Source organism: Streptomyces sp. NPDC008125, from assembly GCF_042957125.1.
Lineage (GTDB): Bacteria > Actinomycetota > Actinomycetes > Streptomycetales > Streptomycetaceae > Streptomyces.
The window spans coordinates 368-55,692 of the sequence record NZ_JBIBHR010000012.1 but is presented as its reverse complement, the minus strand read 5'-3'; the positions used below and the strand labels follow the sequence as shown (position 1 = coordinate 55,692).

The following is a 55,325-nucleotide window of genomic DNA, read 5'->3' as shown; positions in this document are numbered from 1 at the left end:
CTTGGGCCGGGTGTGGGTGCGGGGGCGGTTGCCCTTGCGGTTCGGACGGACGCGGATGTCGTCCTCGTCGGGGTTTTTTCCGTAGCGGCGCATCCCCTAGGCCCCGGCACCGAGCATGCCGGTCCACATGTCCGGGAAGTCCGGCAGGGTCTTCGCGGTCGTCCCCACGTTCTCGATCTCCACCCCGGGGACCACCAGGCCGATGATCGCGCCCGCCGTCGCCATCCGGTGGTCGTCATAGGTGTGGACCACCCCGCCGCGCAGCGGGCGCGGCCGGATGTGCAGCCCGTCCGCCGTCTCGGTGACGTCGCCGCCGAGCTCGTTGATCTCCTTGGTGAGGGCCGCCAGCCGGTCCGTCTCGTGCAGCCGCAGATGGGCGACCCCGCGCAGCGTGGACGGGGAGTCGGCGAGCGCCGCGACGGCCGCGATGCCCGGCGTCAGCTCCCCGACCTCGCTCAGGTCCGCGTCGATGCCGTGGACGCGCCCCGAACCCGTGAAGGTGAGGCCCTGCGGAGTCAGCTCGCAGGAACCGCCCATAGCCGTGAACAGCTCGCGCAGCGCGTCCCCGGGCTGCGTGGTGCGCTCCGGCCAGTCGCGTACGGTCACGCGCCCGCCGGTCACCAGGGCGGCGGCCAGGAACGGCTGGGCGTTGGAGAGGTCGGGTTCGACGGTCAGGTCGCGGCCGAGCAGCGCGGAGGGGGAGACCCGCCAGACGTCCGGCTCGCCGCCCGTCTCGGGCTCGTCCACCTGGGCACCGACCGCGCGCAGCATCTCCACCGTCATCCGGATGTGCGGCATCGACGGCAGCGACGCACCCACGTGCCGTACATCCACGCCCTGGTTGAACCGGGGGGCGGAGAGCAGCAGCGCGGAGACGAACTGCGAGGAGGCGGAGGCGTCGATGCGTACCGGCCCGCCCTCCAGCGCACCCGCGCCGTGCACCGTCAGCGGGAGCGAGCCGCGCCCGCCGTCCTCGATCCGGGCGCCGAGCGCGCGCAGCGCGTCGATGACGCCGTGCAGCGGACGCTCGTAGGAACGCGGGTCGCCGTCGAAGTGGACCGGGCCGTCCGCGAGCGTGGCGACCGGGGGCAGGAAGCGCATGACCGTACCGGCGTTGCCGACGTCGACGGTGACCGGACCGTGCAGGCCGGCCGGGATCACCCGCCACGCCTCGCCGGTGACGTCCGGTCCGCCGGTGGCCGCCGAGCTCGACGACACCGTCTCCTCGATGCCGACGCCCATCGCGCGCAGCGCCTGGGCCATGAGCAGGGTGTCGCGCGAACGCAGCGGCCGGCGGAGCCAGCCGGGCTCGGCGGCGAGGGCGGCCAGGACCAGAGCGCGGTTGGTGACCGACTTGGAACCGGGCACGGTGACGGTCGCGTCGACGGGGCCGCTCGCGTGGGGGGCGGGCCAGAGGGCGGGGTGCACGGGACTTTCGGTCATGCCCTCACTTTAGGGCCTCTCGTCCGGCCCGTGCCGGGCGCGAGGGGCACAGGGCCGTACGAGAGGCCCTGAGGGCCGGTCCGGCAAACGCTCGCCGACCGGACCTGGCCCGGCGCTGCGCACACGCCGGTCAGACACCCAGCAGCCAGCGTCCGCCGCCGATGAGTGAGCAGAGCGACACCGCGTGGAAGAGGAACAGCCAGAGCCAGGCCGGGGCGTCCGTCAGCCGGGCCAGCTGGTCGGCGTCGGAGTCGGGAGCGCCGCCGTGCCGCCGCTTGGACTGGAGCTCGAAGACCGGCCGGACCCCGCCCATCAGCAGGAACCAGACCACCGCGTACGCGAACGCCGACTGCACGGCGGCCGAGGTCAGCCAGGAGACCAGCAGGAAGAGGGAGCCCGTGAAGATCACGGTCAGCGCCCCGTACAGATTGCGGATCATCACCAGCATCACCGCGAGCAGCGCGGTGGCCAGCCACAGCAGCAGCGTGATGCGGCCGTTGGTCAGCAGCCAGGCGCCGCCGAGGCCGAGCAGCGAGGGCGCGGTGTAGCCGGCGGCGGCGGTGAGGATCATGCCGATGCCGGTCGGCTTCCCCCGGCTGACGGTCAGCCCGCTGGTGTCCGAGTGCAGCCGGATACCGGAGAGCTGCCGCCCGGTGAGCAGGGCGATCAGCCCGTGGCCGCCCTCGTGCGCGATGGTGATCGAGTTGCGGGTCAGCCGCCACAGCGCGCCCGGCACGACGGCGACGAGCGCGGCGGTCGCGGTCACGACCACCAGCCACTGCTCCGGCGCGGGCTGGGTGCCGAACACCCGGTCCCACAGGGCGCCCAGTTCGTTGCTGTCCATTGCGGCTGGGACTCCTTGCGGCGGGGGCGGGGTTTCGTGGCAGGCTGGCAGACATGTGCGGACGTTATGCGGCGAGCCGGCGGCCCGAGGACCTGACCGGACTCTTCCAGGTGGAGCGGTGGGACCCGGACGAGACCCTGGAGCCCGACTGGAACGTGGCGCCGACCAAGGAGGTCTACGCCGTACTGGAGCGTCCCCTGAAGGACGCGGCGGACCGCCGTCCGGTTCGCCAGCTCCGTACCCTCAAGTGGGGCCTCGTACCCTCCTGGTCCAAGACGCCGGAGGGTGCCGCGCGGATGATCAACGCCCGCGCCGAGACCGTCCACGAGAAGCCCTCCTTCCGCAAGGCCTTCCTCCAGCGCCGCTGCATCCTCCCCGCCGACGGCTACTACGAGTGGATGACCGGCGCCGACGAGCGGCAGCTGGAGGAGGAGGGGAAGAAGAAGCGGCCCCGCAAGCAGCCGTACTTCGTGACCCCCGCCGACGGAGCCGTCTTCGCGATGGCCGGGCTCTACGAGTTCTGGCGCGACGCCACCCTCCCGCCCGACCACCCGCAGGCGTGGTGGGCGACCTGCTCCGTGATCACCACCGAGGCCGAGACCACCCCGCTCGCCGTCGCCCCCGCCGAGGGCCCGGCCGCGCTCGCCGACATCCACCCCCGGATGCCCCTGATGCTGACGCCCGACCGCTGGGACGCCTGGCTCGACCCCGCGCGCACCGACAGCGAGGAGCTGCGCGCGCTGACCGCCCCGCCCGAGGGCGGACTGATGCGCGCCTACCCCGTCGCCACCGCCGTCAGCAACGTCCGCAACAACGGCCCGGAACTCCAGGAGGAGCTGGCCGCGCCCGAGGAGGCCACGCTGTTCTGACGGCGGGCCGGGCACCGGCAGGATGGGGTCCATGAGCAGCGAGCGAGACGTCCGGGGCGGGTCGCCCGTCACCGTCCCCACCCCCGCGGGGGAGGCCCGGATCACCTGGTTCCCGGCGCCCGGCGCCCGGCTGGTCCTGGCCCTCGGCCACGGCGCCGGCGGCGGCATCGAGGCGCGGGACCTGGCCGCCCTGGCCGCCGCCGCACCCGGACACGGGGTGAGTGTCGCCCTGGTGGAGCAGCCCTGGCGGGTCGCGGGCAAGAAGGTGGCCCCGGCCCCGAAGACCCTGGACACCGGCTGGCGGGCCGTCTGGCCCGAGCTGGCCGCCCCCGGCCTGCTGGTCGTCGCGGGCGGGCGGAGCGCCGGGGCGCGGGTCGCCTGCCGTACGGCAGGCGAGCTCGGCGCCCACGCCGTCCTGGCGCTCAGCTTCCCGCTGCACCCGCCGGGCAGGCCGGAGAAGTCCCGCGCCGACGAGCTGCTGGGTACCGGCGTCCCCACCCTGGTGGTGCAGGGCGGCAACGACCCCTTCGGCCGCCCCGCCGAATTCCCCGCCGGTACGTACGAGATGGCCGAGGTCCCGCACGGCGACCACGGCTTCGCGGTGCCCCGACGCTCCGGCCTGACGGAGGCCCAGGCGATGGAGATCCTGACCGGCGCCGCCACCGGCTGGCTCGGCCGGCTCCCCGCCTGAGCCGGCCGGCCCTGTCGGCAGTGGTCCCTGTCACAGGCCGCCGAGGCCCCACGGGCGTGGGGAATGCGCGCCGAGGGGCCGCTGTTGTTCGGTACATCGGCGCCGGGTACGCCGAGGCGCCCGGTACACGGGCACTTCCGGTACACCGGCACACGTCTTCTGGTTGTGGAGAGGGAGTCCGTCGCATGGGTTCGACCATCTGCCCGCGTCGCTCGAACGGCGCGGATCTGGAGTGGACGGTGCTCCACGCACCGAAGGTCACTCCCGAGCGCGCGCCGGGCGGAAGCGATCGACCGCACGCGCGGAACCAAGGTCGACTATTCTCCGAGGCGAGCGGGTCCGGTTTTGGCCTCGCAACAGCTTTGGAGGAGGTGGGTCCGGTCACTGGTAACGACACAGGGACCGACGACGGCCGCCCGGAGGAGACGACGGACGAGCGGAACGCACGTTTCGAGCGGGACGCGCTCGTCTTTCTCGACCAGATGTACTCCGCGGCGCTGCGCATGACGCGCAACCCCGCGGACGCCGAGGACCTGGTCCAGGAGACCTACGCGAAGGCGTACGGCTCCTTCCACCAGTTCCGCGAGGGCACCAACCTCAAGGCGTGGATGTACCGCATCCTCACCAACACCTTCATCAACTCGTACCGCAAGAAGCAGCGTGAGCCCCAGCGAAGCGCCGCCGAGGAGATCGAGGACTGGCAGCTGGCGCGGGCCGAGTCGCACATGTCGACCGGACTGCGATCGGCCGAGTCCCAGGCACTCGACCACCTCCCGGACTCCGACGTGAAGTCGGCGCTCCAGGCGATCCCCGAGGAATTCCGCATAGCGGTCTACCTCGCGGACGTCGAGGGCTTTGCCTACAAGGAGATCGCGGACATCATGGGGACTCCCATCGGTACGGTGATGTCCCGACTGCACCGCGGACGCCGCCAGCTGCGCGGCATGCTGGAGGACTACGCCCGCGAGCGCGGGCTGGTTCCCGCCGGCGCCGGTGAGTCGGACGATCGGAAAGGCTCGGCCTCATGAGCTGCGGAGAGCCGCACGAGACGGACTGCTCAGAGGTTCTCGACCATCTCTACGAGTTCCTCGACCACGAGATGCCCGAGGGCGACTGCACCAAGTTCGAGACGCACTTCGGTGAGTGCTCCCCGTGCCTGGAGAAGTACGGCCTGGAGCAGGCCGTGAAGAAGCTGGTCAAGCGCTGCTGCGGTCAGGACGACGTCCCGACCGACCTGCGCTCGAAGGTGATGGGACGGATCGATCTGATCCGCTCCGGCCAGGCCGTGCCGGACCAGGACGTGTCGCTGGGCGACACGGGCCGTCCGGCGGCCACCGCCGAATAGCGGAACGAAGAGAACGACGCCCGGGAGGCGCACCGCGCGGGACGCGGTGCGCCTCCCGCGCGTTCCGGGCCCCGGCGCGTCGTTCCGGGCCGTCACGCGTGCCGCCCCGTGCCGTTGCCTGCCGTCGCGCGCGGCCTTCCGGGCCGTCGCTCGTCGGCGTGCGGCGGCGGGGTTCCCTCGGCACGGCCCCGGCCGCGTCACCCGAACGCGCTAATCAGGATGGTTGCGCCACCTGCGAAACCGTCCACTCGCTAGCGTGACGCCTCCATCGACCACGCGGGGGCGGGTGCAGGCATGAGGAGAACACCGGTCGCGGCACGCGTGTTCATCGCGGCCGTGGCTGTCTGCGCCCTGGGCTGCCTCGGCCCCGTACTCACCCAGGTCCCCTGGACCGGACCGGAGCGCGCCGGGAGCGGTGGGGCGCCGGTGGCCTGGCACACGCTCGGCCTGCTGGCCGCTGTGTACCTGGCGGGCGAACTCCCCGGCCGCTGCGCCTTCTTCGGCGAGCGGCTGCCCGTCCGGGCGGGATCGTTCTTCCCGTTCCTGTTCGCGGCCGCCTTCCTGCTGCCGCCCTCGGCCGCCGCGCTCGTCGCCGTACCCGGAGCGCTGGCCGGCCGGGTCGAGCACCGGCCGGCCGCCGCACGCCGGATCTGGCGGGCCGCGCAGCTCGCGGTCACCGTCTGGGCCGCCTCCTCGGTCTACGGGGCGTTCGCCGGCGCGGGCGCGCTGGGCGGTCCGCACGGCCCGGGCGGGCAGCGGGGTGCCGCGCCGGACTTCCCGTACGTGCTGCTGCCCGCCTGCGCCGCCGCCCTCGCCTTCACCTTCGTCCTCGCCCTGCTCGACGGAGCCATCCGGGTACCGGCCGAACACCTCTCCGTCAGAAGAGCCTGGCACGGGCTGTTCGCCTCCTCGACCGGGCCGCACCTCGTGCACGCGCTCGCCGGGCTGATGACGGCCGTGCTGTGGCGCGGCCCGTACGGCCCGCTCTCCTCACTCTTCGTCCTGCTGCCGATGTACATCTCCTGCTGGGTCTTCGCCCAGTACCACCGGGAGCACGCCGCGCACCGGGCCACCATCCGCGCCCTCGTGCAGGCCGTCGACATCAAGGACACCTACACGCGCGGCCACAGCGAGCGCGTCGGCCGTGCGTCCGTCCTCATCGCCCGCGAGATCGGCATGGCGCCCGAGCGGGTGGAGGCCCTCCGCTTCGCCGGCATCCTGCACGACGTCGGCAAGCTCGGCGTACCGACCCGGGTGCTCCGCAAGGACGGGCCGCTCACCCCGGAGGAACGGCGGGTCATCGAACTGCACCCCGAGTACGGCCACGAGATCGTGCGGGGCATCGACTTCCTCGACGAGGCCAGGGCGGCGATCCTCCACCACCACGAACGGCTGGACGGAACCGGCTACCCGCACGGGCTCCGGGGGGCCCGCATCCCCGAGTTCGCCCGGGTGGTCGCGGTCGCCGACGCCTTCGACGCCATGACGTCCAACCGCTCCTACCGGCGCGGGCGTCCGGTGGAGGCCGCCGTGGAGGAGCTGCTCCGCTGCGCGGGCAGCCAGTTCGACCCCCGGATGGTGCGGGCCCTGGTGCGTGCCGTGGACCGGTACGGCTGGTCCGCGGCGACGGTCGCCGTGACCTCGGACGAGGCCACCCTGCCGCCCCCGCGCGGGCAGGCACCGGCCGCCGGGGGAGCGGCGGGCGCCGGCCGGACCGCCGAGGGCGACGGACGGAGCGAACGGTGACCGGCTTCTCCGGCTTCTCCGGCTTCTCCGGCTTCTCCGGCTTCTCCGGTTTCTCCGGTTCCTCCGGTTCCTCCGGTTCCTCCGGTTTCCCCGGCGGCGGATCGCCGCCCGCCGTCCGCGCGCTGCACCTCGCCGCCCTGGCGCTGACGCTCGTCGCCGTGATCCACACCCTCCGGTCCGGGTTCGCCGAACCCGGCCACGCTCTCGCCTTCGGCGCGCTCGTCACCCTCGGAGAGCTGGCGTCCCTGGTCCGGCACGGCCAGGGTGCGCGGGGACGGGTGCCCGGCGAGCGGGAACCCGCGCCGCTCGGTGCCGCCGCCGCGCTCGCGTACGCCCTGCTCGGGCGCAGTGCCGGGGTGCCGACGGGGCAGGGGGTGCTCCAGGTGATCACCGTCGTCGTCGGGGCCCAGCTCCTCGCCGCCGTGCCGCTGCTGGGCCGTGTGCCGAAGGCCCCGCCCGTCCCGCCCTCCGGGCGGACGGCGCTGCTTTCGACGTACGGCGCAGTACGCGGCGGCGCCCCCGAGCTCGACCGGGCGGCCCGCCGGGTGCTGACCGTCGCCTTCGCCGCCGTCTGCTTCCAGCCGTTGCGCTACGCCGAACAGTTCACCGGTGCGCTGGGGGAGGGGCCCGCGTACGCCGCCTTCCTGGTCGGGCTGCTGGGGCTGACGGCGCTGTGCGACGCGGTGCTCGCCGCGTTCGTGGAGGCGGCGCGGACCCGCTACCCCTACGGCTCGCACCTGCGCGACGAGCTCTGCGGCCTGCCCGGCATCGGCTCGGCGGTCGGCGCGACCGGTGCGGTGATGGCGCTCGGGGTGGCGGTCGCCGGGCTGTGGGCGCTGCCCGTGGTGTGCGTCCCGCTCCTTCTCACCCAGGTCTCCTTCCGCCGGTACGCGGCGGTCCGCGCGACCTACCGGCAGACCATCGCCTCGCTGGCCCGCGCGACCGAGATCGCCGGGTACACCCCGCACGGCCACGCCCGCCGGGTCGCCGAGCTCTGCACGGCGGTCGGGCGCGAGATGGGGCTGGCGGGCGGCGAGCTGACCGTGCTGGAGTACGCGGCGCTGATGCACGACATCGGCCAGCTCTCCCTCGTCGACCCGCTGGCGGACGGGGCCACCGCCCGGCTGCCCGCCGCCGAGCAGCGCCGGATCGCGCTGCTGGGCGGGGCCGTGGTGCGGCAGACCGGGGTGGACGCGAAGGTCGCGGTGGTGGTGGAACGGCAGGCGGACCCGTACCGCGAGCAGCCGCTCACCGCGCGGATCGTCCGTGCCGTCAACGCGTACGAGGATCTGCGCGGGGAAGGCGTGGGAGGGGCTCTGGAGGCTCTGGAGCAGCTGCGCATCGGCACCGGCCACGACTACCAGCCGCAGGTGGTCGAGGCACTGGCCGCGGTCCTGGCGCGGGGCGGTCCGCCCCGGGTACGGACGGGGTAACCCATGGGTAATGAGCGGGCGTCCGGCCGGGCATGGTTGGATGCGAAAGAAGAGGGTGTCCATTCGGGACAGGCGGGAATCGTGAGGATCTTCGGGAAGGCACGGCATCGGCCGTCCGCCTCGTGGCGACAGGCCACGGACCGCGCGTTCACGCTGATCGGCGACGGCCGGTACGAGGACGCGGGGGCGCTGCTGACGCGCGCGGCTGACCTGGAACCCTGGCTCTCCGAGTCCTGGTTCAACCTGGCGCTGCTGCACAAGTTCCGGCACGACTGGGAGCAGGCGCGGTCTGCGGGACTGCGGGCCGTCGCGCTGCTGGACCGCGAGTCCGGCGCGCCGGACTGGTGGAATGTCGGCATCGCGGCGACCGCGCTGCAGGACTGGCCGCTGGCCCGCCGTGCCTGGCAGGCGTACGGGCTGAAGGTGCCCGGCACCGGGGCGCAGGGCGCCGCCGCCACCACCGAGCCGACCGGCATGGAGCTGGGCAGCGCCGCGGTGCGGCTGTCGCCGGAGGGCGAGGCCGAGGTGGTCTGGGGGCGCCGGCTCGACCCGGCCCGGATCGAGGTGCTGTCGATCCCGCTGCCGTCCTCCGGGCGCCGCTGGGGCGAGGTCGTGCTGCACGACGGGGTGCCCAACGGGGAGCGGGTGACCGCGGCCGGTCCCTCGTACCCGGTCTTCGACGAGATCGAGCTGTGGGCGCCCTCCCCGGTGCCGACCTGGGTGGTGCTGCTGGAGGCGGCCACCGAGGAGGACCGGGACGCGCTGGAGAAGCTCGCCTCGGACGCCGGGTACGCCGCCGAGGACTGGTCCTCGTCGGTGCGGCTGCTCTGCCGGTCCTGTTCGGAGAGCCGGATGGAGAGCGACGAGGGCGACGGCGAGCACCTCGACCCGCACGACCACAGTGAGCCCGGTCACCCCGGCCCGCTGGGGCACCGCACGGCGGGCGGCCTCTGGGCCCCCGAACGCGAGTGCGGGCTCGCCGCCCCGGCCGGGCTGGTGCGGGGGCTGCTGGACGGCTGGGTCGCCGACAGCCCGGACAGCCGCGAATGGCGGGATCTCGAAGAGGTCTGCTGACCGTGCTCCCTGTCCCGGTCTCGCCGTAGGCTGTACCGGCACCGATTGCGCGGTGCGGATCTGCCCGGACTCGGGTTTCCAAGGTTCACGGTTTGCAGGAAGGCGTACGGCGGACATGTCGCAGCAGGAGACGGACGAGCGGATCGGCGTGGACGACGAGGGTTTCGTCGTGGACACGGAGGACTGCGAGGAGCGTGAGGCGGCGTACCGCGAGCGTGGGACCTCCCGTCCGATCACGGTCGTGGGCAACCCGGTCCTGCACAGGGAGTGCCAGGACGTCACGGAGTTCGGTGACGAGCTGGCGCGGCTGATCGACGACATGTTCGCCAGCCAGCGGACCGCCGAGGGCGTGGGCCTGGCCGCGAACCAGATCGGCGTGGACCAGAAGGTCTTCGTCTACGACTGCCCGGACGACGACGGGGTGCGGCACGTGGGTGTCGTCGTCAACCCGGTCCTGGAGGAGCTGCCTCCGGAGGCCCGGGTGCTGGACGACTCCAACGAGGGCTGCCTGTCGGTCCCGACCGCCTACGCCGAGCTGGCCCGCCCGGACTACGCCGTGGTGAGCGGCCGGGACGCCCAGGGCAACCCGATCAGGGTGCGGGGCACCGGATACTTCGCGCGCTGCCTCCAGCACGAGACGGACCACCTCTACGGCTACCTCTACATCGACCGGCTGTCGAAGCGGGACCGCAAGGACGCGCTGAAGCAGATGGCCGAGGGCACCCCGCGCTACGAGGTCGTCGCCAACGGCTGATCACGGACCGCGCGTCGACGGTGAGGAGGCCCGGCTGCCGGAGAACACTTCTGCGGCCGGGCCCCCTTCGGGTGGCTGAGTCTTCAATCAGGCTTTTTCCAGGGGGAGTTGACGCGCGTCGACTGCTGCGACAGGCTCGTTCCCACATCGCGCCGCGAGTCACATGCGGCCGCGAGCCACATTCCGCCGCGAGAGGGAGCACCCCACATGCTCAGGCGCACCGCGCGTGTCCTGCTCGGATTTGTCATGACCATCTCACTCGCGTGGGGCGGGGCCGTACTCACGGCCGGAACCGCCCACGCGGACGGCTGTTACACCTTCACCCGCACCCTGTCCTCCGGCGCCACCGGCAACGACGTCACCCAGCTCCAGATCCGGGTGGCCGGATACCCCGGGTACAACTCGGTGCTCGCCATCGACGGCTCGTACGGCCCCGCCACCACCGCCGCCGTCAAGCGCTTCCAGGCCGCGTACGGCCTCACCGCCGACGGAATCGCCGGACCGGCCACCCAGGCCAAGATCTACGCGCTCCAGGACGACGACTGCACCCCGATCCACTTCACGTACCCGGAGCTGAACACCTGCAACAGCACCTGGGCGGGCGGGGCGGTCGCGGCCGGGACGGCGAAGGCCAACGCCCTCTCCAGCATGTGGAAGCTGGAGGCACTGCGGCACGCGCTGGGCGACCAGCCGATCCGCGTCACCAGCGGTTTCCGGTCCACCCCCTGCAACTCGGCGGTGGGCGGCGCCTCGGGCAGCCGCCATCTCTACGGCGACGCGGTCGACCTCGGGGCCGGGTCGCACTCGCTGTGCACCATGGCGCTCCAGGCCCGCAATCACGGCTTCAACGGAATCCTCGGCCCGGGCTACCCCGACCACGGCGACCACGTACACGTCAACCAGGGGCCGAACCACTTCTGGTCGGCCTCCAGCTGCGGCATCTGACCGCCACGTCCCCACACGTGCGCACGGACCCCGCGGCGGCCACCGCCGCGGGGTCCGTGCACCCGTCCTCAGGCCATCTCCGGCACCTCGGACGGGCCCCGGAAGGTGCGCCGGTAGGCGTTCGGGGTCGTACCCAGCGAGCGTACGAACTGGTGCCGCAGGGCCGCCGCGTTGCCGAAGCCGGTCCGCCCGGCGATCGCCTCCATCGTCTCGTCCGAGGTCTCCAGCAGATGCTGGGCCAGCAGCACCCGCTGCCGCAGCAGCCAGCGGTAGGGGGTGGTGCCCGTCTCCTGCTGGAAGCGGCGCGCATAGGTGCGGGGCGACATGTGGGCGAGGGCCGCGAGCTGGTCGACGGTCATCTCCCGGTCGAGGTGGTTCTCCATCCACGCCAGGGTGTCCCCGACCGTGTCGCAACCGGTGCGAGGCAGCGGACGCTTCACGTACTGCGCCTGGCCGCCGTCCCGGTGCGGGGGGACCACCATCCGGCGGGCGATGACGTTGGCGACGTCCTGGCCGTACTCCTGGCGCACCAGATGCAGACAGGCGTCGATACCGGCCGCCGTGCCGGCCGAGGTGATCACCTGGCCCTCGTCGACGTAGAGCACGTCCGGCTCCACCCGGGCCAGCGGATAGCGCCGGGCCAGTTCGTCGGAGTGCCGCCAGTGCGTGGTGCAGCGGCGGCCGTCCAGCAGCCCCGCCGCTCCGAGGGCGAACGCGCCGGAGCAGACGCTCAGCACCCGCGCGCCGCGGTCCATCGCCCGGCGCAGCGCGTCCAGGACCTCGTCCGGGTACTCCCGGGCGACGAAGTGGCTGCCGGCCGGTACGGCGATGAGGTCGGCCTCCTCCAGCCGTTCGAGGCCGTGCGGGGTGCTGAGCGTGAACCCGGCGTGGGTGCGCAGCGACGGGCCCTCCGCCGACACCACCGCGAAATCGTGCACCGGCAGTCCCTCGTCGCTGCGGTCGAGGCCGAACACCTCGCACAGGACGCCGAGTTCGAAGGGGTGGACCTCGTCCAGCAGCAGGGCGGCGACGTTCTTCAGCATGAGGGCAGTGTGCCAGGAGTGTGGCAGTAATTCGAGGGTCGGTGACGGTCCTGCCACTGCCGGGACGGGTTGCCGGCGGCCAGAGTGGAGCCATGAACACACTCCTGAACGTCCTCGGCGTCACCGTCCTCGCCGCCCTCGTCCTGCTCCCCGCCCTCGTCGGGTTCGCCCGGGAGCGCCGTATCTCGCACGAGCTGCGCGCGGCTGAGCACGCCCGCCGCACCGACCCGCCGGCTCCGGCGGCCACCCCGCCCCGGCGCGCCGCACGGACCCCGCGCCTCCGGTCCTGGGCGCGGGTCTGAGGGAGCCGCGCGCCGACACGTGCCGTCCCCGCGAACGAACGGGCGGCACGGGTGATCATGGGGGAGCCCCGGCCGGGCGGGCGGACCCGCGCGGCCCGATCGGACCACCCACGGACGAAGAGAGACCATGGCTTTCATCCACCGCACCACCATGAACCCGGGCAAGCTCGACCTGCTCGCCGCCTGGCTGCCGTCCCAGCCCTGGTACGCGGGTGGCGGCTCCCCCGAACTGGCGAAGGCCGGCGGCTTCCGGCTCGACGACCCGGCGGGCGAGGTGGGCCTCGAGTTCATGGTGGTCACCGATGTCTCGGCGGGCCGCCCGGTGCCGTACCACGTGCCCGTCACCTATCGGGGAGCCCCGCTCGATGGCGCGGGGGCCGCCCTGATCGGCACCAGCGAACACGGGGTGCTGGGCACGCGCTGGGTGTACGACGGGGCCCACGACACCGTGCTGACCGACCGGCTCCTCGCGCTGCTCCACGGCCGCGCCGAACCGCAGGCGCAGAGCGAGTCGGACACCCCCGACCCGACCGTGCACAGCCGGTTCATGGGGGACGACATCCCCGAGGGAGCGGTCGTCGAGGCCGTGCGGAGCGGGATGTACGGCACCGACGTCCTGCTGACGGATCCCGCCGGGCCGGGAAGCTGGACCCTGCGGGTGGTCCGGGCGCTGAGGGGCGACGCGGAGGAGGCCAAGGGCGACGCGGGACCGCTGCACGGCGAGGTCACCGCGCTCTGGGCTCCGCCGGGAGCGGAGCCGGCCCGTGCCCGGTTCGCCGAGGTGCGTCCCTCGACGGAGAGCTGAACACACGGCGGCGGGCACCCCCGTCCGGGAGTGCCCGCCGCCGTGTGCCCGGCCGAGAGCTTTCAGAAGTCGTCGTCGAAGCCGACCGTGCCCTCCACCGCGACCTGGTACGCGGACGGGCGGCGCTCGAAGAAGTTCGTCAGCTCCTGCACGCCCTGGAGCTCCATGAACGAGAACGGGTTCTCGGAGCCGTACAGCGCCGGGAAGCCCAGCCGGGTGAGCCGCTGGTCGGCGACGCACTCCAGGTACTGCCGCATCGACTCGGTGTTCATGCCCGGCAGGCCCTCGCCGCACAGGTCACGGCCGAACTGGAGCTCCGCCTCCACGGCCTCCTTCAGCATGTCGGTGACCTGCTGCTGGAGCTCGTCGTCGAAGAGGTCCGGCTCCTCCTTGCGGACGGTGTCCACGACCTCGAAGGCGAAGTTCATGTGCATCGTCTCGTCCCGGAACACCCAGTTGGTGCCCGTGGCGAGACCGTGCAGCAGACCGCGCGAGCGGAACCAGTAGACGTACGCGAACGCGCCGTAGAAGAACAGCCCCTCGATGCAGGCCGCGAAGCAGATCAGGTTCAGCAGGAACCGGCGCCGGTCGGCCCTGGTCTCCAGCCGCTCGATCTTCTCGACCGAGTCCATCCAGCGGAAGCAGAACTGCGCCTTCTCGCGGATCGACGGGATCTCCTCCACCGCGTCGAACGCGGCGGCACGGTCGTCCGGATCGGGCAGATAGGTGTCGAGCAGCGTCAGGTAGAACTGGACGTGCACGGCCTCCTCGAACAGCTGCCGCGACAGGTACAGCCGCGCCTCGGGGGAGTTGATGTGCTTGTACAGCGTCAGCACGAGGTTGTTGGAGACGATCGAGTCGCCCGTGGCGAAGAACGCCACCAGCCTGCCGATCATGTGCTGCTCGCCCGGCGACAGCTTGGCGAGGTCGGCCACGTCGGAGTGGAGATCGACCTCCTCCACGGTCCAGGTGTTCTTGATCGCGTCCCGGTAGCGCTCGTAGAAGTCCGGGTAGCGCATGGGACGCAGGGTCAGCTCGAAGCCCGGGTCGAGCAGGTTCTTCTCGTTGCCGGGGTCGGTGGTGCTCATTACTGGCAGGCCTCGCAGGACTCGGGGTTTTCGAGGGAGCAGGCGAGGGCCTCCGCGTCGGAGTACGCCTGCTGCACGGGGACGGGTGCGGGGGCGGGGGCGGCGGCCTTCGCGGTGCCGGAGGCGGCGCGGGCGATCCGGGTCGCCGGGCGCGAACGCAGGTAGTACGTCGTCTTCAGCCCCTGCTTCCAGGCGTACGCGTACATCGAGGAGAGCTTCCCGATGGTCGGCGTCTCCAGGAACAGGTTCAGCGACTGGCTCTGGTCGAGGTACGGCGTACGGGCCGCCGCCATGTCGATCAGACCGCGTTGCGGGACCTCCCACGCGGTGCGGTACAGCGCGCGGACGTCCGCAGGGATCCAGCCGAAGCCCTGCACCGAGCCGCTCGCGTCGCGCAGCGCGTCACGGGTGCGCGCGTCCCACACACCGAGCCGCTTCAGCTCGTCCACGAGGTACGCGTTGACCTGGAGGAACTCACCGCTGAGCGTCTCGCGCTTGAAGAGGTTGGACACCTGCGGCTCGATGCACTCGTACACTCCGGCGATCGAGGCGATGGTGGCGGTCGGCGCGATGGCGAGCAGCAGCGAGTTGCGCATCCCGGTCTTCGCGATCCGGGCGCGCAGCGCGTCCCACCGCTCCGGCCAGGCCGGCGCCGTGTCGTAGTGGTCCGGGTGCAGCACCCCGCGCGCGGCACGGGTCTCGCTCCACGCGGGCAGCGGCCCGGACTTCTCGGCGAGGTCGCAGGAGGCCTCGTACGCGGCGAGCATGATCCGCTCCGAGATGCGGGTGGAGAGCTCGCGGGCCTCGGCCGAGTCGAACGGCAGCCGCAGCTGGAAGAAGACGTCCTGGAGGCCCATCGCGCCCAGACCCACCGGCCGCCAGCGGGCGTTGGACCGGCCGGACTGCCCGGTCGGGTAGAAGTTGATGTCGACGACCCGGTCCAGGAAGGTCACGGCCGTGCGCACGGTGGCGTCCAGCCGCTCCCAGTCGATCGTCCCGTCCGCCACGAAGGCGCCCAGGTTGACCGAGCCGAGGTTGCAGACGGCGGTCTCGCCGTCATCGGTGACCTCCAGGATCTCCGTGCAGAGGTTCGAGGAGTGCACGACCCGGCCCGGCTCGGCGGTCTGGTTCGCGGTGCGGTTGGACGCGTCCTTGAACGTCATCCAGCCCTGGCCGGTCTGCGCCAGGGTGCGCATCATCCGGCCGTACAGCTCGCGGGCGGGGATCGTCCGGCGGGCCAGGCCCTTCGCCTCGGCGGCCCGGTAGGCGGTGTCGAAGGCGTCGCCCCACAGGTCGACCAGCTCGGGGACGTCGGCGGGCGAGAAGAGCGACCAGGAGGAGTCGGCGTCGACCCGGCGCATGAACTCGTCCGGGATCCAGTGCGCCAGGTTCAGGTTGTGCGTACGCCGCTGGTCCTCGCCGGTGTTGTCGCGCAGCTCCAGGAACTCCTCGATGTCCGCGTGCCAGGTCTCCAGGTAGACCGCGGCGGCACCCTTGCGCCGGCCGCCCTGGTTGACGGCCGCGACGGAGGCGTCCAGCGTCTTCATGAAGGGCACGATGCCGTTGGAGAGCCCGTTGGTGCCCCGGATCAGCGAACCGCGCGAGCGGACGCGCGAGAACGACAGGCCGATGCCGCCCGCGTGCTTCGAGAGCCGCGCCACCTCGTGGTAGCGGCCGTAGATCGAGTCCAGCTCGTCCAGCGGGGAGTCCAGCAGATAGCAGGAGGACATCTGCGGGTGGCGGGTGCCCGAGTTGAAGAGCGTGGGGGAGGACGGCAGGTAGTCGAGCCGGCTCATCAGCCTGTAGAGCGCCGCGACCTCGTCCACCGCGCGGGCCGAGTCGTCCTCGGCGAGCCCGGCCGCGACCCGCAGCATGAAGTGCTGCGGGACCTCCACCACCTGGCGGGTGAGCGGGTGGCGCAGCAGGTAGCGGCTGTAGAGGGTACGCAGCCCGAAGTAGCCGAACCGGTCGTCGGCACCGTCCGCGAGCGCCTGGTCGACCAACGCGTCCAGCCGCTCGGCGTGCAGCGCCACGAACGCGGCCGTACGGTCCGCGATCAGGCCCTCGCGATGGCCGACGGCGACCGACGCGGCGAACGACACCGCGCCCTCGCCGGCCGCCTCGGCGGCGATGGTACGGGTGAGCAGCCGGGCGGCGAGCCGCGAGTAGGCGGGGTCCTCCGCGATCAGGCCGGCGGCCGACTCGGTGGCCAGGGTCAGCAGTTCGGCCTCGTCGGCGTGCGCGCTGCGGCCCCGCAGCGCGGCGGCGGCGACCTTCCCCGGGTCGGTGTCCGGCAGGTCCGCGGTGAGGGCGGTCAGGGTGCGCAACAGCGCGGCCCCGGGGCCGTCGACGGGCTCGGTCGCTGCGCTGGCTGCGGGCACGGACGCCGGATCGGCGGGCGCGATGGTCACGGTGGTGCTCTCCCTCGCTCGGCTCTGGACCGGCGGGGGGAGGGGAGGGCCGCGGGGCGCGCCACCTGGAGACGGGCAGCACCGCACACGGCGTCCACCGGCCCAACCGCGAGGCCCGGACGTACGGGCGTCCGGTTCGGGTGAGCCGGACGCGCTGTCGGCAGGTAGCCGGACTCGAAGGTGCGCGAAACGCGCGGTTCACACCGTTGCGGGACAGTTCCGGATTCGCACCGGATTCCCCTGCGACGACAGCGAGACGAGCATACATGTGGTGGCCGGGGGGCGAGAACGCCCCACATGTTGTGGCGGTGCGGCGCGGTGTTCCCATGCCGGAGCGGGCGCGGAGGGCGCGCGGGACAAGGGAGAACCCGCTCCTTCCCCGGGGTCCTGGCCACGGTCCGGCCGCCGGGCACGCCGTCGTGGCCCACGACCCGCCAGGCATCTCCCGCAGCACGCTCGGAGTCCCTGGACTTCCCCGGCGGGCACCCCGGCCCGGTCACGCACCCGGCCGGGTCCGCCGCGCTCCCGCGGCACGCGCGCCGGGCCTGACGCGAGGCCCGGGCCGGGGCCCGGGGCCGGCCCACCGGGTTCAGGCGTCCGAGCCCGCTTCCAGGTCCAGTCGATAGGTGAGCAGCGTCAGGTCCGGCACCGGCCGCCAGTCGCGTTCCGGGGTGCGCGCGAAGCCGAGCCGGTGGTAGATCCGGTGCGCCCCGGCCATGGCGGGCTGGGTCGACAGGGCGAGAGCGGTGACGCCCGCGGTGGCGCGGGCCCGCGCCGCGCAGGCCCGTACGAGCGCCTCTCCGGCTCCTCGGCCCCGCCCCGCCCTGCCCACCGCCAGCATGCGGAACTCCGCCTCGTCCGGGGCCGCGACGTCGCACATGGGGCTGCCGGGCGGGGCGTAGGTGACTCCGCCGAGCACCGTGCCGGTGTCGTCCACGGCGACCAGCACCTCCGCCACGGCGGCCCGGCCCGGCACGTCCCGGAGCCTGGCCAGGTAGGGGTCGTCCTCGCCTCCGCCCAACAGCCCGTCCGCGAGGTAAGCCTGGGCCGTGATCTCGCCGAGGAGCTCGTACTCCTCCGGCTCGGCCCTTCTGATCGTCAGGTCCATGACGGTCATTCTGCGCGCCGCCCGGGGCGGCCGGACAGGCCGGTCCGGGAAAGGACTCAACCGCTCGCGCCCACGCCGTTGTTCGGGGCTCCGTCGCCCTCCGGCGGGAGGTCGCCGCGCTGGATCGGCTGCGAGCCGGGGGCCTGGCCGAGGGACGGGAGGATTCTGTCGAGCTCGGCGTCGTCCGCACGGTGGGCCGCTTCGGCCGCCTCGCGCAGGGTGGCGCGGTCCACGGCGGTGAGTTCGGCGCTGACCGTCACGGAGACGTCCCCCTCGGTGCGGGCGTACGCGTGGCCGAGGGCGGTCGCGCGGTACCAGCCCTCGCCCTCGCGTTCGCAGACGGTGTAGTCGGGCGAGCCGTCGGCCGGCTCCTGCTCCCCGCAGTCGGCGGGGGAGTAGTCGGCGCGCTCCACGCCGAGTTGGATCACGTGGCCGTTCCTGTCCGTGTAGGAGCTGCCGAAGCCGTCGTCGCCGAGCACGCCCACCGACTGCGTCGCCAGGGTGTAGCCGGTCACCTCGGTGACGTACACGTGGTCGGCCCGGGTCTGGAGGGCCGTCGCCCTCGCCTCCAGTTCGGCGTGTTCGGGTACGTCCGCGGCGGGGGACGCGCCGCCCGCGCCGACGTGCTCGGTGCCGCAGCCGGTGAGGGTGAGGACCAGCAGAGCGGGCCACAGGCCGCGCAGCCGGGTGCGAGATGTCATGAGCACATCCTTCCGTACGGGGCCGGCGGTCCGGTCGCGGGGCGGGTACGCCACCGGGCCGCCGCCCCTCCCACGGAGGGAGGACGCGACGGCCCGGTGGACGGTTCGCCGAAGCGGGTCACCGCCGTGCGATGGTCCGGCACGGCAGCGACCGCGTCAGTGGCCGCCCGGCGCCCCCACGACGGCCGGCGGCAGCTCCGCCTGCACGCCCTTGTCGCCGACGTCCGCGGTGTAGTCCTCCGGCGAGGTCTCGTCGATGCCCGCCGGGGCCTTGAGCGCGTTGAGGACGAAGGTCACCACGACCACCACCACGACGTTCAGCACGAACGCGGTGAGGCCGATGTAGCCGATCTCGCCGATGCCCGGGATCTCCTTCGAAGAGCCGCCGAAGTGCTTCTGGGTCGGGGAGGCCACACCGTACGCGGCGAGGGTGCCGTACAGCATGCCGACCGCCCAGCCCGCGATGAGCGCCCAGCGGTGGAACCACCGGGTGAAGAGGCCACCGACCAGCGACGGCATCGTCTGGAGGATCCAGATCCCGCCCAGCAGCTGGAAGTTGATGGCCACCGTCTTGTCCATGGTGAGCACGAAGACCAGTGCGCCGACCTTCACCAGGAGCGAGACCAGCTTGGAGACCTTGGTCTCCTGCGCGGGCGTCGCGTCCGGTTTCAGGAACTCCTTGTAGATGTTCCGGGTGAAGAGGTTCGCGGCGGCGATGGACATGATGGCCGCGGGCACCAGTGCGCCGATCCCGATGGCGGCGAAGGCCACTCCGGCGAACCAGTCCGGGAACATGTTCTCGAAGAGCTGCGGGATGGCCAGCTGCCCGTTGCTCACCTTGACCCCGGCCGCGATGGCCATGAAGCCGAGCAGGGCCAGCAGCCCGAGCATCAGCGAGTACAGCGGCAGGATGGTGGTGTTGCGGCGGATCACCTCACGGCTGCGGCTGGAGAGCGTCGCCGTGATCGAGTGCGGGTACATGAAGAGCGCCAGCGCCGAGCCCAACGCCAGCGTGGCGTAACCCCATTGGCCGTTCACCCCGGGTACCACCCCGGCCACCGGCTTGCCCGCCGCCTCGTTGGCCGCGGAGAACTTCGCGCCCGCCCCGGCGAAGATGTCGTCGAAGCCGCCCAGCTTGATCGGGATGTAGATGATCGCCACCGCGATGACCAGGTAGATCAGCCCGTCCTTGACGAACGCGATCAGCGCGGGCGCGCGCAGGCCCGAGGAGTAGGTGTACGCGGCGAGTACCGCGAACGCGATCAGCAGCGGGAGGTCCTTGACGAACCAGTTGGTGTCCTCGCCGCCGCCGACTCCCATGACGTCCAGCACGGCCTGGATGCCGACGAGCTGAAGGGCGATGTAGGGCATCGTGGCGAGGATGCCGGTGAGCGCGACCGCCAGCGACAGGCCCTTCGAGCCGAAGCGGCCCCGGACGAAGTCGGATGTGGTGACGTACCCGTGCTTGTGCGACACGGACCAGAGCCGCGGCAGGAAGGTGAAGATCAGCGGGTACACCAGGATCGTGTACGGAACGGCGAAGAAGCCCGAGGCCCCCGCGCCGTAGATCGCCGCCGGGACGGCGACGAAGGTGTACGCGGTGTACAGGTCGCCGCCGAGCAGGAACCAGGTCACCCAGGTGCCGAACGACCGGCCGCCCAGGCCCCATTCGTCCAGGCTCAGCTCGTTGTCGGCACGGCGCCAGCGGGCGGCCATGAAGCCGACCACGGTGACCGCCAGGAAGAAGAAGATGAAGACGCCGAGGGCGACTCCGTTCACGCCGTCCTTCATGCGGAGACACCTCCCTTGCGGGAGCGCTGGTCACGCTTCCACAGCGTGTACGCGAGCATGGTCAGACCGGTCGAGACGACCACCCAGAGCATTTGGTACCAGTAGAAGAACGGGATACCGATGAAGGTCGGGTCGACCTTGGCGTACGAACCGACCCAGAGCAGCGCCACGAACGGGGCTGCCAGACATATCGCGATGACCACCCGCGCCGGTGTCACCGTCGGGGGTGGGGTGGGTTCTGGCACTTCTGGCATGGAGTGACTCCGTTCCTCGCTGGCCACCGGTGGGTCCGGCCGGTGCCCCGGCCGGGCGCACCGGCCGTATGACTTCCCGGCGACGGGACTGTTTCCGTCAACGGCACGGAGAGAAAGCGGATGTGGTTCATGCTTGGCTGGAAATGATCGCCATATTTTTTTCGCGACGCCATACGCGGGCGATGTGGGCGCGATGGGCGGTACGAGAAGTGCGTGCGGTATGAATCGGTACGGGCGGCCGAGCGCGGCCGGATCCGATCAGTCGAGCGGTCGCTTGAGCCGGGCCACGAACTTGTACCGGTCGCCCCGGTAGACCGAGCGCACCCACTCCACCGGCTCGCCCCGCCCGTCGAGGGAGTGCCGGGAGAGCATGAGCATGGGCAGGCCCACGTCGGTGCCGAGCAGCCCGGCCTCGCGCGGGGTGGCGAGCGAGGTCTCGATCGTCTCCTCGGCCTCCGCGAGCCGGACGTCGTACACCTCCGCCAGCGCGGTGTAGAGCGAGGTGTACTTCACGAGTGAACGGCGCAGCGCGGGAAAGCGTTTGGCCGAGAGGTGTGTGGTCTCGATGGCCATCGGCTCTCCGCTGGCGAGCCGCAGCCGCTCGATGCGCAGCACCCGCCCGCCGGCCGTGATGTCCAGCAGTCCGGCCAGCGCCTGGTCCGCGGTCACGTAGCCGATGTCCAGCAGCTGGGACGTGGGTTCGAGGCCCTGTGCCCGCATGTCCTCGGTGTACGAGGTCAGTTGGAGCGCCTGGGAGACCTTCGGCTTGGCGACGAAGGTGCCCTTGCCCTGGATGCGTTCGAGCCGGCCCTCGACGACCAGCTCCTGGAGCGCCTGGCGCACCGTGGTGCGGGAGGTGTCGAACTCGGCCGCGAGGGTGCGCTCCGGGGGTACCGGTGTGCCGGGCGGCATGGTGTCCGTCATGTCGAGGAGGTGGCGCTTGAGCCGGTAGTACTTCGGTACGCGCGCGGTGCGCGCCCCCGCCCCCGCACCGCCCGCTGGGCTGCCCTCGCCGGCGCTCATGATCGCTCTCCCCGATTGCTGTGCTGCCGTCACCGGCTCCTCCGTACTTCGCGGCTCACATGGTGGCACGGCCCGGCCGAGGGGGCGTCGACCTCCCCTTCGGACCGTGTCGTCGGCCCGCCGTCCCATGGGCGATCCAGGTGTGGGCGCTTTCGATCAAAAGCCCCTAGGTGTCGGTCCTATAACGGACGCGAGTGCACTTCTTATACACCCTTGACACCCCTAAAGGTCTAGGCCAAGCTCCCGTTGCTGGTCTAAACCATTTAAGACCAGGTCCAGCCCCAGCAGTACTCGTCGAATGTCTTCGCGGTGGGCGGGGTTGCAGCATCCCTGAGGAGGGTTTGACGTGAAGCGCAAGCTCATCGCGGCCATTGGTGTCGCGGGCATGATGATCTCGATCGCGGCATGTGGCTCGGACGACGACAAGGCGTCGTCGCAGGACCCCAAGGACCGTAAGGAAACCCTCACCGTCTGGCTGATGTCGGACGCCCAGAGCACCTGGCCCGAGCTGGTCGCCGACGTCAACAAGCAGTTCGCGGCCAAGTACCCGAACGTCAAGGTCAATGTCCAGTACCAGACCTGGGCGGACAAGACCAAGAAGCTCGACGCCGCGCTGGCCGGTGACAAGTTCCCGGACGTGGTCGAGCTCGGCAACACCGAGACCATGACGTACATCCTCAACGGGGCGCTCGGCGAGATCGACCCGAAGAAGTACGAGAACTCGGACACCTGGATCAAGGGCCTGAAGGACACCTGCGCCTTCGAGGGCAAGCAGTACTGCGTGCCCTACTACGCCGGTGCCCGCGTGGCGATCTACAACAAGGACATGTTCAAGGCCGGGACCGGCTCGGACGTCCTGCCCGCCACCCAGGACGAGCTGACCGCCGCGCTCGACAAGGTCGGCGCGAAGTACGGCAAGGACAAGGCGTTCTCGCCGCTCTACCTGCCGGGCCGTTACTGGTACGCCGCGATGTCCTACGTCGCCGCCGAGGGCGGTCAGATCGCCAAGTACGACGAGGGCAGCAAGGAGTGGAAGGCCACCCTTTCCACCCCGGAGGCCCAGAAGGGCATCCAGGACTTCGTCGACCTGGTCAACAAGTACAACCACGGCGACAAGACCAAGGACGAGGCGGACCACGCCAACGTCATGGCCAACGAGAAGACCGCCCTCCTCTACGGCAACGGCTGGGAGGCCGGCAGCGTCACCGACTCCGCCGCCAACGGCAACCCGAAGCTGAAGGACAAGATCGGCACCGCGGGCATGCCCGGCCCGAACGGCAAGGCCCTGCCCTCCTTCATCGGCGGATCCGACCTCGCCACCATCTCCAAGTCCAAGATCCAGGACCTCGGCGAGGAGTGGATCTCGCTCTTCACCAGCGAGAAGTCCGAAGAGGTCCTGGCCTCGAAGAACATCCTTCCCAACAACACCAAGCAGCTTGAGCCCCTGAAGGCCAAGCCCGAGACCGCGGCCATCGCCAACGCCGTTCCGGACGCCTGGTTCACTCCGATCGCCCCCGGCTGGACCGCGGTCGAGAAGAAGGAAACCCTCGAGATCATGCTGCTCGACATCATCAAGGGCAAGTCGGTCGCCGATGCCACCAAGGCGGCCGACGAGGAGATCGACTCCCTGATCAACAAGGAGTCCTGAGCCCCGGCTCATGAAGCGGCGGCGGTGAGCCTTCCTCACCGCCCCCGCCCGATCGTCCGCGGGGGTGGTGGCTTCTGAAGAAGGAGGCCACCATTCCCGTTGCTCCGGTATCTGGTCCGAACGGAAGGCCCGCACAGTGAGTGCCGCCGACATGAAAGCAGCCGACCCGCCGGTGTCCGTCCCGCGGGCCCCCGAGGGCGCGAAACCCCAGCCCTCGAAGAGCGTGACCCGTAAACCGCGGAAGGCCGGCGCTCTGCTGCCGTACCTCCTGATAGCCCCGGCGTTCATCGCCATCGCCGCCGTCTTCGTCTGGCCCTTCATCAAGACGGTCATCATGTCCTTCCAGGACGTGGGCCGCCGTGAACTGTGGTCCGGATCGGCCGCCCCCTGGGTGGGATTCGACCAGTTCACCAGCATCCTGGGCGACGGCGAGTTCTGGGACGTCGTCTGGCGGACCATCATCTTCATGGTCGTCTGCGTCGCCGTCACCATGGCCGGCGGCCTCGGACTCTCCATGATCATGCAGCGTATGTCGACCTGGGTGCGCCTGCTGCTGACCGCGGCACTGGTCGCCGCCTGGTCCATGCCGCTGCTGGTCGCCACCTCGATCTTCCGCTGGTTCGCCGACTCCGACTACGGCGTCCTCAACATGGTGCTGACCAAGTACCTCGGGATCGACGCGCAGGGCCACAACTGGTTCATCGACCCCAAGCAGGGCTTCGTCATCATCGGTGCGGTCGTCGTCTGGGGAGCCATCCCCTTCGTCTCCGTCACGCTCTACGCGGCGCTCACCCAGGTCCCCAAGGAACTGGAGGAGGCGGCCTCGCTCGACGGCGCCACCGTGGCCGGCATCTTCCGTTACGTCACCTGGCCCGTCATCAAGCCGGTCTTCCAGATGGTCGCCACGCTCTCCGTGCTCTGGGACTTCAACGTCTTCGGCCAGATCTTCCTGATGCGCGGCAACAAGCCCGAGCCCGAGTACTCCGTCCTCGGCATCTACTCGTTCGAGAAGGCCTTCGAGTCCAACTCGTTCAGCCAGGGCGCGGCGATCTCGCTCATCACGGTCCTGCTGCTGTCCGGCGTCGCCGTGTACTACCTGCGCCAGCTGCTCAAGATCGGAGAGGTCGAGTGAGCACCTCCACCCCCCAGGTTTACCGCCCGGACCGCAAGAAGAACCGTCTCCTCTACAACGTCCTGGGCCTGATCGCCTTCGTCCTGATGGCCTTCCCGGTCTACTGGCTGGTCATCAGCTCGCTGCGCCCCAACGCGGAGATCCGCAGCTACGACCAGACGCTGTGGCCGACGTCGATCACCTTCGACAACTTCTCCCGCGCCATCGACCAGCCGAACTTCGGCACGGCGATCGAGTCCAGCCTCATCGTCTGCGGCGTCGCCGTCCTCGTCGGCATGCTCCTCGCCACGATCGCCGCCTTCGCCATCGGCCGCTTCCAGTTCCGCGGGCGCAAGTTCTTCATGATCGTGCTGCTCGTCGTGCAGCTGCTGCCTCCGACGGCGATGCTCATCCCCATCTACATCCAGCTGAACGACCTCGGCGGGCTGAACGAGTACTGGGGCGTCATCGTCATCTACCTCGTCTCCACCCTGCCCTTCGCCACCTGGATGATCCGCGGCTTCGTGATCAACATCCCCCAGGAACTGGAGGAGTCCGCGATGGTGGACGGCTGCAGCCGGATGGGCGCCTTCTGGCGGATCACCTTCCCGCTGCTCGCCCCCGGGCTGGCCGCCGCGGCGATCTTCTCGCTGATCACCGCATGGAACGAGTACCTCCTCGCCTACGTCGTCCTCCAGGACAACGACAAGTACACCCTCAACGTGTGGCTGATGAACTTCACCACCTCCCGCGGCATCGACTACGGCGCGCTGATGGCCGCCTCGACGATGATCGCGATCCCGGTGGTGGCCTTCTTCCTCCTGGTCCAGAAGTACATGGCCACGGGGCTCACCTCCGGCGCAGTGAAGGGATGACGACGCAGATGACCACGCTCGTCTCCACCAACGACACCCTCACCCGCGACGCGCTCGCCGTCCTCCAGCCCGGCTTCACCGGCACCACCGCGCCGGACTGGCTGCTGCGCCGCGTCGGCGAAGGACTCACCGCCGTCGGCCTGTTCGGCCGCAACATCGTCAACCCCGAGCAGCTCGCGGCACTCACCGCCCAGCTGCGCGCCGAGCGCGACGACGTGCTGGTCGCCATCGACGAGGAGGGCGGCGACGTCACCCGCCTGGAGGTGCGCGACGGTTCGTCCTTCCCCGGCAACCACGCCCTCGGCTCGGTGGACGACACCGCGCTGACCCGGGCGGTCGCCCACGAGCTGGGCCGCCGGCTCATCGAGTGCGGCGTCAACCTCAACTGGGCGCCCTCCGGCGACGTCAACTCCAACCCGGCCAACCCGGTCATCGGCGTACGCTCCTTCGGCGCCGACCCCGCCCTGGTGGCCCGTCACACGGCCGCGTACGTCGAGGGCATCCAGGCCGCCGGAGTCGCCGCCTGCACCAAGCACTTCCCCGGCCACGGCGACACCGCCGTCGACTCGCACCACGCGCTGCCCCGGATCGACGTCGACCTGGAGACCCTGCACGCGCGCGAACTGGTGCCCTTCAAGGCCGCCATCGCCGCCGGGTCGAAGTCGGTGATGAGCGCGCACATCCTGCTCCCCGCGCTCGACCCGGACCGCCCCGCGACGCTCAGCCCGCAGATCCTCACCGGTCTGCTCCGGGGCGAACTCGGGTACGAGGGACTCATCGTCACCGACGCGGTGGAGATGCAGGCCATCGCGGCGACGTACGGGATCGAGCGCGGCTCGGTCCTCGCGATCGCGGCCGGCGCCGACGCCCTGTGCGTCGGCGGCGGGCTGGAGGACGACGCCACGGTGGAGCGGCTGCGCGACGCGCTGGTCGCCGCGGTGCGCGGCGGGGAGCTGGCCGAGGAGCGGCTCGCCGACGCCGCCGCACGAGTACGGGCACTCGCGTCCTGGACGCGCGGTGCGAGGGGGGCGGTCCCGGCGCCGGGCGCGGCAGTGCAGGAGGGGACCGCGCCCGGCACCGCGACCGGACGGCCCGACGGGTACGACGCGAACGTCGGCCTCGTCGCGGCCCGCCGGGCGGTCCGCGTGACCGGCGACGGGCCCCGGCTCGGCGCCCCGGTCCACGTCGCCGCCTTCACCCCGGTGGCCAACATCGCCGTCGGCGGCGAGACCCCGTGGGGCGTGGCCGCCGAGCTGACCCGTCTGCTGCCGGGCACCACCGCCGCGACCTACCGGCGCGACGACGCGGACCCGGTGGCCGAGGTGCTGCGGGCCGCGGAGGAACGCCGGGTCGTCGCGGTCGTACGCGACGCCCACCGCCACCCCTGGATGGCGGCGGCGGTCGACGCGCTGCTCGCGGCGCGCCCCGACACGGTGGTCGTGGAGATGGGCCTGCCGTACTCCGCGCCGAGGGGCGGGCTGTACGTGGAGACGCACGGCGCCGCCCGCGTCTGCGGCATCGCCGCGGCGGAGGCCCTCACCGGGGCGTGACGGCGCGCATCGCGTGAAGAGGGGCCGGTCACCAGGTGACCGGCCCCTCTTCGGCGTGTTCCCGCCGGTCCTACATCCCCTGCCAGGAGGGCTTGGAGGCGAAGGTGTGCCGGAAGTAGTCGGCCAGCTTCAGCTTGGAAGCGGCGGCCTCGTCCACCACGACCGTGGCGTGCGGGTGGAGTTGGAGCGCCGAGGCGGGCACCACCGAGGCGACCGGCCCCTCCACGGTCTGGGCGACCGCGTCCGCCTTGCCCTCGCCGGTGGCCAGCAGGATCGCGTGACGCGACTCCAGGATGGTGCCGATGCCCTGGGTGATGACGTGGTGCGGCACCTGGTCGATGTCGTCGTCGAAGAAACGGGCGTTGTCCACCCGCGTCTGCTCGGTCAGCGTCTTGATCCGGGTGCGCGAGGCGAGCGAGGAGCAGGGCTCGTTGAACCCGATGTGCCCGTCCGTGCCGATGCCGAGCAGTTGGAGGTCGACGCCGCCGGCTTCGGTCAGCGCCCGGTCGTACGCCTCGCACGCGGCCTGCACGTCCTCGGCCGAGCCGTCCGGGCCCATGAAGGAGGACTCGGTCAGGCCGAGCGGCTCCACGACCTCGCGCAGCACGACCGAACGGTAGGACTCCGGGTGTCCGGCGGGGAGCCCGACGTACTCGTCCAGCTGGCAGATCCGGGCGCGGGAGGCGTCCACCGCGCCCGAGCGCACCTTTTCGGCCAGCGACCAGTAGATCGGAAGCGGGGTCGAGCCGGTGGCGACGCCGAGCAGGGCGTAGGGCTTGCGGCTCAGCAGCGCGCCCATGGCCTCCGCGATGAGCTCGCCGCCTGCCGCTGCGTCCGGGACGATGACAACTTCCACGCTGTGCCTGCCGATCTGATCAGTGACGACGTATGTGGTATAGACCAATCCGGTCCAAATTTAACAGAGTTCGGCGCCTCTGGAACAGGTGCGTTCCGCTTTTGATCACCGTCCGGGGTTCCGGTTGCGGGACACTGTGCGGCCAGGTGTGGCTTGTGTCAATTGTCCGCAGATGTTCAGGGCGCGCGACCCGGACGGAAGGCCCCTGGAGGCAGGGGTGGGCGGGGGAGTCGGCCGGGTTCCGGTGCGGGCACCGAGGGGGACGGGCGCGGCGTCCTGCGGGGGGATCCGGGTCGCGGGCCCCCGGGGTCCGCGGTGTGCCCGCGGCGGGCGCGGAGCGCCGTGCGCCGACCCGCGGGCCGCGGCACCGGGAGGGACCCTCGGCCCGCCCGGCACCGCAGCCCGGAGCTGCTCGGCCGGCGGTGTGCGGTGCCTCCGGCCGTACGAGGCACGGGCGCGATCAGGGCAGAGAGCGCGGGTGCCTCGGTCCGTCCTCCTGTGCGGGGAGGGCGGAGGTTCTTGTCTCCGTATTGTGGACTAGACCATTTGTCGGTGTCCATGCGTCTGCGGTATCGATTCTGCGGGCGCGGTACCGATTCTCGCGGCGCGGAGCCCTTCTGTACACGGGGCGCCCTCTCCCCGCCGCGCTCTCCGCCGCCGAGGAGGGCGGCGCTCGGTTCGGAACCTCTCGGTATCCACGGGTACGCTCGCACATGTGCCCTCCATGAACGACCTCGTCCGCCAGCACACAGCCCTGAGCGACACCGATCTCGAATGGCTCCACCTGCTGGTCTCGGAGTGGCAGCTGCTCTCCGACCTGTCCTTCGCCGACCTCGTCCTCTGGGTCCCCACCCGGGACGGGACGCGGTACGTCTCCGTCGCGCAGATGCGCCCCAACACCGGCCCGACCTCCTACCAGGACGACATGGTCGGCCACCTGGTGCCGCGCGGCCGCCGTCCCCTGCTGGACGCCGCTCTCGACGAGGGCCGGATCGTGCGCGAGGGCGACCCGGAGTGGCGTGAGGAGGTGCCGGTACGGGTCGAGTCCATCCCGGTCCGCCGCGAGGGCCGGGTCCTCGGCGTCATCGCGCGCAACACCAACCTGCTGACCGTGCGGACTCCTTCCCGACTGGAGCTCACCTACCTCCAGTCCGCCGCCGACCTCGCCCAGATGATCGCCACCGGGGCCTTCCCCTTCCCCGGCCAGCAGGTCGACATGGACGCCTCCCCGCGCGTCGGCGACGGTCTCATCCGGCTCGACGCCGACGGGATCGTCCAGTACGCCAGCCCCAACGGCCTCTCCGCCTACCACCGCCTCGGCCTCGCCTCCGACATCGTCGGCCTCCACCTCGGCCAGACCACCGCCGAACTCGCCCCCTCCAGGGGGCCGGTGGACGAAGCCCTGGCCAAGGTCGCGAGCGGTTACGCGCCCCGCGAGTTCGAGGTGGAGTGCACGAGCGGCGTCATCCAGTTCCGGGCGATCCCGCTCAAGCCCAAGGGCGTCCGGATCGGCTCGCTGGTGCTGCTCCGGGACGTCACGGAACTGCGCCGCCGCGAGCGCGAGTTGATAACCAAGGACGCGACCATCCGGGAGATCCACCACCGGGTCAAGAACAACCTCCAGACGGTGGCCGCCCTGCTGCGCCTGCAGGCCCGCCGGATGGACTCCGTACGGGGGCGCGAGGCGCTCAACGAGGCGGTGCGGCGCGTGGGTTCGATCGCCATCGTCCATGAGACGCTGTCCCAGAATCTGGACGAGCGCGTCGAGTTCGACGAGATCGCCGACCGGGTCATCTCCATGGTCGCCGAGATCTCGCCCGGCAAGGTCACCTGCCGGCGCACCGGACGCTTCGGCATCCTCGACGCCGACGTGGCCACTCCGCTCTCGATGGTGCTGACCGAAGTCCTGCAGAACGCACTGGAACACGCGTTCAAGGAAGGGGACAGCGGCACGGTCGAGGTCTCCGCGGTGCGGGGCGGGTCCTCCCAGGAGGGCCGGCTGCTCATCACCGTGCAGGACGACGGCTGTGGCCTCCCCGAAGGCTTCGACCCGAGGAAGGCCGGGAACCTCGGCCTCCAGATCGTACGGACCCTGGTCGAGGGCGAACTGGGCGGCACCTTCGACATGGTGCCCGCGCCGGAGCGCGGCACCCAGGTGCTGCTCGACCTCCCGGTCAGCGCGGACCGGTAGGGGCGACCGGTAGGGGCTCCCGCCGACAGGGCTCCCGCCGACGGTACCCACGTCGGCAGAACTCTCTCCGACGGGAGCCCCACCGGAGGTGGGAATCCCCACCGGAACACCGAAAGGCCCGGACCGTGGTGACGGTCCGGGCCTTTCGGCTCAAGCAGGTTCTTCTGCGCTTCGGGGTACTGCGCGCTGCGACTCGAAGGCGGGGCTGTGCGTACGCTGCGTACGCGCCGCCGGGCTGAGGCTTGTCGCGGGGGCTTCGAATCAGGCGCTGGCGTTGCGCGCCCGGTTGCGAGCGGCACGGCGCTTCATGGCGCGGCGCTCGTCCTCGCTGAGGCCACCCCAGACGCCGGAGTCCTGGCCGGACTCGAGCGCCCACTGCAGGCACTGCTCCATGACGGGGCAGCGACGGCAGACGGCCTTGGCTTCCTCGATCTGCAGCAGCGCAGGACCGGTGTTGCCGATGGGGAAGAACAGCTCGGGGTCTTCCTCACGACAAACGGCGTTGTGACGCCAGTCCATGGCTGCTACCTCTCCTTGGTATTACATGCTTGTTGCTTGTGAATGTGAACGCTTTCACGAATCCCCCCGCAGGTGAAGGGCCTACGCCCAGACGAACTGGTCGTGGTCTCACAGTGGGGAGGGGTTCTGGCTTTCAGTGGAGGCCGATGCTGCGGGCCGTCCCGATCGCCATGTAGAGATTCGCAAACCTCGGCGGCGGATACAACCCCTTCTGGAAAGTTTTTTTTGATTCCTCGGTGTCGGCTCCGTCACAGCCGTACTTCTTAGGGGTGGGAACCAGCCCAAACGTTCGAGTTAAAGGACTTTGGGTCCTTCCGCTCACACAATCACACGCAGTGCACGGCGTACGCCTGTGAACGTCACGCTCGTACGCAGCCCCAGGTGGTCGCCGTCCATCTGGAAGGGGAGTGGGACCTTTGAATGCAAGGTGAAGTCCGTGAGGTCATGCCGTGAAACCACGTGCTTGCCGCGCGGGCCCCTGTCGGGGCTGGAGGTGAGCAGCTGGGTGCCGTAGCGGGCCACCTGCGTGGTGGAGAGCCGCTTCAGGCCGAGGATGTCCAGACCGGTGTCGAAGGACGCCTTCGGGGAGGCGTACATCGGGCGATTGCCCAGGTAGGTCCAGGGGGCGGTGTTGCAGATTATCGACAGCGCGAGCTCGTGCACCGGCTCCCGGCCGGGCTCCTCCAGCGTGATCACGCCCTGGCGGCGGTGCGGCTCGTCGATGAACTGCCGGAGCACCTGGCGCACGTACAGCGCGTGGGTCGAACGCTTGCCGCCCTCGCGCTTCTGTTCGACCCGGCCGATCACGCCGGCGTCGAAGCCGAGACCCGCGCAGAAGGTGAACCAGCGTTCTGGTACCGCCTCGTCGGCGGAGCCCGGCGTACCGAACGCACGTCCCAGTCCCACCGTCCGTGAGCTGTCCTCGGCCAGCGCCTGGAGGATCGCGCCGGTCGCCTCCACCGGGTCGTTGGGCAGTCCCAGGGCGCGCGCGAAGACGTTGGTCGAGCCGCCGGGAACCACCGCGAGACTCGGCAGCCCGTCGTCGGGCCCCTGGTCCAGCAGTCCGTTGACGACCTCGTTCACCGTGCCGTCGCCGCCGAGCGCGACCACCAGGTCGAAGGAGCCGGAGTCCGCGGCCCGGCGCCCCAGGTCCCGGGCGTGACCCCGGTACTCCGTGGTCACGGCCTCGATCTTCATCTCGCTCGCCAGAGCGTGGATGAGCACGTCGCGCGTCCGCGCACTGGTGGTGGTGGCGGCGGGATTGACCACGAGGAGAGCGCGCATGACTGCCAGCCTACCTACCGGACGGTACCGGCCCGCAGTCCCTCCCCCGAGCCTTCACTGAGCGTGACCGTCCGTCGTGTGGTCACCGGGCGTGACCGGAGGTGCCCGGGAAGCGGCGCACCGGCCCCCGGCTTCGCTTTCCGGGCGCGGGGATGCCAACCTGGCTGACGTGAGTACTCAAGCGAACACCCCCTCCCCGTCCCCCGCGTCCTCGGCCGCGCCCGGGAAGCGGACCGGGAAGCCGGGGCGCATCGAGGCCCTCGCCGCGCTCACCGCCCTCGAAGGGGCGGCCCTCGTCGCCGGCGGGATCTACCTGCTGGTGATGGGGCTGTTCGGACGGCCGGAGAGCCCCACGCAGGCGGTGACGGGCGGAGCCACCCTGATCGCGCTCGGCCTCATCCCGCTCGCGGGTGCCCGCGGGCTGCTGCTGCGCCGCAGCTGGGGCCGGGGCCCCACGCTCATCACGCAGATCATGGGAGTGCCCGTCGCCTACACGCTGCTCAAGTCCCACGGCGCGCTGATCCCGACCGGAATCGTCCTCGCCGCCGTCGTGATCACCGCACTGGTCCTGGTCCTCAACCCGGCGACGACCCGGGAGCTGGGCATCACCCGGGGGCCGCTGCCGGCCTCCGACGACCGGTAGCGGCGCCCCCGGCACGACGAAGGGCCTTGGAGACCATCGCGGTCTCCAAGGCCCTTCGTCATACCGTCACTCCTCCACGAGCAGCCGCTCACGCAGCTGCGCCAGCGTGCGGGCCAGCAGCCGGGAGACGTGCATCTGGGAGATGCCGACCTCCTGTGCGATCTGCGACTGGGTCATGTTGCCGAAGAACCGCAGCAGCAGGATCCGCTTCTCGCGCGGCGGCAGTCCCTCCAGCAGCGGTTTCAGGGACTCGCGGTACTCGACGCCCTCCAGCGCCTCGTCCTCCGAGCCGAGCGTGTCCGCGACGGCCGGCGACTCGTCGTCCGTGTCCGGCACGTCCAGCGAGAGGGTGCTGTAGGCATTGGCCGATTCCAGCCCCTCCAGCACCTCCTCCTCGGAGATGCCGAGCCGCTCCGCCAACTCGTGCACGGTCGGCGAGCGGCCGTGCTGCTGGGAGAGCTCGGCGGTCGCCGTGGTCAGCGAGAGCCGCAGCTCCTGGAGGCGGCGCGGCACCCGCACCGCCCAGCCCTTGTCCCGGAAATGGCGCTTGATCTCCCCGACGACGGTCGGTGTCGCGTACGTGGAGAACTCCACGCCCCGGTCCGGATCGAACCGGTCCACCGACTTGATCAGGCCGATCGTGGCGACCTGCGTGAGGTCGTCCAGCGGCTCGCCCCGGTTGCGGAACCGGCGTGCCAGATGCTCCACCAGCGGCAGATGCATCCGGACCAGCCGGTTGCGCAGTTCGGCCTTCTCCGGCGAACCGTCCGGCAGTTCCCGGAGGACGACGAAGAGCGCCCGCGCACCGCTGCGGTCGTTGGGATCGTGATGCCCGTGCTCGCTCATCTGGCCCGCCCGCTCCGCCTGTTCCGCCGCGGCCGTGACAATCCTGGGCTCGCCCGCACCGCCCGTCCCGTCCTGCCCGTCCACCGGGTGCGGCCGGGCCTGTTGCTCGGGGACGGCATTGGGGTGCGCCGTCCCTGGTCGGATCGAATCGTCCCGCACAGCACCGTCCCCGTTCCCGTCGCTCACGCCGGCCCGGGTCCCGCGCCGCGTTGTTTGTGGAGGCTGATGCTGACCGTCCGGTCGTCGGCGACCGTGGATTCGACCTTGCCCGCCAGCGCGGCGAGCACCGTCCACGCGAAGGTGTCGCGCTCCGGTGCCCGGCCGTCCGTGGTGGGGGCCGACACGGTCACTTCGAGGGAGTCGTCCACCAGCCGGAACACGCAGCTGAGGACGGATCCCGGCACGGCCTGCTGGAGCAGGATCGCGCAGGCCTCGTCGACCGCGATGCGGAGGTCCTCGATCTCGTCGAGAGTGAAGTCCAAACGCGCCGCGAGGCCGGCCGTGGCCGTACGCAGCACCGACAGGTAGGCACCCGCAGCGGGCAGCCGGACCTCCACGAAGTCCTGGTTCCCGGGTTCGCCTGCGATCTGGGACACCCTCACCTCCAAGGTGGCACAAACTCGTTCGAGGTTCCGGAACAGGTCCGGAACCGTTCGGTCGGTCGTCGGTTCTCGGTCGGGGCGACGCTATCGCGATCCGTGCTGCCGTGTCGCCGCGAGCCCAACCGGTGGGGGTCACACATGGTAAGCACGGAGATGCTGACAGTCGCTAGCGTTGCGACCGGAGTTGTCAGCCCGTGACGTGGACGGACCGCGCGGGCGCGGGTACCGGAGGTCGGCGTCGCCCAATTCCGAAGAACCGGCGCCGGTTTGACGTACCCAGGCGTCAGACGATCGAACCGTCCTCGTAGCACCAGCGCCAGCTCTCGCCCGGCTCGAAGCTCCGCACCACGGGATGCCCGCTCTCCCGGGCGTGTCCCGTTCCGTGCCTGAGTGGTGACGAATCGCAGCAGCCGACGTGCCCGCAGGTCAGGCAGAGTCGTAGCTGCACCGGGTGTGTTCCGGCGTCCCGGCACTCCTCGCAGGTGTCGCTGAGCGGGGTGGGCTCGGGGCGGGGCAATTCGGATACGTGCGGGCACTCACTCATGATGGCCAGGTTACGACGGATGTGAGGACCGACCGATGGACGCATTGCCCCTGGTCGCACTGGTCGCGGCCAGTGCGGCGGTAGCCGGAGCCGCGCGGCGCACTCCGGTGCCCGCCCCGTTGCTGCTGGTAGCCGTGGGACTACTGGCCGCCTACCTGCCGGGGGTGCCCCCGTACACGCTCGACGCGCACATCGTGCTGCCGCTGCTGCTACCGCCCCTGCTGTACACCGCCGCCGTGGACAGCTCCTACCTGGACCTGCGGGCCAACGCCCGGCCCGTCGCGCTGCTGTCGGTCGGGTACGTCCTCTTCGCCACGCTCGCGGTCGGCTGGCTCGCCTATCTCCTGGTGCCGGACCTGCCGTTGCCCGCGGCGCTGGTGCTCGGCGCGGTCGTCGCCCCGCCCGACGCCGTGACCGCCGCCGCCATCGCGCGCCGGGTCGGCCTGCCGGCCCGGGTCACCACCATCCTCCAGGGCGAATCCCTGGTGAACGACGCCACCGCGATCACCGCCTACAAGGTGGCCCTGGCCGCAGCCGTGGGCGCCGGGATGAACTGGGGCGAAGGGGTGTGGGAGTTCCTGCTCGCCTCGGTCGGCGGCGTCCTCGTCGGTCTGCTGCTGATGGTCCCCCTGCACTGGCTGCGCACCCACCTCAAGGAGGCGCTGCTCCAGAACACCCTCTCCCTGCTGATCCCCTTCGTCGCCTACGCGGCGGCCGAGCGGGTGCACGCCTCCGGCGTGCTCGCCGTGGTCGTCGTCGCCCTCTACCTCGGACACCGCTCCTGGCAGGTCGACTTCGCCACCCGGCTCCAGGAGGCCGCCGTCTGGAAGATGGTGGCCTTCGTGCTGGAATCCGCCGTCTTCGCCCTCATCGGGCTCCAGATGCCCTTCGTGCTGCGGGGCTTGGGCACCTACGCGGTGTGGGACGCCGTGCGGTACGCCGTCGCGGTCTTCGGCGCCGTCGTCGTCGTCCGCTTTCTCTGGGTCTACCCCTCCACCTACCTGCCCCGCTTGCTCTCCTCCCGCATCAGGGAGCGCGAGCCGGAGACCAACTGGACCTCCCCGCTGATCGTCGGCTGGGCCGGAATGCGCGGGGTCGTCTCGCTCGCCATCGCCTTCTCCATCCCGTTCTTCACCGACGACGGCGAACACTTCCCCGCCCGCAACCTGGTGCTCTTCCTGACCTTCACCACCGTCATCGGCACCCTGGTCATCCAGGGGCTCACGCTGCCGCTGCTGGTCCGCGTGCTGAAGCTGCCCGGCCCCGACCCGCAGGCCCAGACGCTCGCCGAGGCGCAAGCCCAGAGCGAAGCCTCCACGGCGGCCGAACAGCGGCTGGACGACCTCCTCGCGGACGAGCGCAACAGCCTCCCCGGGCCCCTCGCCGACCGGCTGCGCACGGTCATGGAACGCCGCCGCAACGCCGTCTGGGAACGCCTCGGCGCCCCCAACCCGCTCACCGGCGAGTCGGCCGACGACACCTACCGCCGGCTCTCCCGCGACATGATCGAGGCCGAACGCGAGGTCTTCGTACGCCTGCGCGACGACCGCCGCATCGACGACGAGATGCTCCGCACCCTGCTGCGCCGACTCGACCTCGAAGAGGCCGCCGCCTACCGCGAGACGGACGCCGACTGACTGGAGGCGGTCCCCTCCTCCGCGGGTTCCGGGCGTCCGGTGACCACCGCGGTCACCCGGGCGCCCGGGGCGAACGCGCCCTCCCCGGCCAGCCGGACCAGCGCGTACAGCAGCTTCGCCACGTAGATCCGCTCGACCGGCAGTCCGTGCCGGTCCTCGAAGTCGTCGGCGAAGGCATGGAGTTCCGGGGGCGTACGCGCGTACCCGCCGAACGCGAAGCGGTCCTCCACCGACCACCGCCCGGCCGGACCGCCGAACGCCTCGCGCTGGAGGCCGCGCACCGCGTCGGTGAGGAAGCCGCCGCGCAGTACCGCGACGCCGAGGGCCCGTTGTCCCGGGTCCAGGCCGGCCGCCAGACCCGCCAGGGTGCCGCCGGTGCCGCAGGCCACGGCCGCGACCTCGGTACGCCCCCGCAGTTCGCCCCCGAGCTCCGTACAGCCCTGTGCGGCCCGTGCGTTGCTGCCGCCCTCCGGGATGACCCTCGCGTCCCCGAAGCGGTCCAGCAGCGCCGCCAGCACCCGGGGATCGTCCTTCGCGCGGTACGTCCGCCGGTCCACGAAGTGCAGCCGCATCCCGTCGGCCGCGCACCGGGCGAGCGAGGGGTTCAGCGGGCGGCCGGCGAGTTCGTCGCCGCGTACCACCCCGACGGTGGCGAAGCCCAGCAGCCGCCCGGCGGCGGCGGTCGCCCGCAGATGGTTGGAGTACGCCCCGCCGAACGTCAGCACCGGGCGCCCGTCGCCGTCCGCGAGGTTGGGCGCCAGCTTGCGCCACTTGTTGCCCGGCAGGTCCGGGTGGATCAGGTCGTCCCGCTTGAGCAGCAGCCTCACCCCGTGCCGGGCGAACCGCCCGTCGTCCACCTCCACCAGCGGGGAGGGCAGCCGGGGGCGGAGTACGGAGGCGGGGTCCGGGGCGGTGGCGGCGGGGACGGGGCCCGGGGCGGCGGGGACGGGGGCGGGGGCGTCGGGGCGAGGGGCGGCGGGGCCGGTCGGGGTCACTCCTCCAGTGTCGCCGCCGTCCTCCCGCCCCGGTCCGCGCGGGTCAGTCCTGGGCGAGCCAGAGGTCGGGCCCGAACACCTCGTAGTGGATGTCCGCCGCCGGGACGCCCTTGGCCAGCAGCTGGGTCCGTACGGCGCGCATGAAGGGCAGCGGGCCGCAGAGGTAGGCGTGGGTGCCGGGGGCGACCGTCAGGCCGTCGAGGTCGACCGGCCCGGTGCGCCCGGCGGGGTGGCCGGCCTCGGGGTGCTCGTACCAGAAGTGGGCGGCGCCGCCCTTGAGCGCGGCGGTCAGCCGCGCGTGGTCGTGCCTCAGGGCGTGGTCGGCGGGGGAGCGGTCGCCGTGCACCACGGTCACCGGGGCGTCGTGGCCGGTGGCCGCGAGGTGCTCCAGGAACGACAGCATCGGGGTACAGCCGATCCCCGCCGAGGCGAGCAGCAGCGGGGCGGCGCCGACGGGCGCGCCGAGGGTCAGGTCCCCGTACGGCAGCGAGACGCGCAGGCGGTCGCCGGGGTGTACCTGCGTGTGCAGGTGCGCCGACACCTCGCCGTCCGGCCCGTCGCCGCCGTGCACCCGCTTGACGGTGATCGAACGCAGCGCGGGGTCCGGGGCGCCGGAGAGGCTGTACTGGCGTATCTGGCGGGCGCCGTCCGGGAGTTCCACCTGGACGGAGACGTACTGGCCGGGCCGGAAGGCCGGGGCCGGGGCGCCGTCGGCGGGGCGGAGCCGGAAGGTGGTGGCGTCGGCGGTCTCCGCGGTGCGCCCGGCCACCTCCCACTCCTGCCAGACCTGGCCCGCGGCGACGCCGCGTTCCGCGTAGAGCCGGTCCTCGACGGCGATCAAAGCGTTGGCCATCAGCCAGTAGACCTCGTCCCAGGCGGCGGCCACCTCGGGGGTGACCGCGTCGCCCAGCACCTCCGCGACGGCGGCGAAGAGGTGCGTGTGCACCACCTCGTACTGCGCGGCCGTCACGCCGAGGGAGGCGTGCTTGTGGGCGATCCGGCTCAGCATCACGTCGGGCCGGGTGTCCGGGTGCTCGACCAGCATCGTCGCGAAGGCGGCGACCGAGCCCGCGAGGGCGCGCTGCTGGGTCGCGGCGGCCTGGTTTCCCCGGTTGAAGAGGTCCCTGAGCAGCTCGGGGTGGGCGGCGAAGAGCTTTTCGTAGAAGAGATCGGCGATGTCCCCGATGGCGGCGCCGACGGCGGGGAGAGTGGCGCGGACGGTGGCGGTCGACTGCTCGGAGAGCATCGGGACTCCTCGGATGTTGAATTGGTATATGGGATGCGTATTTCACGGGACGCGTACACCCCGTGCGGCCCGTGGGGGCGCGCACCCGGTGCGGCGGTGAGGTTCAGCCGGTGTCGGCGGGCGGTGAGGTTCAGCCGGTGTCGGCGCGGGTCGCGCCGATGCCGACGAGCAGGGGTCCGGTGGGCGAGGCGACGAGTTCGGAGACGGTGATCGGGTCCAGCTCCGCGAAGAAGGCCTCCTGGGCCCGACGCAGGGCGCCGCGCAGCCGGCAGGCGGCGAGCAGTGGGCAGGGGCTGTCCCCCTCGCACTCGACGACGTCGCCGGCGCCTTCGAGCTCGCGGACGATGCGGCCGACCGAGGCGGTGCGGCCGGACCCGGTGAGGGTGAGCCCGCCGCCGCGCCCCCGACGCGCCTCGACCAGGCCGAGGTGCTGGAGCCGGGCGACCACCTTGGCGGTGTGGGTGTACGGCACGCGCATGGTCGCCGCCACCTCCCGGGTGGTCGGTGCCTCGCCGTTCCCGACGACGGCGAGGCGCATCAGGACCCGCAGCGCCACGTCGGTGAATCTCGTCAGCCGCATGAGGGCACCGTAGATAACTGGTACCAGCGATGCAAATTATCGAACGCGGCGGGCGCCGTCCGGCCCCACTGCCCCGATCGAAGCATGTTTAGTCGCACTCTTTTGTGTAATGGCGTAGCGACACTCCGTGCTGAAAGGCTTCTTCGCGCAGCTCAGCCCATGATCGAGAGGACCCGTCAGATGTCCGTTGGTGAAGAGGTTCGCGACACGCAGGGCACGCCGCAGCAGAGTCTCGGCACGGCCGCTGCGAGGAACCTCGCGACGACCACCAAGTCCGCGCCGCAGATGCAGGAGATCACCTCCCGGTGGCTGCTGAAGACGCTGCCGTGGGTGCAGGTGCAGGGCGGCACGTACCGGGTGAACCGTCGGCTCAGCTACTCGGTCGGAGACGGACGGGTGACCTTCGTGCAGACCGGCGACCGGGTCGCCGTCATCCCCGCGGAGCTCGGCGAACTGCCCGCGCTCCGCGACTACGCGGACGAGGAGGCGCTCGCCGAGCTGGCCCGCCGCTGCGAACAGCGCAGCGTGGCCGCCGGGGAGGTCATCGCGGCCTCGGGGGACGCGGCGGACCGGGTCTACCTGCTGGCGCACGGCCGCGTCGAGAAGATCGGTACGGGCCCCTACGGCGACGAGACGGTCCTCGGAGTCCTCGCGGACGGCTCCTACTTCGGCGACCACTCCCTGGTGGAGGGCGACGCGCAGTGGGAGTTCACCACCCGCGCGGCCACCGCCTGCACCCTGCTGACCCTGAGCCGCGCCGACGTGCTCAACCTCGCCGAGCGGGTCGACACCCTCCGCAGCCACCTCGCCGGGCTGCTCGCCATCCCGCAGCAGCGGACCAACAACTACGGCGAGGCGGCGATCGACCTCTCCGCGGGACACGTCGGCGAAGCCGTCGTCCCGCACACCTTCGTGGACTACGACGCGGCGCCCCGCGAGTACGAACTCAGCGTCGCCCAGACCGTACTGAAGGTGCACAGCCGCGTCGCGGACCTGTACAACCAGCCGATGAACCAGACCGAGCAGCAGTTGCGGCTCACGGTCGAGGCGCTCCGCGAACGCCAGGAGCACGAGCTCATCAACAACCGGGAGTTCGGCCTCCTCAACAACTGCGACTACGGCCAGCGGCTCCAGCCGCACGACGGGGTGCCCGGCCCCGACGACATGGACGAACTCCTCTCCCGGCGGCGCGGATCGAAGCTCTTCCTCGCCCACCCCCGCGCCATCGCGGCCTTCGGGCGCGAGTGCAACCGGCGCGGACTCGTCCCGGAGAGCGTGGACGTCGGCGGCCACCACGTGCCGGCCTGGCGCGGGGTGCCGATCTTCCCGTCGAACAAGATCCCGGTCACCGACGCCCGTACCACCTCCATCATCTGCATGAGGACCGGCGAGGCCGAGCAGGGCGTCATCGGCCTCCACCAGACCGGTATCCCGGACGAGATCGAGCCGAGCCTCTCCGTCCGCTTCATGGGCATCGACGAGCAGGCGATCATCTCCTACCTGGTCACGGCCTACTACTCCGCCGCCGTCCTCGTCCCGGACGCCCTCGGGGTCCTGGAGAACGTGGAGGTCAGCCGCTGGCACTGACGACCCGTGCGGTGGGCCCGGAGCCAAGCGCGGCCTCCGGGCGGTGTCCGGGTCCTGGGGTGCGTCTCCACCTTGCCGCCCGCCGGGCGCCGCCCGGCGGACGGCAGGGCGATGGCGCACCCTCGCCCGTGCCCGCGCCACCGCGCCGCGCGTACGACCCCGCACCCCCGGCCCGGGAAGGAACCGGACCGGGGGTCCACCGGCGACAGAGCGACAGAGGGAGTGACCGTGACCATGACGAGTACGGACGCCGCGACCGAGGGCTTCGAGGCCGCCGCGCTCCTGGAACGGACCCGGGCCGTCGTCGACCCGCACCTGCGCGCCGCGGTGGCGTCGCTGCCCGGCGGGATGCGCCGGGTGGCGATGTACCACTTCGGCTGGGCCGACGCCGGGGGCAACGAGGCCGGCACCGCCCCGAGCCCGGCCGGCAAGGCCATCAGACCCGCCCTGGTGCTGGCGGCGGTCCGCGCGCTGGGCGGCGACCCGGACCGCGCGGTGCGTGCCGCCGTGGCCGTCGAACTCGTGCACAACTTCACCCTGCTCCACGACGACGTCATCGACGAGGACGCCACCCGGCGCCACCGGCCCACCGCCTGGGCGGTCTTCGGCGTCCCGGACGCCGTCATCACCGGTGACGCCATGCTCGCCCTCGCCCTGCGGCTGCTCGCCGACGACGACCACCCCGCCTCGGGCCCCGCCACGGCACGGCTCACCGCCTGCGTCATCGAGCTCTGCGCCGGCCAGCAGGCCGACTGCGCCTTCGAGGCACGAGGCCCCCGGGAAGTCACCCTCGACGAGTGCCTCACCATGGCCATGGCCAAGACCGGTGCCCTGCTCGGCTGCGCCTGCGCGATCGGCGCCCTCTACGCGGGCGCCCCGGACCGGTCGGTCGGCGCGATGGACGGCTTCGGCCGGGAGTCGGGGCTCTCCTTCCAGCTCATCGACGACCTGATCGGCATCTGGGGCGATCAGGCACGCACCGGCAAACCGGTCGGCGCGGACCTCACCGCCCACAAGAAGTCCCTGCCCGTGGTGGCCGCGCTCACCTCGGGGACCCCGGCGGCAGCCGACCTCGCCGCGCTCTACGAGGGCCCCCTCGGCGCACCGGACGAGGTCCGCCGGGCCGCCGACGCCGTGGAGCGGGCCGGCGGGCGCGACTGGGCGCAGGCCGCGGCGGCCGACCGGATGGCCCGGGCGGTCCACCACCTCTCCCGGGCCGTGCCCGACCTGGCGGCCGCCGGCGACCTGCTCTCCCTCGCGGAGTTCGTCACCCGCCGCAGCCACTGAGCGACCCGGGTACGTACGAAGCCCCGCTCCCCGTCATGCGGGAGAGCGGGGCTTCGTACGTCTGCGGTGTCTACGGGTGTCAGCGCCGGGCGACGCCCTCGGCGCGCGCGGCGGCGGCGACCGCGGCCGTCACCGCCGGGGCCACCCGCTCGTCGAACGGCGACGGGATCACGTACTCCGCGGCCAGCTCGTCGCCGACCACGTCGGCCAGCGCGTTCGCCGCGGCGATCTTCATGCCCTCGGTGATCCGGGAGGCCCGGACCTGGAGCGCGCCGGCGAAGATGCCGGGGAAGGCCAGCACGTTGTTGATCTGGTTCGGGTAGTCCGAACGCCCGGTGGCCACGACCGACGCGTACTTGTGCGCGATGTCCGGGTGAACCTCGGGGGTCGGGTTGGCCATGGCGAAGACGTACGCGCCCGGCGCCATCGAGGCGACGGCGGGCTCGGGGACCGTGCCGCCGGAGACGCCGATGAAGACGTCCGCACCGGCCAGCGCGTCCTCCAGCGGGCCGGAGATCCCGGCCTTGTTGGTGATCTCGGCCAGCTCCCGCTTGACCTCGCTGAGGTCCTCGCGGTCCCGGCTGACGATGCCCTTGCGGTCGGCGACGGCGATGTCGCCGATGCCCGCCGCCAGCAGGAACTTCGCGATGGCCACACCGGCCGCGCCCGCACCGGAGATGACCCCGCGCAGGTCGCCCAGGGTCCGGCCGGAGAGCTTCGCCGCGTTGCGCAGGGCGGCCAGCGTCACCACGGCGGTGCCGTGCTGGTCGTCGTGGAAGACCGGGATGTCCAGCCGCTCCTGGAGCCTGCGCTCGATCTCGAAGCAGCGGGGCGCCGAGATGTCCTCCAGGTTGACCCCGCCGAAGGAGGGCGCGAGCCGGACGACGGTCTCCACGATCTCGTCCGTGTCGGTGGTGGCGAGCGCGATCGGCACCGCGTCCACACCGCCGAACTGCTTGAAGAGGATGGCCTTGCCCTCCATCACCGGGAGGGACGCCTCGGGGCCGATGTCCCCGAGCCCGAGAACGGCGGTGCCGTCCGTGACGACCGCCACGACCTGCGACTTCCAGGTGTAGTCGTGGACGAGCTCCGGGTTCTCCGCGATGGCGCTGCACACCTTGGCGACACCCGGCGTGTAGGCGAGGGACAGGTCGTCCTTGTCGCGGATCGGCACGGTGGCCTGCACGGCCATCTTCCCGCCGCGGTGGAGCGCGAAGGCCGGATCGAAGGGCTCGTCGGCCGCGTTCGACTCTCCGGCCCGGCTGCCGGCGGTGCTGTGGTTGAGAGGATTGGCGATCTCCGCTGCCATGCTGTCTGACCCCTTAGGTCTTCATCGTCTGAGGGTTGCCGCTCCTGGTCGAGGAGGGGTGGGTGGGCACCGCGTACGTCCCCGGCGCCGGCGGTTGGACCGCCCCGGCGGGGAGCGTTCGTACGCGCGGACGCGCCGCACACGCGTCCTGGTCCCCGGATGAGGGGTGTAAAGGTCTTTCTTACCGGACCGGGACCGCCGTGGACGAGTCTCTTTCGACCCGGTGACGTGGTTCATGGGCGAATGGTGCGACAAGTCCGCACGACGGAAGCACGCTCGGCGGCAAGTCCGTTGTACGGCACACGAGTCGTCGGGCCGATCCGGCCGTTCCGGAGATTCTCCGGTCTCACGGTGAAATTCCCACAGATGGTCCGGTTCCGCTCAGTCGGCCTCTGGGGATTCGGGGGTCGCCCGTTACCCGATTTTGACATGGCTGGACCCCTGAATGGGCTATTCCGGATGGCAAGATGCCCTAATCGCTCGGGGTGTCGGGACTCGAAGATGCGTTCAGGCGCCCCTTTCTTTTTGACACTCCCTCACCGCCGGAGGACTCCGACCATGACCGCTCGCACCATCCGCTGTACGCCCGCCATGTCCCGTCTGGCTGCGGTGAGCTCCCTCGCGGTCGCCGGCGCGCTGATCCTGACCGGCTGCGGTGACCAGACCGACTCCGCCAAGAAGGACGAGCCGGCCGCCTCCGCGTCGGCCGCCGCCCCGCTCGCCGACCTGCTGCCCCAGGACATCCGGGACAAGGGCGAGATCAAGGTCGGCTCCGACATCGCCTACCCGCCGGTCGAGTTCAAGGGCGAGGACGGCGCCACCATCGGCATCGACCCCGACCTCGGCGCCGCGCTCGGCAAGCAGCTCGGAGTGAAGTTCGTCTTCGAGAACGGCACCTTCGACACCCTGCTCACCGGCCTGCGCTCCGGCCGCTACGACCTGGCCATGTCGGCCATGACCGACACCAAGAACCGCCAGGACGGCGTCGACCCCGAGACGAACAAGAAGGTCGGCGAAGGCGTCGACTTCGTCGACTACTTCACCGCCGGCGTCTCGATCTACACCAAGAAGGGCGACGACAAGGGCATAGCCACCTGGGCGGACCTCTGCGGCAAGAAGATGGTCGTCCAGCGCGGCACCGTCTCCCACGACCTCGCCAAGGCGGAGAGCGCCAAGTGCGGCGCCAAGGGCAAGATCTCCATCGAGGCGTTCGACAACGACCTGGAGGCCCAGACCCGGCTGCGCGCCGGCGGCGCCGACGCCGGTTCCTCCGACTTCCCGGTCGCCGCCTACGCGGTCAAGACCTCGGGCGGCGGCAAGGACTTCCAGCTCGTCGGCGAGCAGGTCGAGGCGGCCCCGTACGGCATCGCCATCGCCAAGGGCAACGACCAGCTCACCAAGGCCATCCAGTCGGCCCTGGACGCGATCATCAAGGACGGCACGTACCAGAAGGTCATCACCAAGTGGGGCGTGGACGCGGGCGCGGTCACCGAGGCCAAGATCAACGGCGGCTCCTGACCGGGTTCCGGCGCTGAAAGGCAACAACAGTGACTGACATCGACAAGACGGAGCATGCGGACACCCCGCCGGCTCCGGCTGCCGGGCCCGAGCCCATCAAGGCCGTCCCGGTACGCCACTACGGCCGGTACGTCGCCGCGGCCGTGGTCCTCGGCCTGCTCGCCACCCTCGTCTACGCCTTCTCCCAGGGCGACATCAACTGGGGCGCGATACCGGACTACTTCTTCAACGACCAGATCCTCGAAGGCGTCAGGAACACCGTCGTCATCACCCTGCTGGCCATGGTGATCGGCATCGTGCTCGGCGTCGTGCTCGCGGTGATGCGGCTCTCCAAGAACCCGGTGACCTCGTCCGTCGCCTGGGGCTACATCTGGTTCTTCCGCGGCACCCCGGTCTACGTACAGCTGCTCGTCTGGTTCAACCTCGGCCTCGTCTTCACGTACATCGACCTCGGGCCGGTCTACAAGGACGAGTGGTCGTCCTTCATGACCCCGTTCCTCTGCGCGCTGCTCGGCCTCGGGCTCAACGAGGCCGCGTACATGGCCGAGATCTGCCGCGCCGGCCTCCAGTCCGTCGACGAGGGCCAGACCGAGGCGGCGCACGCGCTGGGCATGACCCACGGCAGGACGCTGCGCCGGATCGTCGTCCCGCAGGCGATGCGCGTCATCGTGCCGCCCACGGGCAACGAGGTCATCAACATGCTGAAGACCTCCTCGCTCGCGGTCGCCGTCCAGTACGGCGAACTGCTGCGCTCCACCCAGAACGTCTCCCAGTCCTCCGGCGCCACCGTGGAGATGCTCTTCCTCGCGGCGGTCTGGTACATGGTGGCGACCTCGGTGCTGAGCATCGGCCAGTACTACCTGGAGCGTCACTTCGCCCGCGGATCGAGCCGCAGCCTTCCGCCCACCCCGTTCCAGAGGGTCAAGGCCAATGTGCTGTCCCTGAGCCGTCCCCAGGGAGGCGTCGCATGACCGCCATGGTGAAGTCCGAGGGCGTCCACAAGTCCTACGGCGCCTCGCACGTCCTCAAGGGCATCGACCTGGAGGTCGCCCCCGGGGAGGTCTTCTGCCTGATCGGACCGTCCGGTTCCGGCAAGTCGACCTTCCTGCGGTGCATCAACCACCTGGAGAAGATCAACGCCGGACGCCTCTCCGTCGACGGCGAACTCGTCGGCTACCGGGAGCACGACGGCCGGCTCTACGAGCTCAGGGACAGCGAAGTCGCCCTGCGGCGCCGGGACATCGGCATGGTCTTCCAGCGCTTCAACCTGTTCCCGCACATGACGGCCATCGAGAACGTCATGGAGGCACCGGTCCAGGTCCTGCGCGAATCCAGGGCCGTCGCCCGCGAGCGCGCGGAGCGCCTGCTGGACCGGGTCGGCCTCTCCGACAAGCAGGACAGCTACCCCTCGCAGCTCTCCGGCGGGCAGCAGCAGCGGGTCGCCATCGCCCGCGCCCTGGCCATGCAGCCCAAGCTGATGCTCTTCGACGAGCCCACCTCCGCGCTCGACCCGGAGCTGGTCGGCGACGTTCTGGACGTCATGCGCGGCCTGGCCGAGGAGGGCATGACGATGATCGTCGTCACCCACGAGATGGGCTTCGCCCGCGAGGTCGGCGACGCGCTCGTCTTCATGGACGACGGCGTGGTCGTCGAAGCGGGCCACCCGCGGGACGTGCTGACCAACCCGCGGCACGAGCGGACGCAGGCGTTCCTCTCCAAGGTGCTGTAGGTGTACTGATCCGTGAGGCCGGGGACACGGCACGAGCGCCCCTCGGGGGCGCCGCGGCCGTGCCGGCCCCCCGACCGTACGACCACGACGCCCCCGAGGGCGGCCCCGGCCTTCCGGCCCGGGGCCGCCCGAGGCGCCCGCCCGCCCCGTCACTTCGTCGGCATCAGCTCCGGGCGCTGCATCAGCTCACGGACCTGGGCGCTGTTCAGCGGCGGCGACTCCAGCAGCGGGCCCTGCGCCCCCTTGGCCTTGAACCCGGTGCTGGAACGGAGCAGCAGAGCGCTGCCGTCCTTCAGGACCAGCTGCCCGTCGATCTCCGGACCCCACTGGGGCGTCCCGTCCCCGTAGTCCATCGCATCGCTCCACGTGGTGAGGACACGCCCGTCCTGCAGCACCTCGCGCACGCAGTCCGCGCGCTTCGGCTCCTTGCCGTCGGCCTTGCACAGGTCGAGCTCGGTGAGCGGCACGCCGCCGCCGCTCTTCGCGGCGACCTCCTTCGCACTCCTGACCTGGAAGGTCAGATAGCCCACCCCGCCGTCCTCGTGGACCGCGTAGTCCCCGTCCAGGGGGCCGATCCGGTGCTGATCGACCGTGTCCGGCTTCACGTGCTTGATGATCGACACCAACGAGACCTCCTCCAGTCTGCCGACCCCGGAGGGCAGCAACGCCGTCACCCGGCTCGCCCTGTCCGTACCGGAAGTGGCGGACGCCGCGACCGAGACCCGTTCCAGCGGACTGGCGGGGTCCTGGTGCAGCCGGGGGATGCCGACCGCCCCGGCCGCCACGACCGCGAGGGCCGCGCACGAGACCGCCGCCCGCCGGCGGAACCGCACCCGGGCCGCGCCCGCGTACACCGCCTCCGCCGACAGCACCGGCCGGCCGGCGTCCGCCGCGGCCCTCTCCAGCAAGTACTTCACGTCGTCGCTCACACCAATTCCTCCGTCATCCCGGCGCGCAGCGCCGCCAATCCCCGAGCCGCGTGGCTCTTGACCGTGTTCTGTCGCATTCCGAGCAGGTCCGCGGTGGCCTCGACGCTCAGGTCCTCCCAGTAGCGGAGGACCAGCACCGCGCGCTGCTTGGCCGTGAGCCGGGCGAGCGCCGCCCGTACCTGGAGGCCGGTGTCGCTGTCCTGCTGGCCCCCCGCGTGGTCGGGCAGCTCGCCGAAGGGCTGCTCCCGCCGCCAGAACCTGCGGCGGGACGCGATGAAGGTGTTGACCAGCGTCTTGCGCGCGTACGCCTCGATGTTGTCGAGCCGCCCGTGCCGTCGGCCGCCGACCAGCACCTTCACGAGCGCCGTCTGCACCAGGTCCTCGGCCTCGTGCCGGTCGCCGCACAGCAGATAGGCGCTGCGGAACAGCGCGGTGCGTCGGGCCTCCACGAAGGCGTGCAGCGCGGCATCCTCGTCCGTCCGCATTCCCCGCCCCTCTCCGGGCCCGCGGGCGCGGACCGTCTCACCCCTTCCAGTGCGCCGGACCGCGACGGAGGTTGCGGCCGGACGCAAACGGATGGGAGGAATGTGCGGTGCCGGGTCGCCTTCCGTGCCGGGGCACCACCCGGGCCGTCCTCCGTGCCGGGACACGGCGGGCCCGGTCCGTCCCGGCGTGCCGGTGGGCCCGTGCGGCCGCGTCGATACGGGGAGTGGACCTACCGGTCATGTGGTGCGCGTTCATGGACACCCCGCCGTACCGGACCCGTGCGCCGACCTGCCCGGAGCGCGAGGACCGCGGGATCGAGATCCGGGCCGGTACCGGTGGCCTCCGGGAACCGGCGCGGCAGCCGGTCCGTGATACTTCCCGTACCGCAGGCGAGGTCGAGCACGCTCGGCTCGGGGCCGGCCCACGGCTTCGGCCATGTCGAGCATGATCCGGAGGCGTTCCTTGCGGTCCGGCGTGTACCCCTCACGCCGGCGGTCCCGGCTCTGCTGCCAGGAGCGCCGGTCGGTGCCCGCCGCCGAACCCGTCACCTCGGTGTCCGCCATGTGAACCCACCTCCGATGTAATACTCACATAGCGAGATCGACCATTACACTGCTGGTTGCAGGGAACTTTGGACCCACGCCGTAAGGACGACAAGTGGAACTGGCCTATTACTCGGACTACGCCGTGCGTCTGGTCAACACCGAGGAGCCGGCCCGCAACAAGGACGCGCTCACCTCGGTCGACGCCGTCCGCGAGCTCTTCGCCGGAAACACCCAGGCGGCCCGGCGGGCGACCGACGCCGACGTGACCCGCTTCCGCTCCGTGCGGGGCCGCCTGCGCGCCGTCTTCGAGGCCGCCGACGGGGGCGACGAGACCCTCGCGGTCGACCTGCTGAACTCCCTGCTGCTGGAATTCCCCGTCAGCCCGCAGATCTCCGGCCACGACACCCTGGACGGCACCGGGAAGCCGGACTGGCACATGCACCTGGCGGACCATCCGTCCAACGCCACCGCCGGGTACGCCGCCATCGCCACCATGGGGCTCGCCTTCCACCTCACCACCCACGGGGTGGACCGGCTGGGCCTCTGCGAGGCGCCCCCGTGCCGCAACGCGTACCTGGACACCTCCACCAACCGGTCGCGGCGGTACTGCTCCGACCGCTGCGCGACCCGCGCCAACGTGGCCGCCTATCGGGCCCGCAAACGCCTGGAGGCCGACCGGTCCGCCGACAACGGCCGCACCGCCGAGGCAGCCCAGCCCAGCACCCCCAGCGGCGACCGCTGATCCTTCCTCAGCGGCCGGAACCGCAGATGCGCCCGGGCCAGTACGAGATCCTCCGGGACGGTCCCGTACACCGTGCTGTCCCCGCCCGCGAACGCGTTGTCCGCCAGCACCCACCAGCCGCCCGGGCGGCGCTCGGTGGCCCGTTTCACCACCAGCAGATCCTGCTGGAAGGGGTGGCGCAGGATCACCACGTCCCCCGGACGCACCGGCGCCCCGTACCGCACGAGGAGCCGGTCACCGTGGTACAGCGTCGGCACCATCGAGGGCCCCGTCACCTCCACCACCTGAAACCGCACCCCCGCCGTCCGCCCGTCCCCGGGCCCCTGCGCCGGCTCCGCCATCTCCGCTACCTCCCCGGTCCGTTCGTCCGCCTCCAGTACACCGTCTCGCGCGCCGCTCGTACATTCGGCCCCGGGTCCTCATCCCCGTCCCGGACTTTTGACCTAAGCCCATGGGGGCACTCGCTGAAACAGGTGCTCCACGGAGTAATGTCCCACCTGAGAAGACGATCACGAGGAAGGACAGCTCCATGCTCTCCCGCCTGTTTGCCCCCAAGGTGAAGGTCAGCGCTCACTGCGACCTGCCCTGCGGTGTGTACGACCCGGCCCAGGCCCGCATCGAGGCGGAGTCCGTCAAGGCCGTCCAGGAGAAGTACCAGGCCAACGAGGACGCGGACTTCCGCACCCGCTCGGTCCTGATCAAGGAACAGCGTGCGGAGCTCGCGAAGCACCACGTCTCCGTGCTCTGGAGCGACTACTTCAAGGCCCCGCACTTCGAGAAGTACCCCCAGCTGCACCAGCTGGTCAACGACACCCTGAAGGCGCTCTCCGCCGCCAAGGCGTCGAACGACCCGGCCACGGGCCAGAAGGCTCTGGACCTGATCGCCGAGATCGACAAGATCTTCTGGGAGACCAAGAAGGCCTGATCTCAGGTTGGGCGTCTGACCTGCGAGTTTCGCGGGTCGCGTCGCCCAACTGACCCGCACCCGGTCCGCGGGACGCCGAACTTGGCGTCCATGGCGGGCCGGGTGCGGTGTTTTCCGGGCAGGGAGCAGACGCGCGCAGTAGTGTTCCAGCCGACTCAGATACCACTGGCGCCGATTCCTGCCACAGATCGCAGACGACTCACGCCCGATGAGCAACACCACGATGCCTCCGCCGTTCGCCCCAGCGGGGGCACAGTCGTCAGACGTCGCGGGCTGTGGGCAACTGCGTTACCCATGTCGTGAGCTCGGTCAGATGCTCGGGTTGCAGCCCGAAGTGCGGGTCGGGCTGAACGATGAGGGTCGGCGCTCCTCCGGCGGTGCGTTCCGCCGCCCAGGCGTGGTCGAGGCTGGTGAAGTCGTCGTCGATCCAGACGGCGGGAGCTTTGCCGAGCCAGGTGTCGACGTGGTCGCGTTTCCAGAGGTAGCCGTCGGGGTGGCTGATGGTGATCTGGGGGCGAGGCAGGTCGAGGTAAGGGAAGTCGGGCAGCCCCAGAAGAGGGCCGATGATCGTGGTGGCGTCCCTGCGCCAGCTCGTGCACCACACGGGGGTGACGAGTCCGCTGGTCAGGAGGCCGGTGAGAAGGCCGCCGTGACTCGGGTCGAGCCAGATGGGCACGGGGTCGTCGGGGTGCCGGCCGGTGGGCAGGACGGTGTGGCGGACGTGGCTGGGCGGGGTGCTGCCGTCGGCGGCCGGGAACGGGATGAGGACACCGTCGATGTCCAGGAGCAGGTAGGGCAGGGGCATCGGTGCCTCCGGTGGTCAGCGTTTGCGGGCGGTGATCAGGAGGGTGGTGGGCCACGGGTCGCGGCGTGGATGCCGCAGCTCCACCGTCGAGGTGATGTGCAGGCCGGTCCGGGAGAGGTGGGCCTCCCAGCGGCGGGCGCCGAACTCCCATCGGGCGAGGGGCAGTCGGGTGCGGTCGGGCATGGTGACGTAGTCCTCGCGCGGACGGTCGTCCGTGGATGGGTTTCTTCCGGCCCGTGCCGGGTGAGGGACGGAGAAGGCCAGTACGCCGCTCGGTTTCAGGCGTCGGGAAACGGCGGCGAGGAGGAGGTCGGGGGCGACGAGGCCGACGGCGCCGAAGACGGAGTAGATCGCGTCGAAGGTCTGGCCGGTGGCCTGCAGGTGGTGCAGTGCGTGGCAGGCGTCGAACGTGGCGCCGTCGATGTGGCCGTAGTGGGAGCGGGCCCGGCGTACCTGGAGGCCGACCAGGTCCACGCCGGTGACGCGGGCCCGGTGGTGCTGCGCGAGGTGGGCCACGTTGTGGCCGGCGCCGCAGCCCAGCTCCAGGACGCGTTTTCCGCACAGGTCCCGGCCCAGGATCTCGGCGCCGGGACCGAGGCCGGCGTGGGTGCTCCATTCCATCCGGGCCGGCGCGGTGAGGGCGTGCGCGGGGGCAGCGGCTGTGCGCTGGGCGGCGTGGGTGTACCAGGGGGAGACCTGGGCGAGCACCTAGACCTCCAGGAGTCGGACCACGTCGTTCAGGTGGCGGCGGACAACGGGGATGTACGCGGGGTCCTTGGCCGGGTCGTCGATCCAGCGGATGGCCTGCTCCATGAACCACTCGACGGCCCACATGCGGTGCCAGCCCAGGGCCCATGCCTCGGCGGTCAGGCCGCCCCGGGAGGCGAGGGCGTCTTCATGACCGCCTGCGGTGACGTACTGCTCCAGGAACACCCGCATGCGGAAGGGGCTGGGTACGTCGGTGGTGCCGTGGTACGAGGCGAGGTCGATCAGGCCGGGGCCGGTGAAGGCGCGTGCGAAGTCGAGGAGATGCCAGGCGTTCTCCCCGATGTGGATGCTCGTGGGGTGGAACTCGGAGTGGACCCAGCCGAACGGGTCGAGCGTCGCACCCTGGACACGGGCCTCAGCTGCGGCAGAGATCTTCCCCAGTGCGGTCTCGATGTCGTCGCAGCCCGTCCACCGGTCGGCTTTCCGCAGCCGCTGGAGGTGATCCAGGGCTCGGCCGGGCAGGGCTGCGAGGCCCGCCCCGTCGAGGAGGGGCAGACCGCCCGCCGGGCGGGCGGCGTGGAGCATGACGGCGGCGGCGACACCGTCGAGGTCGTCGGCGTCCCGTACGGGAGTGCCGAGGTCGTCCATGAGCATCCCGAGCCACTTGTCCCGCAGGGCGGTTGCGTGGAGCGCGGGGACCGGGAGCCGGCGCTGGTGGGCCATCCGCAGGGCCTGGGCCTCGCGGTCGAAGGGCTCCTTGGCGTACTTGAAGACGGCCGTGGTGCCGTCGGGGAAGGTGAGGCGTTCGACGCCGGACATGGCCCAGACGCGAATCTCGGTGCATTCGGGGAGGGGCTTGCCGACGAGAGCGCACAGGTCGCTCAGCAGGGTGGCGGACAGGCTCTGGTCCATGAGGTCTCCAGGGGCTGGTGGCTCCGGGGCGGGCGCGCGCGAGCTGGCCCGCCCCGGAGCCGTACTGGGGTGGGATCAATCGGCTTCGGTCACGCGGTGGGCATAGACCTGCTCGATCCAGCCCGTCTTGAACTCGCCCAGGTCGTCGCGGAAGTTGGCCATCGAGGCACCGTAAGGTGCGACGACGCCGCCGGACTGGTCCGGCACGGACTGGCAGCCGTGCACGAGCCGGCCGCCGAGCGCGGCGTGGGCCTTGATGGACTCGATCCGGCGGTGCTCGTTGAACCAGCCGCCGTGGTAGACCTCGTCCAGCATTCCGCCCGTCTCGTCGTCCAGGTCGAAGACGACGGATGTGGCGGCAGGAAAGAACCAGCACGGGCCGACGTTGGAGATGTGCCCGTCCAGCTCGACCTTGTTGAGCGCCATCAACGTGGCCGCCTCGCGCAGCATGCGCAGGTGGCCGGCGGCGACCTGCGGGAGGCCGAGGCCGGCCAGGTGCTCCTCGCGGAAGAGGTACGCGTACACCCCGTACGCCGTCGTCAGCACACGGGCGGCGTCGGAGGTGGATTCGCTGTGCTGCTTGATGAAGTCGAGCGCGAGCTGCTCGACCGCGTTCTCGGTCGTCTCGTTCACGTCCAGGAGCTGCGCCTTCACCAGCTCCCAGTCGGCGACGAGCCAGGTGTTGGACTCGAAGCGGAAGAAGTAGTCGGCCGGGTCGATGGTGATGCGTCGGCCGTCGACCTGGATGCCGGGCAGGCGGTTCCAGCGCGGGTCGAAGGCGTCGGGCAGCTCGACCGTGATGGTCGCGGTGTCGATGGTGGTCACCGTGTCTCCGTCTCTGATCGTCCGGACCGGGGCACAGGAATGCCCGAGCCCGTTGGGCGTACGGAACTTGGGGGCCGCCCGGCCCGTGATGCCGTGAGTGGGGCAGCTGTCGATAAGTGAACCGCCCGCTACGCAGAGTGGGTACGGTGTGACCGAGGCCAAGCGGTATACACGGTTTACGGAATCGGAGTGGAGGCGATCGTGCCGGCACCGACCCGCGCCAACTCCCGCCTGCGCGACACGATCAACGCCGCCGGGTGCACGTACGACGCGCTCGCCAGGGACGTACGCCGGATCGCCGCCGAGAACGGCGAACTGCTCCAGACCAACAAGTCGGCCATCGCCCACTGGGTGGGCGGTGCCCGCGTGCCGTCCGGCCGGGCAGGCCAGTACCTCGCCGAAGCTCTCTCCCGGCGGCTGGGACGCGTCGTCACCCGAACCGAGCTCGGTCTCCACTCACCTGACGCGGAGTCCTTACCGGACAGCGACCCCGTCACAGCGGTCACCGACCTCGGCCGCGCCGACGTCGAGCGCCGTCACTTCCTCGCCATCGCCGCCTTCACCACGGCCGGCGTGGCCATGCCGCTCCAGCACGACCACGAGGCCACCTCGCGGATGCTCCGCGCCCGCACCGCCCGCTCCCTCGTCGGCAGCGACGACATCGACGTCGTGCGACAGATCACGGCGGCCTTCAGTGCCGCCGACGAGAGGCTCGGCGGCGGACACGGCCTGACCACAGTCACCGCGTACCTCGCCGACACAGCCGCCCCCATGCTGCGCGGCCGCTTCCCCTCGGAACTCTTACGCCAGGCTGCCTTCGGCGCCGTCGCCGAACTCGCCTACCTCGCGGGGTGGAAGCACCACGACCTCGGACACGAAGGCGCCGCCCAGCGCTACTACCAGGTCGGCTACCAACTCGCCTGCGAAGCCGACCCCCACGGCCACGCCGCATGGATGATGCGCGCCCTCGCCCACCAGTCCCTCAGCCTCAAGCAACCCCACCACTGCGTGGACCTCGTCGAAGGAGCTCTTGCCCGCGGCCTCGGCCATGTCGACGGACAGACGGAAGCACTCCTCCACATCACGCACGCCCGCGCCTACGCAGCCGTCGGCGAGAACCCACTGGCCGCCCGCGCTCTCCTCGCCGCCGAAGACGCACTCCTGCGCGAGGACGGTCCCCAGCCCAGCTTCTCCCGCGTCAGCGGCCCCGCAGCCGGCACAGTCGCCAGCCACACCGCCCGCACGCTGACCGACCTCGCCGACCACATCGGTACGGAACAGCAGCACCGTGACGCGCTCACCCGCTGGGACCCGGAGAAGTACAAGCGCGTCCACGCCCTCACCCACGCCGACCTCGGCGACAGCCTCGCCGCTCAAGCCCGAGCCGACGAAGCGGTCGCGGCCTGGACCCAGGCCATCGTCCTCATGGAGGGCATGACCTCCGACCGCACCCGCAAGGCGATCACCTCGACCCGCTCCACGCTCGCCATCTACCAGCGCCGCCGCGTCCCCGGAGCTGCGGATCTCGCCCGCCGAGCCCGCGAGGCCCTCGCCTAACATGCCCAACAACCGCCCCGACGAAGGGAACCCCGTGGCCCAGCAGACCGACAACCGCACCCAAGCCCTCAAGCCGGCGCTCGACTCGATGACGCTGCTCGTCGCGGCCGTTATCGTCCACGACAAGGCCACCAACCGCGTCGTCCTTCTCCAGCGCAGCGAGAACGCCAAGTTCGCCCAGGGCCTGTGGGACCTCCCCGTCGGCAAGAGCGAACCGGGCGAGCCCATCACTGAGACGGCAGTCCGCGAGCTCTACGAGGAGACCGGCCTCACCGTGAAGCCCGAGTCCCTCAAGGTCGCCCACATCATCCACGGCGCCTGGGGCGTCGAAGCCCCCAATGGCTTCCTCACCGTCGTCTTCGCCGCCGAGGAATGGACCGGCGAACCCGAGAACCGCGAACCCCGCAAGCACTCCCAGGTCCGGTGGGTCGATGCCGCCGCAGTACCCGAGAATTTCGTCGACACTACTTCAAGCGCCCTTCACCGATACCTCAAGGGAGGCCCGGAGGTCTCCCTCGACGGCTGGCATTAGAAGCGTCAACTGCGGCGCGACTAGAAGACTGATGAAGATCTTGGGGCGGGGTGGGGGGGGCCGGGGGGGGGGCCCCCCCCCCCGGGGGGGGGGGGCGGGGGGGGGGGGGCCGGGGGGGGGGGGGGGGGGGGT

General features: G+C 71.4%; 55 protein-coding genes, 1 pseudogene and 1 riboswitch (1 of these 57 cut by a window edge). Of the genes and pseudogenes, 27 read left to right on the top strand and 29 right to left on the bottom strand.

What is annotated here, in order from left to right; translation table 11 throughout:
- From rsgA to ACFZAX_RS21135, 3 genes are all read right to left on the bottom strand, one after another.
- Positions 1-93 carry the 5' end (the start) of a ribosome small subunit-dependent GTPase A gene (gene rsgA / locus ACFZAX_RS21145; protein ID WP_390963377.1) on the bottom strand. Its footprint begins 924 nt before the window's first position, so the window shows 93 of its 1,017 coding nt (coding positions 1-93); the start codon lies at positions 91-93; the stop codon falls past the left edge of the window.
- Positions 94-96: 3 nt separating this feature from the next.
- Positions 97-1,443 (bottom strand): 3-phosphoshikimate 1-carboxyvinyltransferase, encoded by a 1,347-nt coding sequence (gene aroA / locus ACFZAX_RS21140; protein ID WP_390963376.1) that lies wholly within the window; start codon positions 1,441-1,443, stop codon positions 97-99.
- Between the two features lie 130 nt (positions 1,444-1,573).
- The gene (locus tag ACFZAX_RS21135; RefSeq protein ID WP_390963375.1) at positions 1,574-2,287 is read right to left on the bottom strand and encodes a M50 family metallopeptidase; all 714 of its coding nucleotides are present in this window, start codon (positions 2,285-2,287) and stop codon (positions 1,574-1,576) included.
- A 53-nt stretch (positions 2,288-2,340) separates the two neighbouring features.
- On the opposite strand from ACFZAX_RS21135, the gene ACFZAX_RS21130 reads away from it, so the two are divergent.
- From ACFZAX_RS21130 to ACFZAX_RS21090, 9 genes are all read left to right on the top strand, one after another.
- Positions 2,341-3,156 (top strand): SOS response-associated peptidase family protein, encoded by an 816-nt coding sequence (locus ACFZAX_RS21130; protein ID WP_390963373.1) that lies wholly within the window; start codon positions 2,341-2,343, stop codon positions 3,154-3,156.
- Between the two features lie 31 nt (positions 3,157-3,187).
- On the top strand, positions 3,188-3,847 hold the full coding sequence (locus ACFZAX_RS21125) for an alpha/beta family hydrolase (protein ID WP_390963372.1): 660 nt from the start codon (positions 3,188-3,190) through the stop codon (positions 3,845-3,847).
- A gap of 371 nt (positions 3,848-4,218) precedes the next feature.
- Positions 4,219-4,875 (top strand): sigma-70 family RNA polymerase sigma factor, encoded by a 657-nt coding sequence (locus ACFZAX_RS21120; RefSeq protein WP_266708915.1) that lies wholly within the window; start codon positions 4,219-4,221, stop codon positions 4,873-4,875.
- Entirely contained in the window at positions 4,872-5,192 is a 321-nt protein-coding gene (gene rsrA / locus ACFZAX_RS21115; protein ID WP_266708917.1) for a mycothiol system anti-sigma-R factor, read from the top strand. The genes ACFZAX_RS21120 and rsrA overlap by 4 nt, the downstream gene beginning before the upstream one ends.
- A gap of 294 nt (positions 5,193-5,486) precedes the next feature.
- Positions 5,487-6,938, top strand: a complete 1,452-nt coding sequence (locus tag ACFZAX_RS21110) for an HD domain-containing phosphohydrolase (protein WP_390963371.1) — start codon at positions 5,487-5,489, stop codon at positions 6,936-6,938.
- 122 nt (positions 6,939-7,060) lie between these two features.
- Positions 7,061-8,371, top strand: coding sequence for an HD-GYP domain-containing protein (locus tag ACFZAX_RS21105; protein ID WP_390963625.1), 1,311 nt, complete (start codon positions 7,061-7,063; stop codon positions 8,369-8,371).
- A gap of 81 nt (positions 8,372-8,452) precedes the next feature.
- Positions 8,453-9,445, top strand: coding sequence for a tetratricopeptide repeat protein (locus tag ACFZAX_RS21100; protein WP_390963370.1), 993 nt, complete (start codon positions 8,453-8,455; stop codon positions 9,443-9,445).
- 115 nt (positions 9,446-9,560) lie between these two features.
- Positions 9,561-10,199 carry a peptide deformylase gene (gene def, locus ACFZAX_RS21095; protein WP_390963369.1) on the top strand — a complete coding sequence of 213 codons (639 nt, stop codon included), beginning with the start codon at positions 9,561-9,563 and terminating at the stop codon, positions 10,197-10,199.
- 207 nt (positions 10,200-10,406) lie between these two features.
- Positions 10,407-11,144: a D-Ala-D-Ala carboxypeptidase family metallohydrolase gene (locus ACFZAX_RS21090; protein WP_390963368.1), complete on the top strand. Its 738-nt coding sequence runs from the start codon at positions 10,407-10,409 to the stop codon at positions 11,142-11,144.
- Positions 11,145-11,212: 68 nt separating this feature from the next.
- On the opposite strand, the gene ACFZAX_RS21085 is transcribed toward ACFZAX_RS21090, so the two are convergent.
- Complete coding sequence (locus ACFZAX_RS21085) at positions 11,213-12,187, bottom strand: helix-turn-helix domain-containing protein (RefSeq protein ID WP_390963367.1); 975 nt, start codon at positions 12,185-12,187, stop codon at positions 11,213-11,215.
- A gap of 92 nt (positions 12,188-12,279) precedes the next feature.
- On the opposite strand from ACFZAX_RS21085, the gene ACFZAX_RS21080 reads away from it, so the two are divergent.
- Entirely contained in the window at positions 12,280-12,489 is a 210-nt protein-coding gene (locus ACFZAX_RS21080) for a hypothetical protein (RefSeq protein ID WP_390963366.1), read from the top strand.
- A gap of 127 nt (positions 12,490-12,616) precedes the next feature.
- Positions 12,617-13,294: a 1,4-alpha-glucan branching protein gene (locus tag ACFZAX_RS21075; protein WP_390963365.1), complete on the top strand. Its 678-nt coding sequence runs from the start codon at positions 12,617-12,619 to the stop codon at positions 13,292-13,294.
- 62 nt (positions 13,295-13,356) lie between these two features.
- Here ACFZAX_RS21075 and ACFZAX_RS21070 read toward each other — a convergent pair whose 3' ends face one another.
- The 7 genes from ACFZAX_RS21070 to ACFZAX_RS21040 form a co-directional block, all read right to left on the bottom strand.
- On the bottom strand, positions 13,357-14,382 hold the full coding sequence (locus tag ACFZAX_RS21070) for a ribonucleotide-diphosphate reductase subunit beta (protein ID WP_390963364.1): 1,026 nt from the start codon (positions 14,380-14,382) through the stop codon (positions 13,357-13,359).
- Positions 14,382-16,793: a ribonucleoside-diphosphate reductase subunit alpha gene (locus ACFZAX_RS21065; protein WP_390963363.1), complete on the bottom strand. Its 2,412-nt coding sequence runs from the start codon at positions 16,791-16,793 to the stop codon at positions 14,382-14,384. The genes ACFZAX_RS21070 and ACFZAX_RS21065 overlap by 1 nt, the downstream gene beginning before the upstream one ends.
- A 141-nt stretch (positions 16,794-16,934) precedes the next feature.
- Positions 16,935-17,074: riboswitch (cobalamin riboswitch) on the bottom strand.
- 308 nt (positions 17,075-17,382) lie between these two features.
- On the bottom strand, positions 17,383-17,901 hold the full coding sequence (locus ACFZAX_RS21060; protein WP_390963362.1) for a GNAT family N-acetyltransferase: 519 nt from the start codon (positions 17,899-17,901) through the stop codon (positions 17,383-17,385).
- 56 nt (positions 17,902-17,957) lie between these two features.
- Positions 17,958-18,602 (bottom strand): hypothetical protein, encoded by a 645-nt coding sequence (locus tag ACFZAX_RS21055; protein WP_390963361.1) that lies wholly within the window; start codon positions 18,600-18,602, stop codon positions 17,958-17,960.
- Positions 18,603-18,758: 156 nt separating this feature from the next.
- A complete protein-coding gene (mctP, locus tag ACFZAX_RS21050; RefSeq protein WP_390963360.1) occupies positions 18,759-20,393 on the bottom strand; it encodes a monocarboxylate uptake permease MctP in 1,635 nt (544 codons plus the stop codon).
- Positions 20,390-20,647, bottom strand: coding sequence for a DUF3311 domain-containing protein (locus ACFZAX_RS21045; RefSeq protein ID WP_390963359.1), 258 nt, complete (start codon positions 20,645-20,647; stop codon positions 20,390-20,392). Before ACFZAX_RS21045 ends, mctP begins: the two co-directional genes overlap by 4 nt.
- A 258-nt stretch (positions 20,648-20,905) precedes the next feature.
- The gene (locus tag ACFZAX_RS21040; protein ID WP_390963358.1) at positions 20,906-21,670 is read right to left on the bottom strand and encodes a UTRA domain-containing protein; all 765 of its coding nucleotides are present in this window, start codon (positions 21,668-21,670) and stop codon (positions 20,906-20,908) included.
- Positions 21,671-22,016: 346 nt separating this feature from the next.
- Here ACFZAX_RS21040 and ACFZAX_RS21035 point away from each other — a divergent pair, with 346 nt between their 5' ends.
- The 4 genes from ACFZAX_RS21035 (at position 22,017) to ACFZAX_RS21020 (ending at position 26,854) form a co-directional block, all read left to right on the top strand.
- The gene (locus tag ACFZAX_RS21035; protein WP_390963356.1) at positions 22,017-23,318 is read left to right on the top strand and encodes a sugar ABC transporter substrate-binding protein; all 1,302 of its coding nucleotides are present in this window, start codon (positions 22,017-22,019) and stop codon (positions 23,316-23,318) included.
- Between the two features lie 136 nt (positions 23,319-23,454).
- Positions 23,455-24,450: an ABC transporter permease subunit gene (locus tag ACFZAX_RS21030; RefSeq protein ID WP_390963355.1), complete on the top strand. Its 996-nt coding sequence runs from the start codon at positions 23,455-23,457 to the stop codon at positions 24,448-24,450.
- Complete coding sequence (locus tag ACFZAX_RS21025) at positions 24,447-25,304, top strand: ABC transporter permease subunit (RefSeq protein ID WP_390963354.1); 858 nt, start codon at positions 24,447-24,449, stop codon at positions 25,302-25,304. The genes ACFZAX_RS21030 and ACFZAX_RS21025 overlap by 4 nt, the downstream gene beginning before the upstream one ends.
- An 8-nt stretch (positions 25,305-25,312) precedes the next feature.
- A complete protein-coding gene (locus ACFZAX_RS21020) occupies positions 25,313-26,854 on the top strand; it encodes a glycoside hydrolase family 3 N-terminal domain-containing protein (protein WP_390963624.1) in 1,542 nt (513 codons plus the stop codon).
- A gap of 70 nt (positions 26,855-26,924) precedes the next feature.
- On the opposite strand, the gene nagB is transcribed toward ACFZAX_RS21020, so the two are convergent.
- Positions 26,925-27,710, bottom strand: coding sequence for a glucosamine-6-phosphate deaminase (gene nagB, locus ACFZAX_RS21015; RefSeq protein WP_390963623.1), 786 nt, complete (start codon positions 27,708-27,710; stop codon positions 26,925-26,927).
- Positions 27,711-28,434: 724 nt separating this feature from the next.
- Here nagB and ACFZAX_RS21010 point away from each other — a divergent pair.
- A complete protein-coding gene (locus ACFZAX_RS21010) occupies positions 28,435-29,901 on the top strand; it encodes a histidine kinase N-terminal domain-containing protein (protein WP_390963621.1) in 1,467 nt (488 codons plus the stop codon).
- Positions 29,902-30,162: 261 nt separating this feature from the next.
- Here ACFZAX_RS21010 and ACFZAX_RS21005 read toward each other — a convergent pair whose 3' ends face one another.
- Complete coding sequence (locus ACFZAX_RS21005; RefSeq protein ID WP_003953983.1) at positions 30,163-30,420, bottom strand: WhiB family transcriptional regulator; 258 nt, start codon at positions 30,418-30,420, stop codon at positions 30,163-30,165.
- Positions 30,421-30,738: 318 nt separating this feature from the next.
- The gene (locus ACFZAX_RS21000; RefSeq protein WP_390963353.1) at positions 30,739-31,704 is read right to left on the bottom strand and encodes a diacylglycerol kinase family protein; all 966 of its coding nucleotides are present in this window, start codon (positions 31,702-31,704) and stop codon (positions 30,739-30,741) included.
- A gap of 169 nt (positions 31,705-31,873) precedes the next feature.
- On the opposite strand from ACFZAX_RS21000, the gene ACFZAX_RS20995 reads away from it, so the two are divergent.
- The gene (locus ACFZAX_RS20995) at positions 31,874-32,347 is read left to right on the top strand and encodes a hypothetical protein (RefSeq protein WP_390963352.1); all 474 of its coding nucleotides are present in this window, start codon (positions 31,874-31,876) and stop codon (positions 32,345-32,347) included.
- Positions 32,348-32,413: 66 nt separating this feature from the next.
- Here ACFZAX_RS20995 and ACFZAX_RS20990 read toward each other — a convergent pair whose 3' ends face one another.
- The 3 genes from ACFZAX_RS20990 to ACFZAX_RS20980 form a co-directional block, all read right to left on the bottom strand.
- Positions 32,414-33,352 carry a SigB/SigF/SigG family RNA polymerase sigma factor gene (locus tag ACFZAX_RS20990; RefSeq protein WP_390963351.1) on the bottom strand — a complete coding sequence of 313 codons (939 nt, stop codon included), beginning with the start codon at positions 33,350-33,352 and terminating at the stop codon, positions 32,414-32,416.
- 23 nt (positions 33,353-33,375) lie between these two features.
- Positions 33,376-33,789, bottom strand: a complete 414-nt coding sequence (locus ACFZAX_RS20985; protein WP_266708962.1) for an anti-sigma regulatory factor — start codon at positions 33,787-33,789, stop codon at positions 33,376-33,378.
- A gap of 289 nt (positions 33,790-34,078) precedes the next feature.
- Positions 34,079-34,339 (bottom strand): UBP-type zinc finger domain-containing protein, encoded by a 261-nt coding sequence (locus tag ACFZAX_RS20980; protein ID WP_390963350.1) that lies wholly within the window; start codon positions 34,337-34,339, stop codon positions 34,079-34,081.
- A gap of 35 nt (positions 34,340-34,374) precedes the next feature.
- Between ACFZAX_RS20980 and ACFZAX_RS20975 the strand changes: the two genes are divergently transcribed.
- A complete protein-coding gene (locus ACFZAX_RS20975; protein ID WP_390963349.1) occupies positions 34,375-35,976 on the top strand; it encodes a Na+/H+ antiporter in 1,602 nt (533 codons plus the stop codon).
- Here the strand turns inward: ACFZAX_RS20975 and ACFZAX_RS20970 are convergent.
- The 3 genes from ACFZAX_RS20970 to ACFZAX_RS20960 form a co-directional block, all read right to left on the bottom strand.
- On the bottom strand, positions 35,952-36,854 hold the full coding sequence (locus tag ACFZAX_RS20970) for a pyridoxal-phosphate dependent enzyme (protein ID WP_390963620.1): 903 nt from the start codon (positions 36,852-36,854) through the stop codon (positions 35,952-35,954). The two genes, ACFZAX_RS20975 and ACFZAX_RS20970, sit on opposite strands and share 25 nt — an antisense overlap.
- Positions 36,855-37,014: 160 nt before the next feature.
- Entirely contained in the window at positions 37,015-38,217 is a 1,203-nt protein-coding gene (locus ACFZAX_RS20965; RefSeq protein ID WP_390963348.1) for a globin domain-containing protein, read from the bottom strand.
- 130 nt (positions 38,218-38,347) lie between these two features.
- A complete protein-coding gene (locus ACFZAX_RS20960; protein ID WP_390963346.1) occupies positions 38,348-38,797 on the bottom strand; it encodes an Rrf2 family transcriptional regulator in 450 nt (149 codons plus the stop codon).
- A 180-nt stretch (positions 38,798-38,977) separates the two neighbouring features.
- Between ACFZAX_RS20960 and ACFZAX_RS20955 the strand changes: the two genes are divergently transcribed.
- Entirely contained in the window at positions 38,978-40,384 is a 1,407-nt protein-coding gene (locus ACFZAX_RS20955) for a family 2B encapsulin nanocompartment shell protein (RefSeq protein ID WP_390963345.1), read from the top strand.
- 234 nt (positions 40,385-40,618) lie between these two features.
- Positions 40,619-41,671, top strand: a complete 1,053-nt coding sequence (locus ACFZAX_RS20950; protein ID WP_390963619.1) for a family 2 encapsulin nanocompartment cargo protein polyprenyl transferase — start codon at positions 40,619-40,621, stop codon at positions 41,669-41,671.
- Between the two features lie 79 nt (positions 41,672-41,750).
- Here ACFZAX_RS20950 and ACFZAX_RS20945 read toward each other — a convergent pair whose 3' ends face one another.
- A complete protein-coding gene (locus tag ACFZAX_RS20945; RefSeq protein ID WP_390963344.1) occupies positions 41,751-42,980 on the bottom strand; it encodes a malic enzyme-like NAD(P)-binding protein in 1,230 nt (409 codons plus the stop codon).
- A 558-nt stretch (positions 42,981-43,538) separates the two neighbouring features.
- Here ACFZAX_RS20945 and ACFZAX_RS20940 point away from each other — a divergent pair.
- From ACFZAX_RS20940 to ACFZAX_RS20930, 3 genes are read left to right on the top strand one after another with little or no spacing between them, the layout of a single operon-like run.
- Complete coding sequence (locus ACFZAX_RS20940; protein WP_390963343.1) at positions 43,539-44,498, top strand: transporter substrate-binding domain-containing protein; 960 nt, start codon at positions 43,539-43,541, stop codon at positions 44,496-44,498.
- A 29-nt stretch (positions 44,499-44,527) separates the two neighbouring features.
- Entirely contained in the window at positions 44,528-45,469 is a 942-nt protein-coding gene (locus ACFZAX_RS20935) for an ABC transporter permease subunit (RefSeq protein WP_390963341.1), read from the top strand.
- Positions 45,470-45,474: 5 nt separating this feature from the next.
- Positions 45,475-46,227, top strand: coding sequence for an ATP-binding cassette domain-containing protein (locus tag ACFZAX_RS20930; RefSeq protein ID WP_390963618.1), 753 nt, complete (start codon positions 45,475-45,477; stop codon positions 46,225-46,227).
- A 149-nt stretch (positions 46,228-46,376) separates the two neighbouring features.
- Here the strand turns inward: ACFZAX_RS20930 and ACFZAX_RS20925 are convergent, their stop codons facing one another.
- From ACFZAX_RS20925 to ACFZAX_RS20915, 3 genes and pseudogenes are all read right to left on the bottom strand, one after another.
- Positions 46,377-47,156 carry a hypothetical protein gene (locus tag ACFZAX_RS20925; RefSeq protein WP_390963340.1) on the bottom strand — a complete coding sequence of 260 codons (780 nt, stop codon included), beginning with the start codon at positions 47,154-47,156 and terminating at the stop codon, positions 46,377-46,379.
- A complete protein-coding gene (locus tag ACFZAX_RS20920) occupies positions 47,153-47,641 on the bottom strand; it encodes a SigE family RNA polymerase sigma factor (RefSeq protein ID WP_390963339.1) in 489 nt (162 codons plus the stop codon). Before ACFZAX_RS20920 ends, ACFZAX_RS20925 begins: the two co-directional genes overlap by 4 nt.
- Positions 47,642-47,795: 154 nt before the next feature.
- Positions 47,796-48,205 (bottom strand): annotated as a pseudogene (locus tag ACFZAX_RS20915) (class I SAM-dependent methyltransferase); the annotation flags it as partial.
- Between the two features lie 94 nt (positions 48,206-48,299).
- Between ACFZAX_RS20915 and ACFZAX_RS20910 the strand changes: the two are divergent.
- The gene (locus ACFZAX_RS20910; RefSeq protein WP_390963338.1) at positions 48,300-48,929 is read left to right on the top strand and encodes an ABATE domain-containing protein; all 630 of its coding nucleotides are present in this window, start codon (positions 48,300-48,302) and stop codon (positions 48,927-48,929) included.
- On the opposite strand, the gene sodX is transcribed toward ACFZAX_RS20910, so the two are convergent.
- Entirely contained in the window at positions 48,833-49,270 is a 438-nt protein-coding gene (gene sodX / locus ACFZAX_RS20905; RefSeq protein ID WP_390963337.1) for a nickel-type superoxide dismutase maturation protease, read from the bottom strand. The two genes, ACFZAX_RS20910 and sodX, sit on opposite strands and share 97 nt — an antisense overlap.
- 188 nt (positions 49,271-49,458) lie before the next feature.
- Between sodX and sodN the strand changes: the two genes are divergently transcribed.
- The gene (gene sodN, locus ACFZAX_RS20900; RefSeq protein ID WP_266708992.1) at positions 49,459-49,854 is read left to right on the top strand and encodes a superoxide dismutase, Ni; all 396 of its coding nucleotides are present in this window, start codon (positions 49,459-49,461) and stop codon (positions 49,852-49,854) included.
- Between the two features lie 259 nt (positions 49,855-50,113).
- Here the strand turns inward: sodN and ACFZAX_RS20895 are convergent, their stop codons facing one another.
- The 4 genes from ACFZAX_RS20895 to ACFZAX_RS20880 all read right to left on the bottom strand — a co-directional run bounded on the left by ACFZAX_RS20895 (position 50,114) and on the right by ACFZAX_RS20880 (position 53,104).
- Positions 50,114-50,659, bottom strand: coding sequence for an HAD domain-containing protein (locus tag ACFZAX_RS20895; RefSeq protein ID WP_390963336.1), 546 nt, complete (start codon positions 50,657-50,659; stop codon positions 50,114-50,116).
- Between the two features lie 15 nt (positions 50,660-50,674).
- A complete protein-coding gene (locus ACFZAX_RS20890) occupies positions 50,675-51,367 on the bottom strand; it encodes a methyltransferase domain-containing protein (protein WP_390963335.1) in 693 nt (230 codons plus the stop codon).
- Positions 51,368-52,279, bottom strand: a complete 912-nt coding sequence (locus ACFZAX_RS20885; RefSeq protein ID WP_390963334.1) for an aminoglycoside phosphotransferase family protein — start codon at positions 52,277-52,279, stop codon at positions 51,368-51,370.
- A gap of 75 nt (positions 52,280-52,354) precedes the next feature.
- Positions 52,355-53,104, bottom strand: coding sequence for a hypothetical protein (locus ACFZAX_RS20880; RefSeq protein WP_390963333.1), 750 nt, complete (start codon positions 53,102-53,104; stop codon positions 52,355-52,357).
- Positions 53,105-53,305: 201 nt separating this feature from the next.
- On the opposite strand from ACFZAX_RS20880, the gene ACFZAX_RS20875 reads away from it, so the two are divergent.
- Together ACFZAX_RS20875 and ACFZAX_RS20870 are read left to right on the top strand one after the other, a co-directional pair.
- Complete coding sequence (locus tag ACFZAX_RS20875) at positions 53,306-54,661, top strand: tetratricopeptide repeat protein (protein ID WP_390963331.1); 1,356 nt, start codon at positions 53,306-53,308, stop codon at positions 54,659-54,661.
- A 1-nt stretch (position 54,662) separates the two neighbouring features.
- Positions 54,663-55,193, top strand: a complete 531-nt coding sequence (locus ACFZAX_RS20870) for an NUDIX domain-containing protein (protein ID WP_390963330.1) — start codon at positions 54,663-54,665, stop codon at positions 55,191-55,193.
- The last annotated feature ends 132 nt before the right edge of the window (positions 55,194-55,325 follow it).

What these genes read in the sequence shown, in the direction of transcription:
- sodN (WP_266708992.1), top strand. Translation starts at nt 49,459, where the DNA reads ATGCTCTCCCGCCTGTTTGCCCCCAAGGTGAAGGTCAGCGCTCACTGC.
- ACFZAX_RS20895 (WP_390963336.1), bottom strand. Translation starts at nt 50,659, where the DNA reads ATGCCCCTGCCCTACCTGCTCCTGGACATCGACGGTGTCCTCATCCCG.
- sodX (WP_390963337.1), bottom strand. Translation starts at nt 49,270, where the DNA reads ATGGCGGAGCCGGCGCAGGGGCCCGGGGACGGGCGGACGGCGGGGGTG.
- ACFZAX_RS21055 (WP_390963361.1), bottom strand. Translation starts at nt 18,602, where the DNA reads ATGACATCTCGCACCCGGCTGCGCGGCCTGTGGCCCGCTCTGCTGGTC.
- ACFZAX_RS20950 (WP_390963619.1), top strand. Translation starts at nt 40,619, where the DNA reads ATGACGAGTACGGACGCCGCGACCGAGGGCTTCGAGGCCGCCGCGCTC.
- ACFZAX_RS21085 (WP_390963367.1), bottom strand. Translation starts at nt 12,187, where the DNA reads ATGCTGAAGAACGTCGCCGCCCTGCTGCTGGACGAGGTCCACCCCTTC.
- ACFZAX_RS21000 (WP_390963353.1), bottom strand. Translation starts at nt 31,704, where the DNA reads ATGCGCGCTCTCCTCGTGGTCAATCCCGCCGCCACCACCACCAGTGCG.
- ACFZAX_RS21090 (WP_390963368.1), top strand. Translation starts at nt 10,407, where the DNA reads ATGCTCAGGCGCACCGCGCGTGTCCTGCTCGGATTTGTCATGACCATC.
- ACFZAX_RS21135 (WP_390963375.1), bottom strand. Translation starts at nt 2,287, where the DNA reads ATGGACAGCAACGAACTGGGCGCCCTGTGGGACCGGGTGTTCGGCACC.
- ACFZAX_RS21130 (WP_390963373.1), top strand. Translation starts at nt 2,341, where the DNA reads ATGTGCGGACGTTATGCGGCGAGCCGGCGGCCCGAGGACCTGACCGGA.
- mctP (WP_390963360.1), bottom strand. Translation starts at nt 20,393, where the DNA reads ATGAAGGACGGCGTGAACGGAGTCGCCCTCGGCGTCTTCATCTTCTTC.
- ACFZAX_RS21080 (WP_390963366.1), top strand. Translation starts at nt 12,280, where the DNA reads ATGAACACACTCCTGAACGTCCTCGGCGTCACCGTCCTCGCCGCCCTC.
- ACFZAX_RS21125 (WP_390963372.1), top strand. Translation starts at nt 3,188, where the DNA reads ATGAGCAGCGAGCGAGACGTCCGGGGCGGGTCGCCCGTCACCGTCCCC.
- ACFZAX_RS21005 (WP_003953983.1), bottom strand. Translation starts at nt 30,420, where the DNA reads ATGGACTGGCGTCACAACGCCGTTTGTCGTGAGGAAGACCCCGAGCTG.
- ACFZAX_RS21075 (WP_390963365.1), top strand. Translation starts at nt 12,617, where the DNA reads ATGGCTTTCATCCACCGCACCACCATGAACCCGGGCAAGCTCGACCTG.
- ACFZAX_RS20940 (WP_390963343.1), top strand. Translation starts at nt 43,539, where the DNA reads ATGACCGCTCGCACCATCCGCTGTACGCCCGCCATGTCCCGTCTGGCT.
- def (WP_390963369.1), top strand. Translation starts at nt 9,561, where the DNA reads ATGTCGCAGCAGGAGACGGACGAGCGGATCGGCGTGGACGACGAGGGT.
- aroA (WP_390963376.1), bottom strand. Translation starts at nt 1,443, where the DNA reads ATGACCGAAAGTCCCGTGCACCCCGCCCTCTGGCCCGCCCCCCACGCG.
- ACFZAX_RS20885 (WP_390963334.1), bottom strand. Translation starts at nt 52,279, where the DNA reads ATGGACCAGAGCCTGTCCGCCACCCTGCTGAGCGACCTGTGCGCTCTC.
- ACFZAX_RS21040 (WP_390963358.1), bottom strand. Translation starts at nt 21,670, where the DNA reads ATGAGCGCCGGCGAGGGCAGCCCAGCGGGCGGTGCGGGGGCGGGGGCG.
- ACFZAX_RS20870 (WP_390963330.1), top strand. Translation starts at nt 54,663, where the DNA reads ATGCCCAACAACCGCCCCGACGAAGGGAACCCCGTGGCCCAGCAGACC.
- ACFZAX_RS21045 (WP_390963359.1), bottom strand. Translation starts at nt 20,647, where the DNA reads ATGCCAGAAGTGCCAGAACCCACCCCACCCCCGACGGTGACACCGGCG.
- ACFZAX_RS20955 (WP_390963345.1), top strand. Translation starts at nt 38,978, where the DNA reads ATGTCCGTTGGTGAAGAGGTTCGCGACACGCAGGGCACGCCGCAGCAG.
- ACFZAX_RS21060 (WP_390963362.1), bottom strand. Translation starts at nt 17,901, where the DNA reads ATGGACCTGACGATCAGAAGGGCCGAGCCGGAGGAGTACGAGCTCCTC.
- ACFZAX_RS20965 (WP_390963348.1), bottom strand. Translation starts at nt 38,217, where the DNA reads ATGCTCTCCGAGCAGTCGACCGCCACCGTCCGCGCCACTCTCCCCGCC.
- ACFZAX_RS20920 (WP_390963339.1), bottom strand. Translation starts at nt 47,641, where the DNA reads ATGCGGACGGACGAGGATGCCGCGCTGCACGCCTTCGTGGAGGCCCGA.
- ACFZAX_RS20975 (WP_390963349.1), top strand. Translation starts at nt 34,375, where the DNA reads ATGGACGCATTGCCCCTGGTCGCACTGGTCGCGGCCAGTGCGGCGGTA.
- ACFZAX_RS21070 (WP_390963364.1), bottom strand. Translation starts at nt 14,382, where the DNA reads ATGAGCACCACCGACCCCGGCAACGAGAAGAACCTGCTCGACCCGGGC.
- ACFZAX_RS20960 (WP_390963346.1), bottom strand. Translation starts at nt 38,797, where the DNA reads ATGCGGCTGACGAGATTCACCGACGTGGCGCTGCGGGTCCTGATGCGC.
- ACFZAX_RS20930 (WP_390963618.1), top strand. Translation starts at nt 45,475, where the DNA reads ATGGTGAAGTCCGAGGGCGTCCACAAGTCCTACGGCGCCTCGCACGTC.
- ACFZAX_RS21010 (WP_390963621.1), top strand. Translation starts at nt 28,435, where the DNA reads ATGAACGACCTCGTCCGCCAGCACACAGCCCTGAGCGACACCGATCTC.
- rsrA (WP_266708917.1), top strand. Translation starts at nt 4,872, where the DNA reads ATGAGCTGCGGAGAGCCGCACGAGACGGACTGCTCAGAGGTTCTCGAC.
- ACFZAX_RS20980 (WP_390963350.1), bottom strand. Translation starts at nt 34,339, where the DNA reads ATGAGTGAGTGCCCGCACGTATCCGAATTGCCCCGCCCCGAGCCCACC.
- ACFZAX_RS21020 (WP_390963624.1), top strand. Translation starts at nt 25,313, where the DNA reads ATGACCACGCTCGTCTCCACCAACGACACCCTCACCCGCGACGCGCTC.
- ACFZAX_RS20945 (WP_390963344.1), bottom strand. Translation starts at nt 42,980, where the DNA reads ATGGCAGCGGAGATCGCCAATCCTCTCAACCACAGCACCGCCGGCAGC.
- ACFZAX_RS21110 (WP_390963371.1), top strand. Translation starts at nt 5,487, where the DNA reads ATGAGGAGAACACCGGTCGCGGCACGCGTGTTCATCGCGGCCGTGGCT.